Origin of the sequence: Aliiruegeria haliotis, assembly GCF_003003255.1 — a bacterium.
GTDB classification, from domain to species: Bacteria; Pseudomonadota; Alphaproteobacteria; order Rhodobacterales; family Rhodobacteraceae; genus Tropicimonas; species Tropicimonas haliotis.
Genome location: NZ_PVTD01000001.1, coordinates 575,010 through 631,684, shown reverse-complemented (window position 1 = coordinate 631,684; position 56,675 = coordinate 575,010). Strand labels below are relative to the sequence as shown.

General features: G+C 64.8%; 52 protein-coding genes (2 of these 52 cut by a window edge). 30 read left to right on the top strand and 22 right to left on the bottom strand.

Annotation, left to right across the window (positions count from 1 at the left end; genetic code table 11):
• A protein-coding gene (locus CLV78_RS02815) for an isovaleryl-CoA dehydrogenase (RefSeq protein WP_106203234.1) crosses the window boundary here: on the bottom strand, positions 1 to 713 show its 5' portion. The gene continues 451 nt to the left of window position 1, outside the view; 713 of the gene's 1,164 nt are visible here — the first part of the coding sequence; it begins with the start codon at positions 711 to 713; its stop codon lies beyond the left edge, outside the window.
• A gap of 333 nt (positions 714 to 1,046) precedes the next feature.
• On the bottom strand, positions 1,047 to 1,253 hold the full coding sequence (locus CLV78_RS02810) for a cold-shock protein (protein WP_106203233.1): 207 nt from the start codon (positions 1,251 to 1,253) through the stop codon (positions 1,047 to 1,049).
• A gap of 504 nt (positions 1,254 to 1,757) precedes the next feature.
• On the opposite strand from CLV78_RS02810, the gene CLV78_RS02805 reads away from it, so the two are divergent.
• The 3 genes from CLV78_RS02805 to CLV78_RS02795 all read left to right on the top strand — a co-directional run bounded on the left by CLV78_RS02805 (position 1,758) and on the right by CLV78_RS02795 (position 5,207).
• A complete protein-coding gene (locus tag CLV78_RS02805; protein ID WP_158263406.1) occupies positions 1,758 to 2,870 on the top strand; it encodes an AI-2E family transporter in 1,113 nt (370 codons plus the stop codon).
• 427 nt (positions 2,871 to 3,297) lie between these two features.
• Positions 3,298 to 4,029, top strand: a complete 732-nt coding sequence (locus tag CLV78_RS02800) for an FCD domain-containing protein (protein ID WP_245924811.1) — start codon at positions 3,298 to 3,300, stop codon at positions 4,027 to 4,029.
• 521 nt (positions 4,030 to 4,550) lie between these two features.
• Entirely contained in the window at positions 4,551 to 5,207 is a 657-nt protein-coding gene (locus CLV78_RS02795; protein WP_106203230.1) for a potassium channel family protein, read from the top strand.
• Between the two features lie 34 nt (positions 5,208 to 5,241).
• Here CLV78_RS02795 and CLV78_RS02790 read toward each other — a convergent pair whose 3' ends face one another.
• The 4 genes from CLV78_RS02790 to CLV78_RS02775 all read right to left on the bottom strand — a co-directional run bounded on the left by CLV78_RS02790 (position 5,242) and on the right by CLV78_RS02775 (position 8,271).
• Positions 5,242 to 5,601 carry a c-type cytochrome gene (locus CLV78_RS02790; protein WP_106203229.1) on the bottom strand — a complete coding sequence of 120 codons (360 nt, stop codon included), beginning with the start codon at positions 5,599 to 5,601 and terminating at the stop codon, positions 5,242 to 5,244.
• A gap of 209 nt (positions 5,602 to 5,810) precedes the next feature.
• Positions 5,811 to 7,034 carry a DegT/DnrJ/EryC1/StrS family aminotransferase gene (locus CLV78_RS02785; RefSeq protein WP_106203739.1) on the bottom strand — a complete coding sequence of 408 codons (1,224 nt, stop codon included), beginning with the start codon at positions 7,032 to 7,034 and terminating at the stop codon, positions 5,811 to 5,813.
• A 230-nt stretch (positions 7,035 to 7,264) separates the two neighbouring features.
• The gene (locus CLV78_RS02780; RefSeq protein ID WP_106203228.1) at positions 7,265 to 7,744 is read right to left on the bottom strand and encodes a hypothetical protein; all 480 of its coding nucleotides are present in this window, start codon (positions 7,742 to 7,744) and stop codon (positions 7,265 to 7,267) included.
• A gap of 71 nt (positions 7,745 to 7,815) precedes the next feature.
• The gene (locus CLV78_RS02775; RefSeq protein ID WP_106203227.1) at positions 7,816 to 8,271 is read right to left on the bottom strand and encodes a hypothetical protein; all 456 of its coding nucleotides are present in this window, start codon (positions 8,269 to 8,271) and stop codon (positions 7,816 to 7,818) included.
• Between the two features lie 264 nt (positions 8,272 to 8,535).
• Between CLV78_RS02775 and cobS the strand changes: the two genes are divergently transcribed.
• The 3 genes from cobS to CLV78_RS02760 all read left to right on the top strand — a co-directional run bounded on the left by cobS (position 8,536) and on the right by CLV78_RS02760 (position 10,761).
• Positions 8,536 to 9,522: a cobaltochelatase subunit CobS gene (gene cobS, locus CLV78_RS02770; RefSeq protein ID WP_106203226.1), complete on the top strand. Its 987-nt coding sequence runs from the start codon at positions 8,536 to 8,538 to the stop codon at positions 9,520 to 9,522.
• Positions 9,522 to 10,193, top strand: coding sequence for an aspartate/glutamate racemase family protein (locus CLV78_RS02765; RefSeq protein ID WP_106203225.1), 672 nt, complete (start codon positions 9,522 to 9,524; stop codon positions 10,191 to 10,193). Before cobS ends, CLV78_RS02765 begins: the two co-directional genes overlap by 1 nt.
• A gap of 265 nt (positions 10,194 to 10,458) precedes the next feature.
• Positions 10,459 to 10,761, top strand: a complete 303-nt coding sequence (locus CLV78_RS02760) for a hypothetical protein (RefSeq protein ID WP_146136623.1) — start codon at positions 10,459 to 10,461, stop codon at positions 10,759 to 10,761.
• Between the two features lie 189 nt (positions 10,762 to 10,950).
• Here CLV78_RS02760 and CLV78_RS02755 read toward each other — a convergent pair whose 3' ends face one another.
• Positions 10,951 to 11,418: an Lrp/AsnC family transcriptional regulator gene (locus CLV78_RS02755; protein WP_106203223.1), complete on the bottom strand. Its 468-nt coding sequence runs from the start codon at positions 11,416 to 11,418 to the stop codon at positions 10,951 to 10,953.
• Positions 11,419 to 11,561: 143 nt separating this feature from the next.
• Here CLV78_RS02755 and cysG point away from each other — a divergent pair, with 143 nt between their 5' ends.
• The 6 genes from cysG (at position 11,562) to CLV78_RS02725 (ending at position 17,094) form a co-directional block, all read left to right on the top strand.
• Entirely contained in the window at positions 11,562 to 12,962 is a 1,401-nt protein-coding gene (cysG, locus tag CLV78_RS02750) for a siroheme synthase CysG (protein WP_106203222.1), read from the top strand.
• A complete protein-coding gene (locus CLV78_RS02745) occupies positions 12,962 to 13,264 on the top strand; it encodes a DUF2849 domain-containing protein (protein WP_106203221.1) in 303 nt (100 codons plus the stop codon). The genes cysG and CLV78_RS02745 overlap by 1 nt, the downstream gene beginning before the upstream one ends.
• 56 nt (positions 13,265 to 13,320) lie before the next feature.
• Entirely contained in the window at positions 13,321 to 14,985 is a 1,665-nt protein-coding gene (locus tag CLV78_RS02740) for a nitrite/sulfite reductase (protein WP_106203220.1), read from the top strand.
• On the top strand, positions 14,975 to 15,730 hold the full coding sequence (locus tag CLV78_RS02735; RefSeq protein ID WP_106203219.1) for a phosphoadenylyl-sulfate reductase: 756 nt from the start codon (positions 14,975 to 14,977) through the stop codon (positions 15,728 to 15,730). The genes CLV78_RS02740 and CLV78_RS02735 overlap by 11 nt, the downstream gene beginning before the upstream one ends.
• A 28-nt stretch (positions 15,731 to 15,758) precedes the next feature.
• A complete protein-coding gene (locus CLV78_RS02730; RefSeq protein WP_106203218.1) occupies positions 15,759 to 16,169 on the top strand; it encodes a DUF934 domain-containing protein in 411 nt (136 codons plus the stop codon).
• Positions 16,170 to 16,242: 73 nt separating this feature from the next.
• Positions 16,243 to 17,094 (top strand): ferredoxin--NADP reductase, encoded by an 852-nt coding sequence (locus CLV78_RS02725; RefSeq protein ID WP_106203217.1) that lies wholly within the window; start codon positions 16,243 to 16,245, stop codon positions 17,092 to 17,094.
• Positions 17,095 to 17,465: 371 nt separating this feature from the next.
• Here CLV78_RS02725 and CLV78_RS02720 read toward each other — a convergent pair whose 3' ends face one another.
• Entirely contained in the window at positions 17,466 to 17,666 is a 201-nt protein-coding gene (locus CLV78_RS02720; protein WP_106203216.1) for a hypothetical protein, read from the bottom strand.
• Positions 17,667 to 18,321: 655 nt separating this feature from the next.
• Positions 18,322 to 19,947: a hypothetical protein gene (locus tag CLV78_RS02715; RefSeq protein WP_106203215.1), complete on the bottom strand. Its 1,626-nt coding sequence runs from the start codon at positions 19,945 to 19,947 to the stop codon at positions 18,322 to 18,324.
• A 251-nt stretch (positions 19,948 to 20,198) separates the two neighbouring features.
• Between CLV78_RS02715 and infC the strand changes: the two genes are divergently transcribed.
• A complete protein-coding gene (gene infC / locus CLV78_RS02710; protein ID WP_106203214.1) occupies positions 20,199 to 20,744 on the top strand; it encodes a translation initiation factor IF-3 in 546 nt (181 codons plus the stop codon).
• A 526-nt stretch (positions 20,745 to 21,270) separates the two neighbouring features.
• Here the strand turns inward: infC and rocF are convergent.
• On the bottom strand, positions 21,271 to 22,206 hold the full coding sequence (gene rocF, locus CLV78_RS02705) for an arginase (RefSeq protein ID WP_211300948.1): 936 nt from the start codon (positions 22,204 to 22,206) through the stop codon (positions 21,271 to 21,273).
• Between the two features lie 231 nt (positions 22,207 to 22,437).
• Here rocF and CLV78_RS02700 point away from each other — a divergent pair, with 231 nt between their 5' ends.
• The 3 genes from CLV78_RS02700 (at position 22,438) to CLV78_RS02690 (ending at position 25,779) form a co-directional block, all read left to right on the top strand.
• A complete protein-coding gene (locus CLV78_RS02700) occupies positions 22,438 to 23,268 on the top strand; it encodes a ferritin-like domain-containing protein (protein WP_245924810.1) in 831 nt (276 codons plus the stop codon).
• 707 nt (positions 23,269 to 23,975) lie between these two features.
• Positions 23,976 to 25,295, top strand: a complete 1,320-nt coding sequence (locus CLV78_RS02695) for a M23 family metallopeptidase (RefSeq protein WP_106203212.1) — start codon at positions 23,976 to 23,978, stop codon at positions 25,293 to 25,295.
• The gene (locus CLV78_RS02690; RefSeq protein WP_106203211.1) at positions 25,285 to 25,779 is read left to right on the top strand and encodes a bactofilin family protein; all 495 of its coding nucleotides are present in this window, start codon (positions 25,285 to 25,287) and stop codon (positions 25,777 to 25,779) included. Before CLV78_RS02695 ends, CLV78_RS02690 begins: the two co-directional genes overlap by 11 nt.
• Before the next feature lie 97 nt (positions 25,780 to 25,876).
• Here CLV78_RS02690 and CLV78_RS02685 read toward each other — a convergent pair whose 3' ends face one another.
• On the bottom strand, positions 25,877 to 26,341 hold the full coding sequence (locus CLV78_RS02685) for an NUDIX hydrolase (protein ID WP_106203210.1): 465 nt from the start codon (positions 26,339 to 26,341) through the stop codon (positions 25,877 to 25,879).
• Between the two features lie 349 nt (positions 26,342 to 26,690).
• On the opposite strand from CLV78_RS02685, the gene CLV78_RS02680 reads away from it, so the two are divergent.
• Positions 26,691 to 28,103: an alanine/glycine:cation symporter family protein gene (locus tag CLV78_RS02680; RefSeq protein WP_106203209.1), complete on the top strand. Its 1,413-nt coding sequence runs from the start codon at positions 26,691 to 26,693 to the stop codon at positions 28,101 to 28,103.
• A 57-nt stretch (positions 28,104 to 28,160) separates the two neighbouring features.
• Here the strand turns inward: CLV78_RS02680 and CLV78_RS02675 are convergent, their stop codons facing one another.
• Entirely contained in the window at positions 28,161 to 29,072 is a 912-nt protein-coding gene (locus tag CLV78_RS02675; RefSeq protein ID WP_106203208.1) for a class I SAM-dependent methyltransferase, read from the bottom strand.
• A 61-nt stretch (positions 29,073 to 29,133) separates the two neighbouring features.
• Positions 29,134 to 29,916 (bottom strand): DUF2189 domain-containing protein, encoded by a 783-nt coding sequence (locus CLV78_RS02670; protein WP_106203207.1) that lies wholly within the window; start codon positions 29,914 to 29,916, stop codon positions 29,134 to 29,136.
• A gap of 227 nt (positions 29,917 to 30,143) precedes the next feature.
• Here CLV78_RS02670 and CLV78_RS02665 point away from each other — a divergent pair, with 227 nt between their 5' ends.
• Positions 30,144 to 31,211, top strand: coding sequence for a PLP-dependent cysteine synthase family protein (locus CLV78_RS02665; protein ID WP_106203206.1), 1,068 nt, complete (start codon positions 30,144 to 30,146; stop codon positions 31,209 to 31,211).
• Positions 31,212 to 31,349: 138 nt separating this feature from the next.
• Here CLV78_RS02665 and prfB read toward each other — a convergent pair whose 3' ends face one another.
• Positions 31,350 to 32,471, bottom strand: coding sequence for a peptide chain release factor 2 (gene prfB / locus CLV78_RS02660; protein ID WP_106203205.1), 1,122 nt, complete (start codon positions 32,469 to 32,471; stop codon positions 31,350 to 31,352).
• 202 nt (positions 32,472 to 32,673) lie between these two features.
• On the opposite strand from prfB, the gene CLV78_RS02655 reads away from it, so the two are divergent.
• Entirely contained in the window at positions 32,674 to 34,083 is a 1,410-nt protein-coding gene (locus CLV78_RS02655; RefSeq protein WP_106203204.1) for a bifunctional enoyl-CoA hydratase/phosphate acetyltransferase, read from the top strand.
• A 210-nt stretch (positions 34,084 to 34,293) separates the two neighbouring features.
• On the opposite strand, the gene CLV78_RS02650 is transcribed toward CLV78_RS02655, so the two are convergent.
• Entirely contained in the window at positions 34,294 to 34,623 is a 330-nt protein-coding gene (locus CLV78_RS02650) for a hypothetical protein (protein WP_106203203.1), read from the bottom strand.
• A 75-nt stretch (positions 34,624 to 34,698) separates the two neighbouring features.
• Between CLV78_RS02650 and CLV78_RS02645 the strand changes: the two genes are divergently transcribed.
• The 8 genes from CLV78_RS02645 to CLV78_RS24720 all read left to right on the top strand — a co-directional run bounded on the left by CLV78_RS02645 (position 34,699) and on the right by CLV78_RS24720 (position 45,743).
• Entirely contained in the window at positions 34,699 to 36,063 is a 1,365-nt protein-coding gene (locus CLV78_RS02645) for a magnesium transporter (protein ID WP_245924809.1), read from the top strand.
• A 10-nt stretch (positions 36,064 to 36,073) separates the two neighbouring features.
• Positions 36,074 to 36,583 carry an ATP-dependent zinc protease family protein gene (locus tag CLV78_RS02640; protein ID WP_106203202.1) on the top strand — a complete coding sequence of 170 codons (510 nt, stop codon included), beginning with the start codon at positions 36,074 to 36,076 and terminating at the stop codon, positions 36,581 to 36,583.
• Between the two features lie 4 nt (positions 36,584 to 36,587).
• Positions 36,588 to 37,493, top strand: a complete 906-nt coding sequence (gene rimK / locus CLV78_RS02635; RefSeq protein WP_106203201.1) for a 30S ribosomal protein S6--L-glutamate ligase — start codon at positions 36,588 to 36,590, stop codon at positions 37,491 to 37,493.
• Positions 37,490 to 38,536 carry a succinylglutamate desuccinylase/aspartoacylase family protein gene (locus CLV78_RS02630; protein WP_106203200.1) on the top strand — a complete coding sequence of 349 codons (1,047 nt, stop codon included), beginning with the start codon at positions 37,490 to 37,492 and terminating at the stop codon, positions 38,534 to 38,536. The genes rimK and CLV78_RS02630 overlap by 4 nt, the downstream gene beginning before the upstream one ends.
• A 107-nt stretch (positions 38,537 to 38,643) precedes the next feature.
• The gene (locus CLV78_RS02625) at positions 38,644 to 39,039 is read left to right on the top strand and encodes a RidA family protein (protein ID WP_106203736.1); all 396 of its coding nucleotides are present in this window, start codon (positions 38,644 to 38,646) and stop codon (positions 39,037 to 39,039) included.
• Between the two features lie 376 nt (positions 39,040 to 39,415).
• Complete coding sequence (locus CLV78_RS02620) at positions 39,416 to 39,958, top strand: RNA polymerase sigma factor (protein WP_106203199.1); 543 nt, start codon at positions 39,416 to 39,418, stop codon at positions 39,956 to 39,958.
• On the top strand, positions 39,955 to 41,994 hold the full coding sequence (locus CLV78_RS02615) for a VWA domain-containing protein (RefSeq protein ID WP_106203198.1): 2,040 nt from the start codon (positions 39,955 to 39,957) through the stop codon (positions 41,992 to 41,994). The genes CLV78_RS02620 and CLV78_RS02615 overlap by 4 nt, the downstream gene beginning before the upstream one ends.
• A gap of 272 nt (positions 41,995 to 42,266) precedes the next feature.
• Positions 42,267 to 45,743, top strand: a complete 3,477-nt coding sequence (locus CLV78_RS24720) for a Calx-beta domain-containing protein (protein ID WP_106203197.1) — start codon at positions 42,267 to 42,269, stop codon at positions 45,741 to 45,743.
• Positions 45,744 to 45,830: 87 nt separating this feature from the next.
• Here the strand turns inward: CLV78_RS24720 and CLV78_RS02605 are convergent, their stop codons facing one another.
• Positions 45,831 to 46,730, bottom strand: a complete 900-nt coding sequence (locus tag CLV78_RS02605) for a LysR family transcriptional regulator (protein ID WP_106203196.1) — start codon at positions 46,728 to 46,730, stop codon at positions 45,831 to 45,833.
• Between the two features lie 104 nt (positions 46,731 to 46,834).
• Here CLV78_RS02605 and CLV78_RS02600 point away from each other — a divergent pair, with 104 nt between their 5' ends.
• Together CLV78_RS02600 and CLV78_RS02595 are read left to right on the top strand one after the other, a co-directional pair.
• A complete protein-coding gene (locus CLV78_RS02600; protein WP_106203195.1) occupies positions 46,835 to 47,332 on the top strand; it encodes a lactoylglutathione lyase family protein in 498 nt (165 codons plus the stop codon).
• A gap of 617 nt (positions 47,333 to 47,949) precedes the next feature.
• Positions 47,950 to 48,930 carry an aldo/keto reductase gene (locus tag CLV78_RS02595; RefSeq protein ID WP_158263405.1) on the top strand — a complete coding sequence of 327 codons (981 nt, stop codon included), beginning with the start codon at positions 47,950 to 47,952 and terminating at the stop codon, positions 48,928 to 48,930.
• Positions 48,931 to 49,246: 316 nt separating this feature from the next.
• Here CLV78_RS02595 and CLV78_RS02590 read toward each other — a convergent pair whose 3' ends face one another.
• From CLV78_RS02590 to CLV78_RS02570, 5 genes are all read right to left on the bottom strand, one after another.
• Positions 49,247 to 50,278 carry a class 1 fructose-bisphosphatase gene (locus CLV78_RS02590; protein WP_106203193.1) on the bottom strand — a complete coding sequence of 344 codons (1,032 nt, stop codon included), beginning with the start codon at positions 50,276 to 50,278 and terminating at the stop codon, positions 49,247 to 49,249.
• 736 nt (positions 50,279 to 51,014) lie between these two features.
• Complete coding sequence (locus CLV78_RS02585) at positions 51,015 to 52,097, bottom strand: Glu/Leu/Phe/Val family dehydrogenase (RefSeq protein ID WP_106203735.1); 1,083 nt, start codon at positions 52,095 to 52,097, stop codon at positions 51,015 to 51,017.
• Positions 52,098 to 52,131: 34 nt separating this feature from the next.
• On the bottom strand, positions 52,132 to 53,361 hold the full coding sequence (locus CLV78_RS02580; RefSeq protein ID WP_342751784.1) for a dihydrolipoamide acetyltransferase family protein: 1,230 nt from the start codon (positions 53,359 to 53,361) through the stop codon (positions 52,132 to 52,134).
• A 4-nt stretch (positions 53,362 to 53,365) separates the two neighbouring features.
• Positions 53,366 to 54,379, bottom strand: coding sequence for an alpha-ketoacid dehydrogenase subunit beta (locus CLV78_RS02575; RefSeq protein ID WP_106203191.1), 1,014 nt, complete (start codon positions 54,377 to 54,379; stop codon positions 53,366 to 53,368).
• Complete coding sequence (locus tag CLV78_RS02570) at positions 54,376 to 55,614, bottom strand: thiamine pyrophosphate-dependent enzyme (RefSeq protein WP_106203190.1); 1,239 nt, start codon at positions 55,612 to 55,614, stop codon at positions 54,376 to 54,378. The genes CLV78_RS02575 and CLV78_RS02570 overlap by 4 nt, the downstream gene beginning before the upstream one ends.
• 132 nt (positions 55,615 to 55,746) lie before the next feature.
• Between CLV78_RS02570 and CLV78_RS02565 the strand changes: the two genes are divergently transcribed.
• Positions 55,747 to 56,208, top strand: coding sequence for an Lrp/AsnC family transcriptional regulator (locus CLV78_RS02565; protein ID WP_106203734.1), 462 nt, complete (start codon positions 55,747 to 55,749; stop codon positions 56,206 to 56,208).
• Between the two features lie 318 nt (positions 56,209 to 56,526).
• Here the strand turns inward: CLV78_RS02565 and CLV78_RS02560 are convergent, their stop codons facing one another.
• Positions 56,527 to 56,675, bottom strand: partial view of a hypothetical protein gene (locus CLV78_RS02560; RefSeq protein ID WP_106203189.1) — the 3' end only. It continues 682 nt past the right edge of the window; the window shows 149 of its 831 coding nt (coding positions 683–831); its start codon lies off the right edge, out of view; the stop codon is at positions 56,527 to 56,529.

Below are 56,675 nucleotides of genomic sequence, written 5' to 3'. Positions count from 1 at the left end.
CGCACGCCCTTGCCCTCCTGCCCCAGCACGTTTTCGAACGGCACTTCGACATCCTCAAAGACCAGCTCGGCCGTGTTTGATCCGCGCATGCCGAGCTTGTCGAAATGCGGGGACGTGGAGAATCCGGCCATCGTCTTCTCGACGATGAAGGCGGTGATACCGCGCGATCCCGCATCGGGGTCGGTCTTTGCGTAGACGACAAGCGTGTCCGCATCCGGTCCGTTGGTGATCCAGTACTTTGTCCCGTTGAGCACGTAGCGGTCGTTCCGCTTCTCCGCGCGCAGCTTCATCGAGACGACGTCGGACCCCGCGCCGGCCTCCGACATCGCCAGCGCGCCCACATTCTGACCGGAAATCAACCCCGGAAGGTATTTCCGTTTCTGCTCCTCGGTGCCGTTGAGCTTGATCTGGTTCACGCAGAGGTTGGAATGCGCCCCGTAGGAGAGCGACACCGAGGCGGAGGCGCGCGCGATCTCCTCGACCGCGATGGTATGCGCGAGATAGGACATGCCCGCGCCACCGTATTCCTCGGAGACGGTGACACCCAGTAGACCCAGTTCGCCCATCTCCTGCCAAAGCTCGGGCGGGAAGGTATTGGATCTGTCGACCTCGGCCGCCAAGGGCTTCACCCGCTCCTGGGCCCACCGGTGTACCATCTCCCGAAGAGCGTTTGCCTCCTCCCCGAGATCGAAGTGCATTGTCGCAGTAAACATCGCTCCCGGGCCTCCCCTCCCGTTATTGAACGCTTGTTCAAATACTAGACACAGCTCGGCGGAGTGGTCAATCGGGTGATTGGGTGGGATACGGCCAGTGGAAGGGTTTCGCCGATGCCGGCCAATGCCGTAAAAACGGGCCGGCGATGATCGCGCGGGATCTGTCAGGCCCGCAATGGCACCAAACCGAAACCGGGGATTGGTGCACTGTCCACGTGCGGGGGTCAAAAACGAAAATCGCCCCCCGGCATTGGCCGGAGGGCGGAAATCAGGGTGGCGCACCGGGCGCCGTATCTTTCAGGTCGGCATTGCCGACCCGATTGAAATCTCAGCTCAGAGAAGCTGCAGGTTGATGGCGCTTTCGCGGCCATCCCGCCCGGCTTCGATGTCGAAGCTGACTTTCTGGTTGTCGGCCAGGCCGGTGAGGCCAGAGCGCTCGACAGCCGAGATGTGGACGAAGACGTCCTTGCTGCCACCATCGGGGGCGATGAACCCGTAGCCTTTGGTGGTGTTGAACCATTTCACGGTGCCGGTAGCCATATCCGTGTCTCCTAAAAATGTGCTGTCCGCGGAATTGCGACAGCTGGTCGGCATCAGCGCAAGATCGAGAGCACATCCGCCTGCATGGGGGAGACTTGGGTCGATAGTGGTAACGATGCAGTTCCCGCGTAGCAGATTGGGTCCGTTTGGGAAAGCAGAACATGAAACCGAACACCGCCTGACACACACTTTTTTGCGATTTTCCGCTCTCACCTGCCGGTTTCGGTCCGTCGCAGCGGGTTTCGGGGCCCGATTTGGAGTTGCAGCCCGCCCAAACGCCCCCCCGACGGGCAGATTCCATGAGGTCCTAGCCGCGCCCACCGCTGTGGTCGCAGTGACGGAAGCCCGGCAGGATCTCTACGCGACGTTGACAAAACTGTAGCGGTGCGTCGGCCGACCGCTCAACGACCGAAGGGCTCGACCACGCCTCCTCCGCCAGATTGCGCTTCATCCACAATCCCCTGCAGGCTAGACAGGATGGAAGTGGACAAAGCCGGATCCGACATGCCCGACACACCTCCGCGCGCGCTGATCGCTCCCGCCACCCTGCGCTGGGTGGCGCTGGTGCTGGTCACCGCTTTGATCACGCTGATGTTCTTCGGGATGATCCGCTCATTCCTGATCCCCCTGATCATGGCGGCCATCGTTGCCGAACTGTCCCGTCCGCTCTACCGGCGGATCCGCACGTTCCTGGGGGGACGGCGGCACCTGGCCTCCGCGGTCACGCTGGTGCTGATCCTCGTTCTGGTCATCCTGCCCGTGATCTTGATCGCGTCGATCGCCGCCCAGCAGGCGCTTGGGCTGTCGCGATCCGTCGTCATGATCGTGAATTCACTGACGGCGAGCGCCACGGAGGCGGCCCTTCCCGACTGGATTCCCTACCAGGAGGACATCGACGATCTCGGCCCTGAAATCGCCAACAAGGTTGCCGATCTGATTACCGCCGTCGCGCGCTACATGGTGGCCACGTTGTCGTCTCTCTCCCGGGGGACAGCGCTGTTCTTCCTCGACACGTTCATCTTCCTCTATGCCATGTACTTCTTCCTGCAGATGGACACGCCGGTGATGACGCAGATCCTTCGATTCACCGGGTTGGCGGCAGAGACCCAGACCAAAATTGCAGAGCGGTCGGTGTCCGTCAGCCGCGCCACGATCAAGGGCACGCTGGTGATTGGCGTGGTTCAGGGCGTTCTGGGCGGTATCGGGTTCTACGTCGCCGGCATTGACGGCGCGACATTCTGGGGCGTCGTCATGGGGATCGTCTCGATCATTCCCGGCATCGGCCCGAGCCTCGTACTCAGTATCGGCGTGGTCTACCTGCTTGCCATCGGCCAGACCGGCGCCGCGATCGGTCTGGGGCTCTGGGCCGGGCTGGTGGTGACGACCATCGACAATATCCTGCGCCCGATCCTCGTGGGGCGCGACACGCAGATGCACGACATCCTGATCCTTGTCTCTACCTTCGGCGGGTTGGGCATGTTCGGCGCCGTCGGCCTGATCCTTGGCCCGGTCGTGGCGGGACTTTTTGTGACGATCTGGACCACGCTGGCCGAAGCCGCTGCGATGCCGCCGGACGGGGCACACGGCCCGCCGGAGACCCGAAAGGTGACCGGATGATAGCGACGCCAACCCGGCGGTAGATCCCTGGCCAGCGCGCCCGACGGACCACCGCCACCGCACAGCATTTGCAAGGGGAGGAGGCGGCGGTTCCCGGAAAGCGGCCGGGGCGCCACCGGGAGATCCAGCCCGGCCTCTCTCGGGCAGACCTTCGCGCCGGCCCCACGGAAGCAAGGTCGGTTCACCCGGCTCGGCAACTGTTTGACGATGGACGATGGAGTTCCCTGGCTGCTGGCGTTTTCGAGGCGCAGCGTTGGCACAGGTTGCTGCCAGAGGCCGAGGTCACGCCGCAACGTCTCACCAGTCGCTCCCCTCGGGCAACTCCTGCGGAAACCACCCCGCACATGGATGGCCGAACCATACGACGTTGATCTTTCCGGGACCGGGCGATACCACTTCGGGACGCCCAATCCAAAAAAGAGCCAACGTGCAGCCCGTCGATCGCCAGCAGCCCCCCTCCCCCGCAACGCCCGGTTCGAAGGGCCGCGCCTCCGACCTCATCGTCGAGCGCCTGCAGGAGATGATCCTGTCGGGAGAACTGGCCCACAACACCCCGCTGCCCTCCGAGCGCGAATTGATGGAACGGTATTCCGCAAGCCGGACCGTTATCCGCGAGGCCGTGGCCACGCTGGCCAGCCGCGGGTTCCTTGAGGCAAAGCCGCGATTCCGCCCGATCGTGCGCAAGCCGGGCTACGATACAGCGCTGAACTCCGTGGGCAGCATCGTCGAGCTGCTTCTGCAGCAGGACGGCGGCATAGCCTCGTTATTCGAGAGCAGGGTGTTCGTCGAACGGGGGCTGGTCCGCGATGCCGCGCTCATGGCCACGCGGGAGGATATCGCGGCGCTGAAGGATGCGCTGGCCGCAAACGGACAGGCCGTGGGCGATTCCGAACGGTTCTTCCAGACCGACGCGGCCTTCCACGGGGTGCTGTACCAGGTGCCCCGCAACCCGATCTTCCCGACCCTGCATGACGCCTACACCTCCTGGTTGCATCCGCATTGGGCGCAGATGGCGAACATGCCGGAGCGCAACGAGATGAACTATGCCAGCCATCAGGCGATCTATGCCGCGATAACGGAACGTGACCCCGATGCCGCCGAAGCCGCCCTCGTGCAACACCTGACCACCAGTTGGGAGCATGTTCGCGACACCTTCTGATCGACGGTTTCTGATCGACTGCAGCCGGGCGGAGGCCCTCCGACCGGGCGCACGCCCCCGGTGACAGCGGATTGGCAAAGCAGACTGGCGCAGGATCACCGCCCCAGCCTGACGCCGACCGCCTGCATGCAGACCCCATTTCGTATGCCTTGCCCGTCCCATGCAAGAACATCCCCCCAAGCCACCCGCCCCTGACGTCGCCCTCAGCGCTTCGCTGCGTTCGATTGGAGCACCTCGTTGCCTTCGACCGGGAACGACACCGGCTTCAGAGGATTTGCTCCTGCACCCGGGCATGGCGCGCTTTGGCACCGGCCTCGCAGACTTCTCGCCCACGGGCGAGCGGGCCCCCATGCCTCGATGGGAGCGTCGACCAGCGGTCCGCAGTGCAGGACCGGAATGGCACCGTCCACGCCAAACGCCGCCGGCCAGAGGGTATTTTCGGATCCGTGCCTGCCTCTGGACTTCCCGCATCGGGAATGCCCTGATGGGCACGCACAGCACATCGACACTGGAGAGACCATATGCACCGCCTGCTACTTCTGCCGATTGTCCGGTGGACGGTCCTTCTCGCAATGCTGCTGGCCGCGATCATCCTTGAGCCCCTGTTCGGCGAGTCGAAGACCATCGATCTGCTCGTGCTCGCCCTGTTCGAGTTCGCCGTCGTGGGCGCCCTCCTCACCAGCCTGAGCGACACCCGGGCGCTGAGCTTCGGCGGGCTTGTCACGCTGATCTGGTTCGGCCTTTCCATCCACGCGGTTCGGTACGACGGCTTGTCCGGAGTTTCGGCGACGTTTTCTCTCGTGATGCTTCTCGGGTCGCTTGTCGTCACCTTCCTCAACCTGATGCGCCGAAAGGAAGCCGATCTCGATGCCCTGATCGCCGCGATCTTCGGCTACCTGCTGATCGGCATGACCTGGGCCTCACTGTTCGTTCAGGTGGAGCGGATGTCTCCCGGTGCGATCAGCTACCCCGAGGGCGAGCCGCTCTGGTCGTCGATGGTCTACTTCAGCCTGGTGACACTTACCTCGCTTGGCTACGGCGATATCCTGCCCGTCAGCGGCATCGCGCGCGTGTTGGCCGCGCTGGAGGCCGTTATCGGCGTGCTCTATCTGGCGGTGATGGTCGGGAGTATCGTCGGCTCCTTCGAACGCAAACCCCGGAAGGATCCCGGAGCCTGACATTGGCCGACAACCCCTCGGTCTGAAACCGGGATCAATACCGCGACTGGGCCTCGTAGAAGGCCGCGATGTCCTCCATCTCCCCGGGGCTCAATTCCGCCGCGGCCTTCGCCATCTGCTCGTCCTCGCTCTCGTCGATGCGTTTGCCACTGGCGTAGTTTCGCATCTCCTTCACGAGGTATGACGCTGGCTGCCCGGCGAGCATCGGGGTCACGCGAAAGCTGGTGGAGCGGGCATTGCCATCCATCCCGTGACACCCCGTGCACTTGCGCGCAACGGCAAGCTGCCGCCCGTTGACCGGGTCACCCGCTGCGACAGCTTCAGCGGCGAAACCACTGAGGGCACACGAAAACAGAATGAGCGACAACCGGGCCATGGCTGCATTGTACCACATTTGGCACGCGCAACACAGGATCGCACACACAGCCGCCTCGTGTCACCGCTCCGACATGCACCCACGTCCTGAATCATGCAGGGCAATTGGCGCGGGACAATTACCAGCCACGCAGACGAAAAACCTTAAATGCCCCGCGCGCGCGATTGCGATTGCCGATTGCCAGCCGATCCAGCGGAACCCGGACAGGGCACGCCGACCACGTCAGGTCATCCCCGTTCGCCCCCGGTCCCGGCCTGCCACACGGCGGAAACCTCCGCGCGGATGATCCGCGCGAGCGTCACGCAATCCTCCAGCGAAAAGGTCAGCGGCAACCGCATGTCGAGCAGCCCCGCGAGGATGCGGTCGCTTTGCGGCATCGGCTCCGGCGCGGCATAGTTCCAGTGGCAGTACCGGGAGGTGAAGGCCACGGGCTCGGGCACACCAAACCATTTCAACTCGACCCCGCGCGCGGCACACCGGTCAAGCACCTCGCGCACCCCTGGCTCGGGCCAGTCGAGCAGCAGCGCCTGGAAGGAGGATCCGACGAAAGCCTCCTCCGTGGGCCGATCGACAAGGGTCAGGCCGGGCGTGTTGCGCAGCCCCTCCTCCACCACCCTGTAGCGGGCCGTCCAGGCCGCGCATTGCGCGGGCAGGATCGCGAGCTGCGGCCGCAGGATCGCCGCGCGCAGGTTGTCCATGCGCCCGGAAATGTTCGGCACCTCCAGCTTCAGCCGCTCGAACACCTCCGGGGCCGGGGCCGCGCCGTGGCGTTCATAGAGCATGTAGCTGCCCGACAGCAGGATGGAGCGGGCGGCAATCTCCTCGTCATCGGTGACCAGTAGCCCGCCTTCGCCGGAGTTCATGTGCTTGTAGGTCTGTGTCGAATAGCAGGCGACCGCGCCATGGCGGCCCGACGGCACACCGCGCCATTGTGCGCCCATCGTATGGGCGCAATCCTCCACGACGATCAGGCCATTGGCGTCACAGATCTCCATCAAACGGTCCATGTCACCGACATGGCCCCGCATGTGGCTGAGAAGGAGCACCGACGCCTCCCCCGCCTTCGCGGCAAGGTCGTCGAGGTCGATCGTCAACTGCTCTGTCACCTCGACGAAACGCGGCACCGCGCCGAGCGCGGCAATGGCCCCGGGCACGGGCGCGAGCGTGAAGGCATTGGTCAGAACGGTATCGCCCGGCCGTACACCAACCGCGCGCAGGGCAGTCGCAATCGCATAGCCCCCCGACGCCACCGCAAGGCAATAACGTGCCCCGGTGAAGGCCGCGAACTCCTGCTCCAGGAGCGCGACCTCTCCAACCTCTCCCGGCGCCACGTTGTAGCGGTGCAACCGGCCATGGCCGAGGACGTCCAGCGCGGCATCGATACCGGCCTGCGGGATGGGTTCCTGCTGCGTGAAGTTCCCGGTGAAAACGTCTGTGCGATCTGTGCTCATGGCAAAGATTTGGCGCTGACCGGCGGGAAGGTCAATGCGCGGCTTCGGGTCCGGTATTGCGATGCCGGGTCGCGGTGGCCGCGCGGGGTGCCAGCCGCATGTGGCGCGGGACAAACCTGTCCGGGCACACCCCGCACCCGCTCTTTCCGCAAAGGCACACCGGTCCGGCGGCGAGAATGGCGCTGGCAGCATACAAGTTGCCCGCGCCCGGCGGCGACGGTCACGCGCCGTCAGACACTGCCTGCACGCGCCCGTTTCGCAATGATATGGGTCAGCAGGATCAGGACGAGCCAGACCACGAGGACAAGGGGCCGTCCAGCCGCCGCCAGTGGCACCGTCAGCGCGCCGATCCCGATATTGATGGCTTCCTGGATTTCGAACCCGCTGCTCAGCATCGTCGGAAGGCTGAAGATCAAGCCCCCCACCGCGCCGGCCAGCAGCGTTGCGAGGGTTCCGCCGATGACCGACAGGACCCAGCCCGGCACCCCGCCACGCCCGAAGAGCGCGGCCAGCAGCCACCCTACGATGGCACCGCCAAACGCCTGCGATATCACCTGCGTGGTTGCAAAACCGGTGAGCCCCTCCGCCGCGCCAGGATCGGTCGGGCGTTCCTCCAGCAGAAACGTGAAGACAAAAGCCGCCGCGATGATGGCCATCATCAGCGCCACGACGGTCCGCGGCGTCCTGCCACTCGATTCGGCTGTACTCATGTCCGGTCTCCAATTCCCGCTTCCCATGGGCGCCAATCTGACCGGGATTGCCGCCCATGGGAAGGCCCTGATCAGCCTGCTCCGGCGGTTGTCCCGTTGCGCAACTGGCGGGCGCGCAGATGGGTTGGCACGATCAGCACCAGCCAGAGCGGCAGGAGCCACGGCGTTTCCACCATGTTGCCGAAGACGAAGAGCGGACCGAACAAGGTGCCATAAACCGGCAGCACGAAGGTCCCGCCAATGGCACCGCCGAGCAGACTTGCGAGCGTCCATCCGAGCAGCGACCACAGCCAGCCCACGGCGTCCGCCCGACCGAAAAGCGGGGCACAGAGCGTCCCCGCCAGCAGCGCACCGATCCAGGCCGAACCGGTCATCCAGATCAATGCCGTGGTCGTGTCGCCGTCGACCTCTCCGAGTCCGGCGAAGCCATTCCAGACCATGACCAGCCCATAGATCGCCCCGGTCGCCGCCACGGCCAGCCCGGTCGCCCAGCGTTGCCCCCTGGTCAGTCGCCCTGCCGTGCTCATGCGCTGCCCCTCCTGTCGTTGCGCCGATGGTGACAATTGCGCTCCCTTGCGTCAATCGCGGGCATGGGGAGTTGGTTTCACCGTGTCGCGCACTGGCCGTGTCCGGGTGGCCATCAACGGTCGCCCGGCGGCTCCGATGCGCCGGCTGTCAATCGTGCCGTGGCCGCCCTCCCGCACTTGCACCCCTTCCCGATATGGTGCATCCCCGTCGGCGGCCCCGCCCCCCAGGCTCGGGCGGAATGGCAGGATTTGAGGACGACGATCATGGCAGCAACCCAGGCAGACCCGAACATCAAGCCCACCGAGGAAATCTCGGTCCGCGATGTCTTCGGCATAGACACCGACATGGTTGTAAAGGGCTTCGCCGAGCCGACGGACCGCGTGCCGGAGATCGACTCCACCTACAAGTTCGACCCCGACACCACGCTGGCGATCCTCGCGGGTTTCAGCCACAACCGGCGCGTCATGGTGCAGGGCTATCACGGCACCGGCAAGTCGACCCATATCGAACAGGTTGCCGCCCGGCTGAACTGGCCTGCCGCACGGGTGAACCTCGACAGCCACATCTCCCGGATCGACCTGATCGGCAAGGACGCGATCAAGCTGCGCGACGGCAAGCAGGTGACAGAGTTCCACGAGGGCATTCTGCCATGGGCCCTGCGCAACCCGGTTGCCATCGTCTTCGACGAGTATGATGCCGGCCGCGCCGACGTGATGTTCGTGATCCAGCGGGTGCTGGAGCATGACGGCAAGCTGACCTTGCTGGACCAGAACGAGATCATCACTCCGCATCCCTGTTTCCGCCTGTTCGCGACGGCGAATACCGTGGGCCTGGGCGATACGACGGGCCTCTACCACGGCACCCAGCAGATCAACCAGGCACAGATGGACCGCTGGTCACTGGTCGCGACGCTGAACTATCTCAGCCACGATGCGGAGACGGCGATCGTGCTCTCCAAGGCCCCGACCTACAATACCGAGAAGGGTCGCAAGACCGTCTCCCAGATGGTCACGGTGGCGGATCTGTCCCGCACGGCCTTCATGAACGGTGAGTTGTCGACGGTGATGTCGCCGCGGACGGTGATCAACTGGGCGCAGAATGCGCTGATTTTCCGGTCGGTGGGCTATGCCTTCCGGCTGACGTTCCTCAACAAGTGCGACGAGCTCGAACGCCAGACCGTGGCCGAGTTCTACCAGCGCTGCTTTGACGAGGAACTGCCAGAGAGCGCCGTGTCCACCGCGCTGGTGTGATGCACCTCGGCCTGATCGGCGGCATCGGCCCCGCGGCTACGCTGACCTATTATGCCCGCCTCGTGGAACGGTTCCGGGCGGCTGGACTGCCGCTAGAACTGACGATCGTGCATGCCGATGTCGGCGCGCTCGTGGACAATGCCCTTGCCGACCGTCGCCACGAACAGGCCGAGATCTTCGCCCGCCACATCCGGCAATTGCAGGGAGCGGGCGCGGAGCTTGCCTCCATCACATCCATCGGCGCCCATTTCTGTTTTGCGGAAACCGAGGCGCTGTCGCCCCTTCCCCTGTTGAACGCGGTCACGCCGATCGACACCCATTGCGCGGAAGTCGGGATCAACCGCATCGGCCTGCTCGGGACGGAGGCGGTGATGGCCAGCCGGCTCTACAGACAGCTTCACCAAACGCAGGCCGTGGTGCCGGACGGGGATCTCCGCGACTGGGCCCGGGCCTATGTCGACATGGCCAGGGCCGGCACCTGCTCCGACACCCTGCGGAAACGCTTCTTCGCGGCTGGCAGGGAGATGGTGGAGCAGCAGGGGGCGGAAGCCGTCTTGCTGGCCGGGACCGATCTCGGCCTTGCCTTCGACGGCCACGATCCCGGCTACCCTGTGATCGACGCCCTCGACATCCATGTGGCGGCCTTGCTGGCGGCAGCCATCCCCGCCTGAGCGGATCTCGCACGCTTCGTCGTCCGCGCATGCCTGCGCCTGCCCGAAGTTGCAGGTTTCGGGAGGGTTTCGCTACGCTTTCAATGACGTTACACGCCGTATTTCACCCACGACACGGAATGTGAAGTTTTCACATTGCACAGTTGATCGGCGGCATTTTCGCGCTAATGATTAACTTATGGTCAGTTTGAAAACATTCTTTGTCACGCTGTCTCTTTCCCTTCTCCCCGCCACGGCGCCTGCGGAGCCTGCCACGACGCATCCGATGCTGGACACGTTCGCAGGTTGCGCCGGGCGCCTCTCCGCGCTCATGCAGCATCAATGGCTGTTTGCGGATCCTGCCGCCCGCGAGACAGAGGCGCGGCGGGCCGACATGGTCGCGCTTCTGGACGCGGTCATGCCAGTGCGCGTCGGCCGCGAGGTCCTCAGTCGCCGCACCGCCGCCCGCAGCGCCCATACCGCGCTGCTGACCCGCGCCGCGTTCAACGAGGATACGGCAGATGCCGCCTGGGCGCGCCGACGGGCAGAGGCAGAGATCCAGCTTTGCTACGACCTCGTCCTGCGCTGACAACGGCCCCGATACGATGATCCGTGTTCGGGGAAGGCGCCCGAGCAAATCACGGGAGCCCGTCCGCCGGGCACCATGATTGCGCGGTCGAAACCACCGGCCCGCCAACCTGCGCAACCCTGCTTCGCCCGAAGGGCGCCACGCCCAACGGGAGGCGGCCCCGCATGGGGCCAACGACGGGCGGGAGCCCTACCCCGCCAGCGGCAGCGCGGTCGTGGACTTGATCTCTTCCATCGACAGCAGCGCGGTCACATTGTGAATGCGCACTTCCTGGATCAACGCCTGGTAGAACACGTCATAGGCGCGCGCGTTCGAAACCTGCACTTTCAGGATATAGTCGATGTCGCCGGCAAGCCGATGCGCCTCCAGCACTTCGGGCCGGGACCGCAGCGCGTGCAGGAACTTTTCCTGCCACTCAGCCTCGTGCTCGCTGGTGCGGATCAGAACGAAGAAACAGGCCTCCAGCCCGAGCGCTTCCGCATCCAGCAACACCGTGGTCTGCTTGATGATTCCCCCTTCGCGCATCTTCTTGACACGATTCCAAACCGGCGTCTTCGAAGAGCCCACTTTCCGGGCAATCTCGTCGAGCGACTGGCCCGCGTCACGTTGCAACTCCGCAAGGATTTTCCGGTCGATCGCATCCAGCCGGACTGACATTTCGGTTTTCTCCAGAAAGGCGGAACACCTGCCCCGCAGATTGATCTTGATGGAACATCATCCCTATTTCCGCCCGATGTCTAGCGGAAAACCGGGAAAATTTCCTATATTGCACTGCAGAAACCAGTCCCGGAGTTCGCCCGATGCAGCACTTCCCGATCTTCCTCGACACCGCCGGGCGTCGGATTGCGCTCGCGGGTGGCGGTGAAGCGGCGCTGGCGAAACTGCGGCTGCTGCTGAAAACGCAGGCCGAGTTGCATGTCTACACCGAGACCCCGGCCGCCGAGATCCGCACTTGGGCCAGCGAGGGCCGGTTGCACCTGCACACCCGCACGCTTTGCGCCGACGACCTGCGCGATGCGGTTCTGGTCTACGGCGCCACAGAGGATGCCGCGGAGGACGCGCGCGTGGCCACCCTCGCCCGAGCGCGCGGCGTCCTTGTCAATATCGTCGACAACCTGGAGCGCAGCGCCTTCATCACGCCCGCCATCGTCGATCGGGACCCGGTGACCGTGGCTATCGGCACCGAAGGCGCCGCGCCGGTCCTCGCCCGCACCATCAAGCGCGACCTCGAGGAGCGCCTTCCCGCCTCGCTCGGCCTGCTGGCCCGTCTTGGCAAGGCATTCCGGAGCAAGGCCGACGCCCTGCCCATGGGCCGGGTGCGCCGTGACTTCTGGTCCGCGTTCTACTTCGGATCTGGTCCGAAGGCGGCACCGGCCGGAGACGCTGCTGTGAACGCCGCGCTGGACGCCGAGCTTGCGCTGCACCTCGCCGCCGACGACCGCCCCGGCCACGTGCATTTCGTGGGCGCGGGCCCCGGCGACCCGGACCTGCTGACGCTCAAGGCCCGCAAGGCGCTGGACGAGGCGGACGTGGTGATCCACGACCGGCTGGTGCCGCAACCAATCCTGGAACTGGCCCGCCGCGAGGCCATACTGCTGGCCGTTGGAAAGGAAGGCTTCGGGCCCTCGACCCCGCAGACCGACATCGATGCCCTGCTGGTCGAACACGGTCTGGCCGGCGCACAGGTCGTGCGTCTGAAATCCGGCGATGCCGCCATCTTCGGACGGTTGGACGAGGAGCTTGCCGCCGTCGAGGCCGCAGGCATCGGCTGCACCATCGTCCCCGGCATCACCGCCGCCTCGGCCGCCGCCGCACAGATCGGGCAGTCGCTGACCGCGCGCGGCCGCAATTCCGAACTGCGCATCGTGACCGGCCACGACGTCACCGGATTCGCCGATCAGGACTGGGCCGCGCTGGCCCGCCCCGGCGCCGTTGCTGCCGTCTACATGGGCAAGCGCGCCAGCCGCTTCCTGCAAGGCCGCCTGCTCATGCACGGCGCCGATGGCGACACCCCGGTGACCATCGTGGAGAACGCCTCCCGACCCGAGAGCCGGATCATCCCCAGCAGGCTCTCCTCCCTGGCCGAGGACATGACGCGCGAGGCCACCCGGGGCCCTGCCGTCATGCTCCTCGGTCTCTCGCCCCGCGACGTGCCCGCCACGCTTTCCCATCCCGACACCCAGCTGAAGGAACACGCCTGATGCCCCGCGCCTTTTCCCCGAAGATCGTCACCGCCAACGCCCTGCTCGAGGGCGATGTCGTCTACCTGACCGAGGATGACCGCTGGTCCCGTCACATGGGCGAAGCCGAGTTCATCGAGGACGAGGCCCATGCCGCCATCCGCCTGCTGACTGCCGAACAGCAGGGCGGGACCGTCGTCGGGGCCTACCTGGCCGATGCCAAGGCCGGGCCCGACGGCCCGGAGCCGGTGCATTTCCGGGAGAGCTTCCGCGCCCGCGGCCCGTCCAACTACCGACACGGCAAGCAGGCCGACTTCGCGTAGGTCCACACGACCAGAACATGCAGCCCGCATAGACACTCCAGAGCGACGGATCAGCCATGTACCGCTACGACGACTTCGACACCGCCTTCCTTGCCGAGCGCAACGCCCAGTTCCGCGCCCAGGTGGAGCGCCGCATCGCCGGCAACCTGACCGAGGACGAGTTCAAGCCGCTGCGCCTCATGAACGGGCTCTACCTGCAACTGCACGCCTACATGCTGCGCGTCGCCATCCCCTATGGTTCGCTGGACAGCCGCAAGATGCGCAAGCTGGCGGACCTGGCGGATCGTTGGGACAAGGGCTACGGCCATTTCACCACCCGGCAGAACATCCAGTACAACTGGCCGAAGCTGAAGGATGTGCCGGACATGCTGGACGCGCTGGCGGAGGTCGGCATGCACGCGATCCAGACCTCCGGCAACACGATCCGCAACGTGACCTCGGACCATTTCGCCGGCGCGAGCGCCGACGAGATCGCCGACCCGCGCCCCTATGCCGAGCTCATCCGCCAATGGTCCACCGACCATCCGGAATTCCAGTTCCTGCCGCGCAAGTTCAAGATCGCCATCACCGGCGCCCCGAACGACCGCGCCGTGGTGAAGGCCCACGACATCGGCCTGCGCATGGTGGAGAAGGACGGCAAACCCGGCTTCGAAGTGATCGTCGGCGGCGGCCTCGGCCGGACACCGATGGTCGGCCAGGTGATCCGCGAGTTCGTGCCGGTGACTGACCTGCTGCCCTACCTCGAAGCCATCGTGCACGTCTACAACCGGCATGGCCGCCGGGACAACAAGTACAAGGCGCGCATCAAGATCACGGTGCACGAGAACGGGCTCGACACGATCCGCGCGGAGGTGGAGGAAGCCTTCCTGCGCACCCGCGGGGAGTTCACCGGCGTCGACGAACGTGTCATGGCCCGGATCGACAGCCAGTTCGTGACCCCCGACTTCGTCGATGGTGGCGCGGAGGCCTACGATATCGCCCGGGCCGACCCGGTCTTCCGCTCCTGGGCGGATACCAACCTGTCGGAGCACAAGCACCCGGACTATGCCATCGTCACGATCTCGCTGAAGGCGCATGGCAAGACGCCGGGCGACGCCACCGCCGAGCAGATGCGGGTGATGGCCGACCTGGCAGAGACCTACGGACATGACGAGTTGCGCATCTCCCACCAGCAGAACGTAATCCTGCCGCATGTCCGCAAGGGGCACCTTGCGCAGGTTCATGCGGAGCTGATGAAGGCCGGCCTGGGCACGGCCAATATCGGGCTTGCCTCCGACATCATCGCCTGCCCCGGCATGGATTACTGCGCGCTGGCCACCGCCCGCGCCATCCCCGTCGCCCAACAGATTGCCGAGCGTGTCGAGGCCCTGCGCATCGAGCACGAAGTCGGCCCGTTGCAGATCAAGATCTCGGGCTGCATCAACGCCTGCGGCCATCACCATGTCGGCCATATCGGGATCCTCGGCCTCGACCGGGGCGGCGTGGAGACCTACCAGATCACGCTCGGGGGCGACGCCACCGAAACTGCCGAAATCGGCCAGCGCACCGGCCCCGGCTTCTCCTACGAGGAGATCGTGCCGGCCATCGAGCGCCTGATGCTGGCCTATCTGGAGCACCGCGCAGACGAGAACGAGACCTTCCTGGAGGCCTATCGCCGTCTCGGCGCCGCGCCGTTTAAGGAAGCGCTGTATGGACCGGAGAAAACCAGACATGCCGCATGATGTCATCCCCAGCGTTCCGGCCGACCGCGCCCAGACCCTGGCGGCCGAGCTTGACGGACTTCAGGGCACCGAGCTTCTTGGCGCCGCGCTTTCCAACGAGGTGATCGGGCAGACCGCGATGGTCTCCTCCTTCGGGGCGGATTCCATTGTGCTCCTGCACCAGCTGGCACAGGTGGCGCCCGCCACGCCTGTCCTGTTCATCGACACGCAGATGCTCTTCCCCGAGACGCTGGACTACCAACGCGAGGTGGCCGAAACGCTCGGCCTGACCGGCATCCGGGTGATCCGTGCACGGGCGATGCATCTGGCGGTCGAGGACCCGGCCAATGCGCTGCACCTGCGCGACATCGACGCCTGCTGCGACCTGCGCAAGACCCGCCCGCTGGCGGAGGCGCTGAAACCCTTCGACAGCTGGATCACCGGCCGCAAACGGTTCCAGAACGGCGCCCGCGCCGGCCTGCCGCTGGTCGAGGAACGCGATGGAAAGCTGAAGCTGAACCCGTTGGCGGGCTGGTCTTCCGGTCAGATCGCCGACTACATCCGCGCCCACAAGCTGCCGCGCCACCCGCTGGTGGCCAAGGGCTACCCCTCCATCGGCTGCGCGCCCTGCACCTCGCCCGTGGCCGAGGGCGAGGATCCGCGCTCCGGACGCTGGCGGGGTCAGGACAAGGAAGAATGCGGCATTCACTTCGTGGACGGCAAGATGGTGCGCACCGGCCCCGGCGCCACCTCCGATGCCGCCTGAGATGCGGCCCGAGACAAGGACGACAGACATGACAGTGATCGTGACCGACACGGGCTTTGCACCCGACGATTTCGACGGGACATTCGCCGCCCTCGACACCCTGCCGGAGGCCACAGCCTCGGCGCTGGACCTGCCGGCGGATGCCGACGCCAGGGCCCTCGACGGCAAGCTGGCCGGGGTCGAGATCATCCGTATCGACTTTCCCAGCTTTGCCGACGGGCGGGGTTTTTCCGTCGCGCGGGCGCTGCGGCGGCAGGGCTATACCGGCCGTCTGCGGGCGCGCGGACACGTGCTGGCGGACCAGTACGCCATGGCCCGCCGCTCCGGCTTCGACGAGGTTGAGATCGACGAAACGCTGGCCGAACGGCAACCAGAGGCCGACTGGCTGGCCCGCGCCGACTGGCAATCCCACGACTATCGGTCGCGGCTGGCGGGCTGATACACCCCTTCCCAGAAATCCACATCTCGCTTACAGGACAAGGACGGGGCCTTCCGGGCTCCGCACGCATGACATGACCGAGCATAAACCCGTGACCGACGCAAAACCGATCAAGGCCGTTCCCACCCTGCCCGACGCGCAGACCGTGACCTTCGTGAAGCACTGGACCGACCGGCTGTTCCATTTCCGCTGCACGCGGCCGCAAACGCTGCGGTTCCGCTCCGGCGAGTTTGTCATGATCGGCCTGATGGGCGACCCCGACCCGAAGACGGGCCGGCAGAAACCAATCCTGCGGGCCTATTCCATCGCCTCTCCCAACTGGGACGAGGAGCTGGAGTTCTACTCGATCAAGGTGCCGGACGGACCGCTGACCTCGAAACTGCAAAAGATCGAAGTGGGCGATCAGATCATCCTGCGCCCCAAGCCCGTCGGCACGCTGGTGCATGACGCGCTGTTGCCGGGCAAGCGGCTGTGGTTCTTCGCCACCGGCACTGGGTTCGCGCCCTTCGCCTCGCTGCTGCGCGAACCGCAGACCTACGAGGATTACGACGAGATCATCATCACCCATACCTGCCGCGAAGTGGGCGAGCTGGCCTATGGCGCGGAGTTGATCGACAGCATCCGCAAGGACGAGCTTCTGGCCGAACTCATGGGCGAGGGGTTCCACAAGAAGCTGCGCTATTATCCGACCACCACCCGCGAGGAGAGCCCCAAGATGGGCCGCATCACCGACCTGATGCGCTCCGGCGAAGTGTTCGCGGATCTTGGCATCGAGCCGCTCAAGCCGGAGACCGACCGTGCCATGGTCTGCGGCAACCTTGCCTTCAACCTCGAACTGAAGGACATGCTGGAAGAATACGGCCTGCGCGAGGGCGCCAATTCCGAGCCGAAGGAATACGTGGTCGAGAAAGCCTTCGTGGACTGACGGAACCGGGTTTCACTGGATAAGGCCGCGCCCCGTGGGGTGCGGCTTTTTTTGGCGCCTCCGTGCGAAACGCCCCCTCAGCCAAGGCGACCCCGAATGCGGGCGCCGCGATGATTGCCACGGGGCAAACCTCGGGTGTGCCGCGCGTCTGTTGTTCAGGGCATTTTCCAAGGCAAAGCACTGCACACCCGCGCGACAATCCCTGCCGCGCGGATCAGGCCGACGCTCCGCGGATCTGATCGCGGACATTGTCCGGCAATCTCGGCACCACAACGGGGCATGCCCGGTCGCCACACCACATGCACAAGCCCCCCACTTTCGCCTCAGGACCGACTGGTCTGGCGGACAGGCTCCGGTTTCGGCCCTGTCAATCAGTTCGAGGATTCGGTTGTGGTGGTCTCCGTCTCGCCGGCGGCCTCCGTCTCTGTGGTGGCTGTGCCGGTATCCGCTGCCGCATCCGCGGCCGGTTGCTCGGTCGTTGTGGCGGCCTCCTCCGAGCCCGATCCGGAGAAAAACATAAAGCCGCCCACCACGATCAAGAGGAGCACGACGATCAAGACAATTCTGTTCATCCTACAATTCCTTTCTGACACCGCCTGAAACCGGCGGTCCGGAACAAGTGTACCATGGACCTCGCGTTCGACCGCAGGACAGATCGGGCGAGGCGGATTTCGGCGGGGGAATGCCGACGCGCGCCCCATCGGGTCAGATCTGTGGCGATCCCCGGTCGGCCGATCAGACCGGGCGGCGACCTGGCCATCGCGACTTGCGCCTGTTGCTGCAAATGCCCGCACCGGGAGATGGGATGCACTTCAACCGCTCTCGATGAGATTGACGGAGTCGCAACGTTGGCACCGGCTCACCCACGCAAGCCGGACGTGTGCGCCCCCCAAATCTCATCAACCTGCCGGGGCCAAGCCGGGCGGGTTTCCCACGATCCCACCACGGGGAGTTGGATACGCTCGGGGTCGCCACCCCAACGCGCGAGAAGCATCTCCACCGGGGTCAGCGCACACCGAAATGCCGGGCGTCAGTTCCCACCCGCAAGGTCATGCTTGCCCCGGCCCAGCCAAACCATGCGAATGGAAGGAACACACCCTGCCGGATCTGGTCGACGCTCCTGACCTCTGAACACTTCACGACGGCTTCGCCCCGGAAAGATGCAAGCGCGGCCCTGTCTTGCCAGTCGACCCTGCCACCCTGCGCCTGTGGTCGGGCAACCGGGTGTCAGGAGGGCGGCTGTGCCTCCCGCACAACAACTTCGCGACCGTCTTCCCGGCCGAAACGCGCAACCTCCGGTCCGGCTTCCCCGCCGCCGCCGAACCGCCCCAGGTTAAGGCTGATCTGTCCGGGCACGTCGACCAGCAGCGAAATGCCCCGGGACTGGATATAGGCGTCGATATCCCGTGACTGCATTGCCGCCAGCGCATCGTCGTTGATCACCCCGTCGAGGTTCACGACCACGGCATCGGCAAAATGGGACAGGATGCCCGCGTTCCACGCGCCGACAATGGCGCCGGGATGCGCCCCGCTCACCCAGGTCGCGGCTTCCAGCGTCAGCGGATGAAAGGCATGGTAGCGCGTGGCGCCATGCCCCTTTCGCCAGCCATCCAGCCCGGACACCAGCGCAACAGCAAACAGCACCGCGAGGCCACGCTGCATCACCCGCCGTCGCCGCCGCGGAGCGTCCGGTGCGGTCAGGGCGCGCTCCATCGCCAGCCCGACAAGGAAGACGAAGCCCGCAAGCGACGGCAGCACGTATCGCAGGATCATCCGGTGCTCGATCAGGTAATAGCCCATGTGGGCGACAACGAAGATCACGCAGAGTATCGCGATCGGCGGCGCCGACCGCCCGGCCCGAACGGTTGCCACGAGAATCGTCGCAACCGCCGCCGCCGCCAGAACCGAGGGCAGGATCGACAGCATGGTCGACGGCCCCGAGGACGGCCAGAGGCCGAGGAAATTGGCCAGATCCGGCAGGAGATGCAGCGCCCATGCCACCTGCCGCTTCACATCCGCCGCAAGGCTCCCGCTTTCGTTCGGATCGAGTTGCACGGTGGCAAGCAGGTCCACCGCCACACGGGAGTTCGGCAGTGGCACGCCGGAGATCGACAGGCTGGCCCAGATCCATGGCGCGATCACGGCAAGCGCCACCAACCCCGCCACCGTCGCAAGGGCGGTCGCCCGGACGGCGCCGGCTCCGTCGCGCAGGATGGCTGTGCTCCAGGCCCAGACCAGCACCAGACCGGAGAACAGCAGCAAATCCATTCGTGCCAGGACGCATAGCCCCAGCAAGGCACCCAGCCCGGCAGCCTGTGCCGGCGTGCCTAGGCACTGCTGCCGACGATCCAGAAGGGAGAGAACCAGCAGGACCGTGACCACAGCCAGCGGCGTCTCCAGCCCACAGAGGTTGGCAGAGATCGTGCGCCAGTTGAACAGGTAGAAGCCGGTGTGGCTCAGCGCGACCCAGGGCCGGGTATACCGCGACAGAAGCCGGTGTAGCATTGCCCCCTGCACGATCTGCAACGCGGCGCCCACCAGAAGCAGCGCCCGCACCAACCCATCGCCCGACAGCCCAAGCGCCAGCAGCGCGGATATCGCCATCCAGGCCGGATGATATCCGTTCGTCGGCGCCGTCCCATCGAAGGTTGAGCCCTCGCCCGCCGCGATATGCTGTGCCACGCGCAGGTAGTAGAACATGTCGTCGTAGATGAAATGCCCCAGCATGACGGGCATCGGTTGCAGTACCAGCACTAACAACAAGGCCGCGTTGGCGCCCAGCAATGGCAGCACCCATGCCGACCTGCGCCTCCGCGCGCCATGGCCTGCCCCCGAAATACGGCCCGTTTCCATGCCTGCCCTGTCTCCGCTCTGCTTGCCAGACAGCTATAGGCCGCTCCTGATCGCTGCGAAAGCCGCCATGCCGCCAACAGCCCTACACGGCCCGACTTGCGGCCCAATTGGCAGCGCTGAATGACGCAACGGGGCGCTATCTCCTTGCAAAGCGCACATCCCCCGGTCATACGCCGCAAATATCTTGAAACTTCGGGCGGGGCTGGTTAACTTCCCGCCACTTTTTCCGCAATGACAGAAGGACCTACGTCATAGCCCGCAGACCTCACAACGCTCCGCCGCAGCGTGACACCGGCCCCCGCGTAAATGGACGCATCCGGGCCAATGAAATCCGCCTTATCGGCGCCGAGGGCCAGAATGTTGGTGTCGTGACCCCCGCCCGTGGAATGGAACTGGCCGAGCAGGTCGGTCTGGACCTGGTGGAGATCTCGCCCAATGCCACGCCGCCGGTCTGCAAGATCATGGATTTCGGCAAGTACAAGTACGAGACGCAGAAGCGCGAATCCGAAGCTCGCAAGAAGCAGAAGACGATCGAGGTGAAGGAGGTGAAGTTCCGCCCCAACACCGACACGCATGATTACGACGTCAAGATGCGCAACGTCACCCGCTTCCTCGAAGCAGGCGACAAGGTGAAGGTCACCCTGCGGTTCCGTGGGCGCGAAATGGCGCACCAGAACCTTGGCCGGGAGCTTCTGGAACGTGTTGCCGAAGACATCAAGGAACTGGGCAAGGTCGAGAACATGCCCAAGATGGAAGGCCGCCAGATGGTCATGATGATCGGACCGATCCTCAAGTGACCGGCGACCCCGGTGCGTGACCCGCGTCCGCACCGGCCAGGTTGAGAACGAGGGCTCCGGTCGATGGCCGGAGCCTTCGTCATTTGCAGGAACCGAATCTCGCGCTGTGCGGTGTCGCGCTCGCGGAGGGATCACTGCCCGGCGTGTCTCTGCCCGCGCCTTGCCCGGATCCCTCCGGATTCGCTCCGCTGACGAGATTGCTGCGCCCCGCTCCGGCGCGGGCCAGCCGATGCAGGACAGTCCGGGCAGCGACCGCTACCGCGCAACCTTGCTATGCGACGGCCGCCAGTCGACAGCGTCCCGGCATCTGGCAAAGCCCGCCGGTATCGTTTCGAATGCCAAGCGGCACCGGGGCGCACTACAGGCACGTTTGCCACGACGAAGGATTGCCCATCGCCCCCGTCCCCCGACGGCTACCAACACGGCAGTGCCACGCGGTGTCACAGGGCCTGCCCTGCGAGACGCGGACCCTCGGGCAAAACGCACCACCCGGGCCGGAACCGGGAGAGGCCACCGGCCCGCGGTGTCAGAAGCTCCGGGTCGGACGGTCCAGAACCTGGCGTCCGAACAGGCTGGCCGTCAGGTCCACCATCAGCCGCGCCGTCTTGCCCCGGTTGTCGAGGAAAGGGTTCAGTTCCACGAGGTCGAGCGAGGTGACAAGCTGGCTGTCATGCAACATCTCCATCACCAGATGCGCCTCCCGGAAGGTGGTGCCCCCCGGAACCGTGGTGCCGACAGCCGGCGCGATACCGGGCTCGATGAAGTCGACATCGAGGCTCACATGCAGCAAGCCGCCCGCCGCCGAGACGCGGGCAAGAAACGGCTTGAGCAAGGCCGAGATCCCGCGTTCGTCGATCGCGCGCATGTCGTGGGCCTCCACACCGGCTTCCCGCACCATCACACGCTCCTCCGGATCCACCGACCGCAGACCGAGAATACAGACGTTGCGCGGATCCACACGGGCCGGGATGGGGCGCCCGAGCAGCGTGTCAAACCCCGGCTGACCGCAGACGAATGCCAGCGGCGTGCCATGCAGGTTGCCACTCTGGCTAGTCTCGAACGTGTTGAAATCGGCATGGGCATCGAGCCAGAGCACAAAGAGCGGCCGACCCTGCGCCTGTGCGGCTTCGGCGTGGCCGGCGACCGTGCCCAGCGACAGGCTGTGGTCGCCACCGAGATAGATCGGGAACGCAGGTCCCTGTGCCAGTTCCAGCGCACAGGCATGCAGGCTCCGCGTCCAGCCCGCCACCGCACGCAACGCCTTCAGGTGGCCATGGTCCGACACGGCATCGGGGGCGGCGTGGGGCGTGGCGTTTCCGCGATCCTCGACCTCGAACCCGAGCGCCTGCAACTCGTCCACGATCCCGGCCGTGCGGTAGGCATCGGGGCCCATGAGGCAGCCGCGCCGACCGCTGCCCTCTTCCACCGGGGCCCCCAGCAGAACGATCCTTTCCATTGAAATGATCCTGATTGCCCCTCCTCGCGCCGAAGGCTGCGTGGCTACGGGGGCGTTTCCATTGCGCCGGGTTCTAGGAAAACGGCCGCGACAGGGCAACCCGTTTCCCGGGGACGTCCCGCCGGGGCATCGTGCGCCGGGCAGGCCCCGTCCTGTCGCCCCACCCCGGCCCGCAAACCGGTTTCCCTTGCGCATTTGCCGCGCTAGACCTGCCCGCACCGACAGCGAGGAGCCGACATGCCCACCCTGACCGAGATGGCCTGCGAGGTCCTCACCACCGCCGACGGCCGGGAAAAGACCGCGCTGTCCCAGCGCCACGCCGAGACCTGGCGCGCCGCACGCGCAACCGGTGACGTGATCGAGGTCGGCACCGCGACGCCACCCCTTCGCCCCGCCAGACCCGACAAGCCGGAGTTGCTCGATCCGCGCGATGTTCCCCGCCGGCGCCCCGGTTCGCCACAGGGGCGCATCGCCATGCTGCACGCGGTTGCACATATCGAACTGAACGCCGTGGATCTGCACTGGGACATCATCGCCCGCTTCGGCCATGTGCCGATGCCGATGGGATTTTATGACGACTGGGTCAAGTCCGCCGACGAGGAATCAAAGCATTTCAACCTGATATGCGACTGTCTTGAAGCACAGGGCAGCCAGTATGGCGCCCTTCCCGCCCATGCCGGCATGTGGCGGGCCGCGGAGGACACCGCCGAGGACCTGTTGGGTCGGCTGGCCGTCGTCCCGATGGTTCTCGAAGCGCGCGGGCTCGATGTCACCCCCGGCATGATCGAGATTTTCCGAAAGGCCGGCGACAGCCAGACCCTCGCGGCGCTTGACGTGATCTATGCCGAGGAGGTCCACCACGTTGCCTATGGCTCCAAGTGGTTCCATTTCCTGTGCGGTCGGGAGGACCGCGATCCGGTGATCGTCTTCCATGACCTCGTGAAACGCTACTTCCACGGGGCGCTGAAGCCCCCCTTCAACGAAGAGAAGCGTGCGGAAGCCGGGATCCCGCCCGATTTCTACTGGCCGCTGGCCGAGGAAACGCCCCATGGGAACCGGCAAGGCTGAAGGTCGTGCCGGAGCCGCCCGGAAAAATCGGACGGATCAATGTGCCAGACCGGCCTTTTCCAATGAGCGCACGGGATGCTGTTCTGTCTCGCGCCGGTCTTCGACGTGGCACCTTTGAACTTGGCGGCGACTCCGGCAATATCTTTGCCCTGACGATGGACAGACGTGGATCTAGTCCAGGTCTTGCCGAACCAAGCCACGACCATTGATCCCGTCCGCCTCATGGGTCTGACGGCACCGACGATCCGCCGGATCCCCGGTCCGCCACAGGCGGCGCTTCGCTCCATTCTGCTTCATCGTGTTGCCCACGCTGAATTTCGGCCGTCTCGCTTCCAGCATCTTTCCTGAGCCGGTACGGGGTTCCCTGTGGCCAGACGTCGACATACAGCCGCGGTGACCGAGGTCCATCCCGCCCTCCCAGCTGCACCGGGACAGTCAGGTGAGAAAGCAAAGGCGATTGCACCGCCGCGCCCCGCAGAGATTCACAGACTGCCCAAATTGCAGGCAAGGTTCGTCAGCACCCCTGACGCATCGGCGGTTTCTTGCCGGTCCTGGCGGCGCCACTGTGCCGAAATGGGCGCGCCTGCCCAAAAAACTTGCGCACCACGGTTCCGCACCTTAACCCCTGAAATCGCTGGCTGTCCGTGGGGATGCGGATGGAACGGGACAAGAAAAAAAACCGGCAAAAACAACTACGGGGATGAACCTTGCGCACACGCTTTAATGATCGTGTTCACAATTTCTTCGAACGATGGTTTCCGGAACGGCGGCTTTTTCTCCGCTCCGACCGTGAAACCCGCTTCATCCGCCTCCGCCCCGGCACGCAGGCACTGGTGCTCTTCGGCTCCGCCGCGACCGTTGCCTGGGCGATCGTCGCCTCTTCGGTTCTGCTCATGGAATCGATCGGCGCGGGCAACATCCGGGAACAGGCACGCCGCGACCAGGCGCTCTACGAGGAGCGGCTGAACGCATTGTCGATGGCGCGCGAAGCCGCCGAGGAAGAGGCGCTCGCGGCGCACCAACGATTCAACGCGGCGCTCGGCCAGATCTCCCAGATGCAGTCGAAACTGCTCGCGTCGGAAGACAAGCGTCGCGAGCTGGAAACCGGCATCGGTGTCGTGCAAGCCACGCTCCGCCGCGCGATGAAGGACCGCGACGCGGCACAGGCCAGTCATGACGAGCTGGTGGCGACGCTTGAAGGCCAGTCCGAGACCGAGGGCGAAGCCTACGCGCTGGCCGAGGTGGAGCAGACGCTGACCTTCCTCAACGCCGCGCTGGAGACGACCGCTGCGGAGCGCGACGAGATGGCCGAACAGGCCGAACTGGCGCTGGAGGAGGCAGAGGCTGCCGAATACGAGCGCGACCTCGTCCTCGACCGCAACGACAAGATATTCACCCAGCTCGAGGAGGCGCTAACCGTCTCCGTCGAGCCGCTTGAGAAGATGTTTACCAAGGCCGGTCTGCCGCCCTCGACGCTGCTCGATGCCGTCAAGCGCGGCTACTCGGGTCAGGGTGGCCCGCTGACGCCGATCACCTTCTCCACGAAGGGTGTCGAACCCTCCCCCGACGAAGCCCGTGCAAACACGCTGCTCAAGGGGCTCGACCGGATGAACCTCTACCGGATTGCCGCCGAAAAGGCGCCTTTCGCCATGCCGCTCAAGGGCGCGTACCGCTTCACCTCGGGCTATGGCCCGCGCTGGGGCCGCATGCACAACGGGGCCGATTTCGCCGCCAGCCACGGCACGCCGATCTATGCAACGGCCGACGGCGTGGTGATCAAGGCCGGCTGGCACAGCGGTTTCGGGCGCATGGTCAAGGTCCGCCACGAGTTCGGCATCGAGACGTGGTATGCCCACATGTCGCGTCTGCGCGTCAAGGAAGGTCAAAGGGTCTCGAAAGGCCAGCGGATCGGTGATATGGGAAGCACCGGACGGTCGACCGGAACGCACCTCCACTACGAGGTCAGGGTGAACGGAAGGCCCACGAATCCTATGAACTTCATCAAGGCAGCCAAAGATGTTTTCTAAGAGCCGAATCAACGAGCCTGGCCCGGCAAAGGACACCGAGACAGCAAAGGCGCCCGAGGCAGCAGCCAAGAAACCGGGAGCCATGCCCACAATGGACACCAAGCCCGCAGCCCCCAAGGCAAAGCCGCCGGCATCGGTCCTTTCCTCGGATCTGACCATCACCGGCAACCTGAAGACCACTGGCGACATCCAGGTCGAGGGCACCGTCGAGGGCGACATCCGCGCCCACCTGTTGACGATCGGCGAGAACGCCACCATCCGCGGCGAATGCGTTGCCGACGACGTGGTGATCAACGGACGCATCATCGGACGCGTGCGTGGCCTGAAAGTGCGCCTGACCTCGACCGCCAAAGTCGAAGGCGACATCATCCACAAGACCATCGCCATAGAGAGCGGTGCCCATTTCGAAGGCTCCGTCCAGCGCCAGGACGATCCGCTGAGCACCGGCGCCACGCGCGCGCCGAAGCCGGCGACCCAGGACTAGGGACCTTTCGGAACGGACGCCCCCCGGGGCGCCTGCAAGACGTTGCGAGGCGGGGCCACAGGGCTCCGCCTTTTCAATGTCGGCGGTGGCCCCGCTGTCAGGAGAACGCGATGCGCAAGTGCCTGCTGGGGCGCCTTTTCACAAACTCCTCCTCGATCCAGCGCAGAACCCGCCTTTGGCCGCCGAAGGCAACCATTTCGGCCGCTTCGTCGAAACCAACCCAGCGATACGCGCTGTGCTCATGGTTGAGCACGACCTCCGCCGAAGCATCGACGATGGCGACGAACACCGGGAAGATCGTGATCCGGTCCCGATCCGCCTCGTAGAACTGCTCGCAGGTGTCGGCCGAATAGAGGGCGTCGGGCGTCACCCCGGTTTCCTCCTCAAGCTCCCGCAGCGCCGCCTGCCAGGCGGTTTCGCCCGGCGCGATACCGCCCGCCACCTGGCACCACTCTCTCACCAGCGACTCGATGCGTTCGAGCAGCAGAACCTCGTGGGGGAGGTCCGTCACCCGAATGGCAAAGAGCGAAACGCCAAAGGCGCGTATCGGGATTTCTTGCATGATCGCCCCTGATGCTTGCAGTCGCGCCAGCGTGTCAGGGGCATTGCCGCGATGAAACCAGCAGGGAGGGATCGGTCTCAAACGCCACGAGTGCACGCGCACTGGCCGCTTCCGCCGCCATCGGCCGTTTGGATACTGCCCCCGACGACCGTACAAGCCACGGCAGGGCGCCTTCATCGCCACGGTAGCGCACCATCGGGCCACAACGAGGCGCGGCTCCGAACGTGCCTCGTCGGGTTTTTCTTTGCGGCGCGCCCAAGCCTGACCTAGGCTGTTACTACTTTGCCCACACTGGCCGGATGGTCACCATCCGCCCTGCCCCGGACAGCATTCAATTTGGGACAGTCACATGGATTCAATCATCAATTTCCTGAACACGGTTTTCTGGAGCTATATCCTCCTCTACGGCCTGCTTGCGGTCGGCCTCTATTTCACGATCCGACTGGGCTTCATCCAGTTCCTGCATTTCCGCGAGATGATCCGCTGTGTTACCGGCTCCGGCGAAGCAACAAAGAACGGCATCACGCCGTTGCAGGCGCTGACCGTTTCACTGGCGAGCCGTGTCGGCACCGGCAACATGGCCGGCGTGGCCGTGGCGCTCTACCTCGGTGGTCCGGGTGCGATCTTCTGGATGTGGATCGTTGCGCTGGTCGGCATGGCAACCGCCTATGCCGAAAGCCTACTGGCCCAACTCTACAAGGTGCGCGGACCGCACGGCATGTATCGGGGCGGACCGGCGGTCTATATCACCAACGGGCTCGGCGCCCGCTGGGCCGGGATCGTCTTCGCAATCTGCCTGCTGATCTCCTTCGGGTTGGTTTTCAACGCCGTGCAGGCCAACGCCATCGCAGGCGCCATGAAGGGTGCCTTTGCAGTACCGGAGCTTGTGAGCGGCATCGGGATCGCGGCGCTTGCCGGCATCGTGATCTTCGGCGGGGTTCGGAAGATCGCGCGGGTGGCCGAGATCGTGGTGCCTTTCATGGCCGGTATCTACCTGCTGCTGGCGCTCGCGATTCTGGTCATGAACATCGGGCAGGTGCCTGCCGTGCTCTCCAACATCCTGGCCAATGCCTTCGGGCTGGACGAGGCGGTGGGCGGTGTCACCGGCGGTGTCATGGCGGCGATGATGAACGGGGTGAAACGCGGCCTGTTCTCCAACGAGGCCGGCATGGGCTCGGCGCCCAATATCGCGGCCGTCGCGGTGCCCGAACCGCATCACCCCGCCTCGCAAGGGTTCGTGCAGGCCCTTGGCGTGTTTATCGACACGCTGGTGATCTGCACCTGCACGGCAATCATCATCCTGCTGTCCGGCATCCTCGTACATGAAAACGGCGTGACCGGCATGGCCCTGACGCAGGACGCGCTGGAGGAACACGTCGGATGGTTCGGCGCCTACTTCATCGCCGTGGCGATCTTCTTCTTCGCCTTCACCTCGATCATCGGCAACTACTCCTATGCGGAGAACGCCGTGGTTTTCCTTGGCCTGCGCCGGGGGCCCGGGCTCACCATCATGCGCTGCGCGGTGCTGGCGATGGTGGTCTGGGGCTCGCTGCAAAGCGTTGCGACCGTTTTCAACGCCGCCGATGCCTCGATGGGGCTCATGGCCTCGATCAACCTGGTAGCGATCGTGCTGCTGTCCGGGCAGGTTGTGCGACTGACGCGGGACTACATCGAACAGCGCAAGGCGGGCAGTGTACCAAAGTTCCATATCGCCCGGCACGAGGGACTTGGCGACGGGATCGACCCCGAAATCTGGAAGTGATCCCATGTCCCGTCCCGGCAGCAGGACCGACGCCAGCCGATCCCCCGGGCCTGCGCGCTAGGGTTGCAGCGGCCTGCGGACCACGACCTGCAAGACCGTGCAGGACAGATCCTCGGCGCTGAAGTCGCTCCAACTCGGATGCACGTCAATCCGGTCCAGATCGCAGGTCCCGACGGGCGTCATCTCCAGGATCTCGAAGCCTGCGGTCTCGAAGGCCTCCCGGTATTCCGGCACCTGCAAGGTATTGACGTATTGCACGGCGTTGTTGATCCGGCCGAGGAACTCCTGCCGGTCATAGGTCAGGTATTGCTTCTCATGGGCGTCCTTCGCATAGATCCGAAGGTGGTCCACCAGCACGATGAGGTGATAGCCATAGCCGCCCGGCCGGGTCACCTCGAACCAGCGGCGCAGGATGTCGGGGATGTGGTCGCGGATCAGGTGTTCGCCGACGTCGCTGCTGACCAGCAGATCGTAGGCCGCGTCGGGAAGGCCCGGCATCTTGCCCGATGGGTCCGCGGCGTAGGAAAACCCGAGCATCTCGTACAACTCTGCCGGCGACGCCGCAGCCGCGGCCTGCTGCATCAATGCCGCCCCGTCGGCATTCTCCAACCCGAGCCGTTCGCGCACTTCCGAATCCGAAAGTTGCTGAAGGAACCTTTGCATCCGGGTCGGGCGGCGCTTGTCGACCACGTCATACAACGTGACCTCGCAGGGCACCTCGTTGCGCAACATCAGAGCTTCCCAGTGGAACCAGCCGGTGCCGATCTCCAGCGCGCGCATCCCCGGTGTCAGGATCCCGTGCCGCCGCAATGCCTCCAGCAACATCGGCGTCCGCCAGAAGTACTTCCAGTTAATGTCCTGGTCACGGCCGACCAGACCACGGGCCCTGCCCAACCATTCATAGAGCTGTCGCGTGGCGGAATTGGCGGAAAAAAGCCGGAGAATCCGGGCGGCGGTCTCGTACTGCATCAGATCTCCCTGCGCTCCGCCCGGTTGTAGGGCAGCGCAGGAGGGCGAACAAGCGCTCCGGTCAATCCTCCGGGTGGATCAGCGCACGTCGATAGAGATGCCATGTCGCATGACCAAGCACCGGGAGCGCCACGAACAGCCCTAGGAACAGCGGCAGCATCGCCATCAACACGCAAATCGCGATCACCAGCGCCCAGACAAGCATGACGGCGAAGTTCTCCCGCACCGCCTCGAAGCTCAGCAGCATCGCCGTCATGAAGTCGATCTCCTTGTCGACCAGAAGCGGCAGCGAAAACACCGTGAGCCCGAACAGGATGAAGGCAAGGACGCCGCCGACCACCAGTTCGACCGCGATCATTGTCAGCCCGTTCGCGGTCAGGAACACATCGAGCGAGGAGGTGACGTTCGTCATCACGCTGAGCCCCATGAACAGCGCAAAGATCATGTGGGCAAGGAAGGAATAGAACAGGAAGTAGATCACGATGATCGCGCCCGCCCAGGGGATCTGGCGGTCTTTCTCTTTCCAGATCACGCCGAAGATCTGGTAGAGGTCGAGCGGCTGGTTGTTCTCGATCCTGCGGCTGGTCTCGTAGAGCCCCACGGCCGCGAATGGCGCCACGAGCGGAAACCCGAGCGCGAGGATCAGCGTCTGGGTCACGAAGCCGCTGGAAATGAACATCATGAACAGCCCGCCGAGCACGTAGACGGCACTGAACACCAGCCCGAAACCCGGCGCGCGGCGAAAATCTTTCCAGCCCATGTCGAGCGCATAGGCGAGATCGCTGCGGTCGAGCTCCGCAATGTCCGGGCGCGGTGACGCCTTGATCCCGCTGGTGTCTGTCATGTCGGGCCTCCCCTCCCTGGCGTGGCAAACATCCCGGAAAGAATGCCCGATCTGTCGGGGGATGCACGGAATTTCTTCGCCCTCGCGTGAAGAAACCGGGAGAACGACCTGAATCCATAGTTTTTCGTGTCGTTTTTCCTTTTCGCCGCCGGTCCTGCGGCGATCGGGGCCGAGTTCGCATATGTTGGTCGCCGACACCGATGCAATTTAACCAAAGGAGCATTCCCATGGCGGAGAACGGAATTCGGCAGACCGCGGGCCGCGGACGCAGGTACGACACGGTTCTGGACACGATCGGCGACACGCCGGTGATCCGCATCAACAAGCTCGCTCCCGAGCATGTGACGCTCTACGTGAAGGCTGAGGCGTTCAACCCCGCGGCCTCCGTGAAGGACCGTCTGGCGGTGAACATCATCGAGGCGGCAGAACGTGCCGGCACGCTGAAGCCGGGCCAGACGGTGGTCGAGGCGACCTCGGGCAATACCGGTATCGGGTTGGCCATGGTCTGCGCCCAGAAGGGATACCCCTTGGTCGTCACCATGCATGACGGGTTTTCGGTGGAACGGCGCCGGCTGATGCGGATGCTCGGCGCGAAGGTCGTCCTGACCCCGAAGGCGAACGGTGCTGTCGGTATGGTCCGGAAAGCGACCGAGCTCGCCAATGCCCACGGCTGGTTCCTCGCCCGGCAGTTCGAAACCGAGGCAAATGCCGATATTCACGAGGCGACGACCGCGCGGGAAATCCTGGCCGATTTCGCCGACACGCGGCTGGACTACGTGGTGACGGGCTATGGCACCGGCGGCACCGTCACCGGAATCGGGCGGGTATTGCGCAAGGAGCGGCCGGAAACGAAGATCATCCTCTCCGAACCGGCCAACGCCCAGCTTCTGGGCTCGGGCAATGGGCAGGAGCGCGACGAGACCGGCGCCCCGGCGGCGAAGCACCCCGCCTTCGAGGCCCATGTCATCCAGGGCTGGACGCCCGACTTCATTCCGCTGGTGTTGCAAGAGGCGGTGGACGGCGCCTATTACGACGGGCTGGTTCCGGCGTCGGGTCCCGATGGCGTCACCTGGTCACGCCGGCTGGCAGCCGAGGAAGGGATCTTCACCGGCATCTCCGGCGGCGCGACCTTCGCCGCCGCAATCGAAACCGCGAAATCTGCGCCCGAGGGCTCGGTGATTCTGTGCATGTTGCCGGACACGGGCGAGCGATACCTCTCCACTCCGCTGTTCGAGGGCATCCCCGAAGAGATGAGCGAAGAGGAAAAGGAAATCGCCGCATCGACCCCGCTCTGAGTGGCTGTCCGGGCCGGGTGCCGACGCACTCGGCCCACCGCCCGAACACAAGTTCGCGCACGTCTTCTGGTGGCAAGCGGGTTTCGGTGGCCAGGCAAAGCCGGACCGGCAACTGAGAGTTGGTTGCTGCGCTTCGCCCTAGTCGGCCTGGGCTTCGCTGCGGCTCTTGCCGGCGACATTCATCGCCAGCGTGGCGGCCATGAAGCCGTCCAGGTCGCCGTCAAGCACCCCGGCCGTGTCCGAGGTCTCGTGATTGGTGCGCAGGTCCTTCACCATCTGGTAGGGCTGCAACACGTAGGAGCGGATCTGGTTGCCCCAGCCCGCCGAGCCCTTGGCGGCGTGCGCCTCGTTGATCGCCTCGTTGCGGCGGTCGAGCTCCATCTGGTAAAGCCTTGATTTCAGGGCCTTCATGGCAATGTCGCGGTTCTGGTGCTGCGACTTCTCGGAAGAGGTCACGACAATGCCGGTCGGCAGGTGGGTGATCCGCACGGCCGAGTCGGTGGTGTTGACGTGCTGACCGCCCGCCCCCGAGGAGCGATAGGTGTCGAGCCGGATATCGGCCGGGTTCACCTCGATCTCGATATTGTCGTCGACCACCGGATAGACCCAGACAGACGCAAAGGAGGTCTCCCGCGTGCCCTTGCCGAAGGGAGAGATCCGCACGAGGCGATGCACGCCGCTTTCCGATTTCAGCCAGCCATAGGCGTTGGCGCCCGAGATCTTGTAGGCGGCGGATTTGATCCCCGCCTCGGTGCCCGCTTCCTCCGATTGCAGCTCGACCTTGTAACCGCGCTTCTCCGCCCAGCGGACATACATCCGTTGCAGCATCTGCGCCCAGTCGCAGGCCTCGGTCCCACCGGCACCGGCATTGATCTCAAGGAAGGTGTCATTGCCGTCGGCCTCTCCGTTGAGCAACGCCTCCAGTTCCTTCTCCGCGGCCCGCGCCGCCAGAGTGGTGAGCGCGGCCTCGGCTTCCGCGACGACCTCTGCATCCTCTTCCATCTCGCCCAGCTCGATCAGCTCGATGTTGTCTTCGAGCTCCTGCGCGATGCCCTTGTAGACTGCGATGGAATCCACCAGCATCTGCCGCTCCCGCATCAGCTTCTGCGCGGCCTCCGGGTTGTCCCAGAGCGTCGGATCCTCCACCCGCGCGTTGAATTCCTCCAACCGGTGGTCGGCGGTCTCCAGATCCATCCGCTGGCCCAGAAGGGTCAGGGAATTGCGGATCGCATCAACGGTATTCTGGGTTTCGGCGCGCATGAAAGTCTCCGTGGTAGACCTGCCTCATAGCGCGCCGCCGTCAGCGGGGCAAGCAAGCGGGCGCTGCGGCCAGCAAGGCGGCGGCACCCGCCCTGCCCGGCCACCCGGTGGGGCGACCAACCGGGCGGTATCGCCACGAAAGAGTCGCGGTCGGGATCGCGCCGTGGCATGACCGAGCCAGCAACCATTGGAAGGACCAGGGATGAAGATCACGGAAAACCACCCCCTTGAGGAGCTTTCTCCCGGCGACGAGGCGGAGCTTGTCCGGATCTGCACGGAGGATGATTTCTACGTGTTTGCCAATGCCTCCGGAAACCACAACCCGATGCACCTGGCCGAACATGACGGAGACGGTGACGGTGAGCCGGAGGCTGTGGCGCCCGCGATGTGGGTCGGATCCCTGATCTCTGCGGTGCTCGGAAACATCCTGCCCGGCGCCGGTACGCTCTACCGCAGCCAGAGCTTCGAGTTCCTCGAACGCGCCCATGCCGGGGACGAGCTGATATCGAAGGTCCGCGTGACAGAGAAGCGTGACAATGGCGACGTGGTGCTGGACACTACCGTCAGTCGAACCTCCGACGGCGCACTTCTGGTGCGCGGTACGGCGGTCGTCACCGCCCCCACGGTGAAACTCGGCTTCGACGATCTTCATGTCCCCGGGCTGGTCGTACAACGCCACCGCCATTTCGAGGCGCTCATGGAGACAGTCGACGGCATCCCGGCAACCGTGACCGCGATTGTTGCGCCGGAGGAGCCCAATTCCCTCGGCGGCGCCTTGCTGGCACGGGACAAGGGCATCATCGAGCCGATCCTCGTGGGCGCTCCGGACAAGATTGCCGAAGCGGCGGCGGAGCTTGGTGAAAGCCTCGCCGGGATCGAGTTGGTCGAGGCACAGGACCACGCCCAGGCGGCGGCGCTTTCGGTGGATATCGTCAACGCTGGCCGCGCGCAGGCGTTGATGAAGGGTCATCTGCACACCGATGACCTGCTCCGCGCCGCGCTGCGCAAACCGAACGGGCTGCGCGCCGGGCGGCGCTTCACGCATGTCTTTGTCATGGACGTGCCCTCCCTGCCGCATCCGTTGCTGGTGACCGACGCGGCGATCAACATTGCCCCGGACCTGCCGACAAAGGTCGACATCGTGCAGAACGCCATCGACCTGGCGATTTCGCTTGGCATTGACGAACCGAAGGTCGGCGTGCTGTCGGCAGTGGAGACGGTCAACCCGCAGATCCCGTCCTCCACCGACGCGGCACTGCTGTCCAAGATGGCAGAGCGTGGCCAGATTCACGGCGGGCTGGTGGACGGTCCGCTGGCCATGGACAACGCCGTCGACCTTGCTGCCGCGCGCACCAAGGGCATCACCTCGCAGGTCGCGGGGCGCGCGCAGATCCTCGTCGCGCCCAATCTCGACGCGGGCAACATGATCGCCAAGCAACTCACCTATATCGCCAAGGCCGAGGGCGCCGGAGTGGTGCTGGGCGCCAAGGTGCCGATCATCCTGACATCTCGCGCGGACGGGGATGAGGCGCGGCTGGCCTCCTGCGCCGTCGCCGCCCTGCACGAGGCCCGGCTGTCCGGCAGGCTGCCTGCGCGGGCAGCGGCACAGTAGCGGCACGCGCCCGCCGGGGCGCGCGCCCCAGCGGGCTACACGTACTTGTGGCAACGCGCGGTTGTGACGTCGCGCCCAACCTGAACGCACGACCGATCGGCTCCCTGTCCTTGACCACCCACAGCCGAGCCCTCGCACACGGCACCGGGCGGCCCTGGCGGCCACTGCACAGCGCGTGACATGCTCCGGATAGCGTCGCGGGTCTGTGGGTCAGGTGCCCCCCGGCGCGAGGCCGCCATTGCGCTGGAAACCCTCGACCGCGTCCTGAACGATGGTGTCGCTGACCCGGCGATAGTTTACGAAGGAATTGGCGCTCAGCACGACGAAGAAGCCCTCCATATCCACCAGCACGTATCCCCGTTCGAGCAACTCGCGTGCCAACCGGGAGATATCGGCCTCGTACAGCCGGCGTCGGCGCATCAGGGCTCGCAACAGCTTCGCCGATATCCTGTAGCGGCCGTGATCCTTGCCGCCGAACTCCTGCGTGTAAAACCCGACGAGACTGTCGGCGGCGTGAAGAAAAAGCTTGTCAGATGTCATACCTCCCTCTAATTGGATAAACAAAGTTTGTCTATAGACTAACTTTTTTCACCCTATATCGATGGAGATGCGCCGGTGGACGAGCACATGACGGTGCCGCGGGACATTGCAGATGCGCTGCGTGACGCCATCGAGGCGAAAGACGACGCGCGCCTTGACGCCTTGCTGGACCCGCTGCCGCCGAGCGAGGCGCTCCGGCTCATGCTCAACCTCGGGCCGGAGGTTCGCGAGGAGGCTTTCCGGGTCATGACCTCCGACCTTGTCGCCGAGCTGGTCGAGGAGGCCCCCAGCGAACTGGCGGCGGATTTCATCGGCGCGATGGACGTGGAGCGCGCGGCCGAAGTGCTCGACGAGCTGGCCTCCTATGTGCAGGCGGATGTCATCGGGGAGATGAACACCGCCGCGGCCGATGCCGTCCTTGCGAAGATGGACGCCGAGAACGCTGCCGATGTCCGCCGGCTGGCCGAATACGACGAGGAGACAGCCGGTGGCTTGATGTCGGCGGAAACCTTCTCCTTCCCGGAGGCGGCCACCGTCCGGACGGTCATCCAAAGAATGGCCGACGACGAGGACCGTTTCGACCGGTACCGCGCCCAGAACCCGTATGTGCTCGACGATGCCGGGCGGCTTGTCGGCGTGGTTTCCCTGCGCGCCCTGCTCTCCTCCCGGCGTGCCACGCCGCTGGCCGAGGTCATGATCCCGCCGATCTCGGTCAGCGCGCAGGAAACGCTGGACGGGCTGGAGGATCTGTTCGACGAACATCGTTGCCTTGCCCTGCCCGTCTGCGACGCCGACGGGCGGCTGGCCGGAGTCGTCACCCGGGCCGCGGTGACGGAGGCGCTGGCCGAGCGCGCCGAAAGTGAGAGCCTGCGCCGCCAGGGTGTGATCGGGGATGAACTGCGCTCGATGCCGCTGCGGATCCGGTCCGGTCGGCGCCTTGCGTGGCTTTCCATCAACATCGTGCTGAACATCATCGCCGCCAGCGTGATCGCCGCCTACGAGGCGACCATCGCCGCCGTGATCGCGATCGCGGTTTTCCTGCCGATGGTGTCCGACATGTCGGGATGTTCCGGAAACCAGGCCGTCGGTGTTACCATGCGCGAGCTTTCGCTGGGCCTGGTGCGGCCGGTGGATGCATTCAGGGTCTGGCTGAAGGAAATCTCCGTCGGGCTAGTGAACGGGCTCGCGCTCGGCCTCCTGATTGGTCTCGTTGCCTGGATCTGGAAGGGCAACCCCTGGCTCGGGCTGGTCATCGGCACCGCGATGGCCATCAACACGATGATCGCCGTGTCCATTGGCGGCGTCGTGCCGCTGCTGCTCAAGAGGCTTGGGCAGGACCCGGCAGCGGCCAGCGGGCCACTGCTTACCACGATCACCGACATGGCGGGGTTCTTTCTCGTCCTGTCTCTCGCCACCCTCATGATGCCCCTGCTTGCGTGAAGGCACCGCAATGACACCGAAACACACCGAAGACGCCCCCCCGCCCCCGAAGAAAAAGCAGCGTGCTCACCCACCGCTGACGATCGGCTGGCGGGAATACGTGTCGCTGCCCGAGCTTGGTCTGAACGATTTCACGGCCAAGATCGACACCGGCGCCCTGACGACGGCGCTGCACGCCACCGATATCCGCACCTATACCGCCGACAACGGCAATGTCTGGGTTCAGTTTCGCCCGCCGGACCTTGGCCACGAAGCGCCGGAGATCTGCCACGCGCGGGTCTCCGACCACCGGAAGGTGAAGAACAGCGGCGGCGTGTCCGAGCCGCGGTATTTCATCCGCACCAACCTGCGTGTCGAGCAACGGGTTTTCCTCGTCGAGATCTCCCTGACCGACCGCGGCGAGCTCAAGTACCCGATGATCATCGGCAGGACTGCCCTGCGCGGTCACGGGCTGGTCGTGGATTGCGGCCATTCCTGGCTGACCCGTCCGAAACCGAAAAAAAACCGTTCCAAGGAATAGATACATGAAGATCGCCATGCTCTCCCGCAACCCGGACCTCTATTCGCATCGCCGCATCAAGGAGGCGGCAGAGGCGCGCGGGCACGATTTCGACATCATCAACACCACCCGCTGTTACATGAACATCGCGTCGCGGCGGCCCGAGATCTACTACAACGGCGAGCAACTGCCGCATTTCGACGCCGTGATCCCGCGGATCGGTGCCTCCGTCACCTTCTACGGCATGGCCGTGGTGCGGCAATTCGAGATGATGGGGGTCTATTGCCTCAACAAGAGCATCGCCATCGGCCGCTCGCGGGACAAGCTGCGTTCGATGCAGCTCATGGCGCGGGAGGGCATCGGCCTGCCGGTGACCACCTTCGCCTATGATCCCAAGCAGACGGCAGAAGTGGTCGAACTGGCCGGTGGCGCGCCGCTGGTGATCAAGCTGCTCGAAGGCACACAGGGGATCGGCGTCGTGCTGGCGGATTCCGACCGCTCCGCGAAGTCGATCATAGAGGCGTTCCGGGGCGCCAAGATCAACATCATGGCGCAGGAATTCATCAAGGAAGCCAAGGGCACGGACATCCGCGCCCTGGTCGTCGGTGGCAAGGTCGTCGCCGCGATCAAGCGCACCGGCGCAGAGGGCGAATTCCGATCCAACCTGCACCGGGGCGGCTCGGCCACGCTGGCCAAGATCTCCCCCGAGGAGCGTTCAACCGCCGTGCGCGCGGCCAGGACCATGGGCCTTGCGGTTTGTGGCGTCGATATGCTGCGCTCCAACCACGGGCCCGTCGTGATGGAGGTCAACTCCTCCCCCGGGATCGAGGGCGTGGAAAAGGCGACCGGCAAGGACGTGGCCGGCATGATCATCGAATACATCGAGAAAAACGCCGATCCGTCCAAGAACCGTGCCAAGGTCGTGGGATGACGCCGGTGCGGGCCCCTTTCGAGATCGGCGGACAGAGCGTACCCGCCGGCAGCCGCAGGACGGTCGACATCCCCGTCAGCGTGCTGTCCGACCACACGCCGGTCACCCTGTCGGCGCATGTGATACACGGGCGGCGGGCGGGGCCGACGATCTTCGTGACCGCGGGCATTCACGGCGACGAGGTGATCGGGGCGGAGATCGTGCGCCGGTTGCTGACGATGAAGGCGCTTGGCAGCCTCAGGGGCACGCTGATCGCGATCCCCATCGTTAACGCCTTCGGCTTCCTTAACCAGTCGCGCTACCTTCCCGACCGCCGCGACCTCAACCGCTGTTTCCCGGGCTCGGCCAAGGGGTCTCTGGCCGCGCGCCTTGCCGATCTGCTGATGCGGGAGGTCGTCGCGCGCAGCGACCTTGGCATCGACCTCCATTCCGCGGCGATCCACCGGACGAACCTGCCGCAAATCCGTGTCACGAAGGGCGACAAGGAGGCGCTGCGGCTGGCCCATGTGTTCGGCGCGCCGGTGATCCTGCAATCCACCGAACGCGATGGCTCGCTGCGGGCGGCGGCGTCGGATCTCGGCGTGAACGTGCTGCTTTTCGAGGCGGGAGAGGCGTTGCGGTTCGACGAGCTTGCCGTGCGGGCCGGCGTCGCCGGGGTCCTGAGGGTCCTCCACACTCTGGGCATGGTCGGGTCGCGGGGCGTGCCGAAACCTCGCGGAAAATCCATGCTCCTGAAGTCCAGTCGCTGGCTGCGCGCCCCGCAGGGCGGACTTTTGCGGGTGTTCCGCGACACAGGTGACGTCGTTTCCAAGGGCGAGTTGCTCGCCGCCGTCTCCGACCCCTTCGGAGAGGTGGAGCGTGATGTGGTCGCCAGCATCGATGGCATCATCGTCGGCCGCGCCGTCATGCCGATCGTGAACGAGGGGGACGCGATCTTCCACATCGCGCAGACGGCTTCGGTCGAGCGTGCCGAGGACACCTTGCAGGTCCTCCGCACGGATCTTGAGGGCGACCCGATCTTCGACGAGGACGAGATCATCTGATGCGCACGCGTCCGGCCGCCCCCGATCGTGCCGGCATTTATGGCATCCATGCCGGTTTCATGCCATATGGTCGGCGAGCAGACATTCGGCAACACAGAGGACAGGTCATGGAATACCGCAGGGAGCTCATCACCAATGGCAACCCGATGGAAAAGATCGCCGGATTCTCGCGCGCGGTCCGGGTGGGACCGTTCATTTCAGTCGGTGGAACGGCGCCGGTTGGGCCGGACGGCAAGACGGTCGGTGTCGGCGACGTCGCGGCCCAGACCCGTCAGTGCATCGAGGTGATCAAGGCAGCTTTGGAGCAGGCTGGCTCGGGATTGCACGACGTGGTGCGAACGCGGGTGATCCTGACCGACATAAACGACTGGAAGGCCGCGATTGACGTGCGGAAGGAGTATTTCCGCGATGTCCGACCCGTCGACACGATCATGGCGGTGGACCGTTTCGTCAATCCGGAATGGCTCGTCGAACTGGAAGCCGACGCGATCGTATCGACCTGAGGGGACCGGGGCACCGGATTGCCGGATGCACTTCCCGGGACCGGATCGAGCAGGTTGCACGGCGATCACTCCGGCATTGATACATCCAAAGGCGGGCGATTTGCCATGATCCGGTGCGCCCGAACTGCTCTCGGGACAACGGCGAGTGCACCCTGCGAGGGCAATACCGGCCCCCGGGCGCAGCCATGCAGCCATGGCGGCTGAAACATGGGCAACTGCTGGTGGTAGGGGCTGGGCAGGCAGCACCGGACGCCCGACCTGTTCCGTAACCGGGCACCTGTCGGGTCCTTTCTGATGCACGCGGATCGGTTTGGGCATAGTTTTTTTTTCGCGACACGCCAAGGATCCGGAAGCGGGATGCGTCTCACTGACTGACATGCGCAAGACGACCAACGATGAAGACCTCGCCGAGGCCGCCGCGAACGGGGACCGCGATGCCTATGCCGCGCTGCTGTCGCGTCACTATGACCGGCTGTTCGCCTTTGCCTTTCGGCTTACCGGACAGCGAGCGGAGGCCGAGGACCTGACGCAGGACATATGCGTTGGCCTGCCGAAAAAGCTGCGCGGGTACCGGGGCGAGGCGAAGTTCACGACCTGGCTCTACCGGATCGTCGTGAACGCGGCCCATGACCGTCGGCGGCGTGCCGCCACGCACACGAAGGCAGCCGAGGGCTGGGGCAGTTGGGAACGCGACCGTCGCGCCGCCAACGACGACGCCCGGGAGGCCACAAGCTGGCTGGAAGCCGCCATGGTGCGCCTGAAGCCGGAGTTGCGCGACACGGCGGTCCTGATCCTTGCGGAGGACCTGACCCACGGGGCCGCCGCGGAGGTTCTGGGCGTCTCCGAAGGCACCGTGTCCTGGCGCATGTCGGAAATCAGGAAAGCCCTGCGCGCCCTCGCGGCGGAGGAAACCACATGACAGACGAACTCGACACCCTGCGCGACGCCCTGCGCGCTGCCCCCCCTGCCCCCGATGCGGACCGCAAGTCGGATGCCATCGCCAACGCGATGTCGGCCTTTGACGATGAATTTCCGGAAACCCGCCAAGGATCGGCGGCCGGGATGCGTCCAGAGAAGGACCGCACCATTTGGGTGCGGCTGTTTGATGGAGGCAAGACGATGATCGAGGGACTGACAACACGCGCCGGGCTGGCGGCGACATCCGGATTGGTGGCGGCTGGACTGGCCGTCCTGCTGGTGCTGCCGCAGACGAAACTGCTGGCACCGCCCAACCCGATGGATCGCCCGGTCGGGGCCGACCCGGAGACAGGTCGGGAAGCGCCGGTCATGCACGAGGCCGAGGTTGGGACGGTGGCGGCCCCTCTGGCGGAACTCAATGACGCCCCCGTCCCTGACGCCGGGCCAGACCGGTTCGCCGCGCGTCAGAAACGCGCCATTGCGAAGGGCGTGGTGCAGCGGCAACTCACCACCAACCTGGCGGGGAACGGCGATGTGGCCCATGCCGCACGACCAGCTCAGGAAGCACGGCCATTCCCGTCCATCGCCATGGAACCTCATACGCGACTGCGCCCGGTTGCGCCCGACGCCGACACCGACACCGAGCGGTTGGCCAACAAGGATCCGAACCCGGTCCATGTCACCGCCGAAACGCCGGTTTCGACCTTCTCGGTGGACGTCGACACGGCCTCCTATGCTGTTGTCCGCTCCTCGCTGATGTCCGGGCGCCTGCCGCCGGCCGATGCCGTGCGGGTCGAGGAAATGGTGAACTACTTCACCTATGACTACCCGGCCCCGGCGCCGGAAACCGCGCCCTTCAAGCCCAGTGTGTCCGTCAGCCCGACCCCCTGGAACGACGCCACGCAGATCCTTCACATCGGGCTGCAAGGTGCCCTGCCCGAGATCTCGGCCCGCCCGCCGCTGAACCTTGTGTTCCTGATCGACACCAGCGGGTCGATGCAGGACGCCGCCAAGCTGCCGCTGCTGAAGCAATCCTTCCGCCTGATGCTGGGCGAATTGCGGCCAGAGGATCAGGTCGCGATCGTCACCTACGCCGGAAGCGCCGGGCAGGTTCTGGAGCCGACGGCGGCAAGCGACCGTTCGAAGATCCTCGGCGCGCTGGATCGTCTGGAGGCCGGAGGATCCACCGCCGGGCAAGCCGGGCTGGAGCAGGCCTACGCGGTCGCCGAAAGCATGGCCGAAGCCGGTGACGTGACCCGGGTGCTGCTGGCGACGGACGGCGATTTCAATGTCGGGATCTCCGATCCGGAGGACCTGAAATCCTATGTCGAACGCAAGCGTGACAGCGGTGCCTACCTGTCCGTGCTGGGGTTCGGCCGCGGCAATCTCGACGATGCGTTGATGCAGGCCCTGGCGCAGAACGGCAATGGTCAGGCCGCGCATATCGACACGATCGCCGAGGCTCAGAAAGTCCTTGTGGACCAGCTCACCGGCAACCTGTTCCCCATCGCGCAGGATGTGAAGATCCAGGTGGAGTTCAACCCGGCGGCGGTCTCGGAATACCGGCTGATCGGCTACGAAACCCGTGCCCTGCGCCGCGAGGATTTCAACAACGACAAGGTCGACGCCGGAGAGATCGGCGCCGGTCACCAGGTGACGGCTCTCTACGAGGTGACGCCCGCAGGCTCGCCCGCTGCCCTCAACGATCCGCTGCGCTATCAGACCGCCGAGCGCGCAACGGACCGGTCCGATGAACTGGGATTCCTGCGCCTGCGCTACAAGGCGCCGGGCGGATCAGACAGCCGGCTGATCGAACTACCGATCCCGGCGGAGGTCTCGGAGGCGAGCGTGGAAACCCGCTTCGCCACTGCCATCGCGGGCTTTGGACAGTTGCTCCGAGACTCCTCCTACCTCGGGGACTGGGACCTCTCGGAAGCCGCCCGCCTGGCAGAAAGCGCAAGAGGCGAGGACCGGTTCGGCTACCGCGCCGAAGCCCTGCGGCTGATGCGCCTGGCCAAAAGCCTGTCCGCGCAATAGGACGGCCGGATTCGGCGGCCCCAGTTGCGCCTCCAGTGACGCCGCCCCCCTGCCGATAGCGATCCGCCATCGGCAGGGCCTATTCATTCAACGAAAAAACAAATACATAACATTGACTTGTGCCAATCTGCGGCCGACCCATCGCACGCGTTAATGATTTTTGCGAGACGGCGTTGTATCATGGGGGCAAGGGGGGCGGCAGCCGGGCGATTACACGGCCTCGGACACCGCCAAAAAAATCTGTAGCACAGGGCGACGACGGGGGGATACGTATGAGCCGCGCCACGGCATTTCTGCCGCTGGACATGCGCGACATTCCGATCTGGGGGAATATAGTCCAATCGACCCCGGGCCGAATTGTCGTGGTGGAAGGCGCCATCAGGGCGGAGTACACCGGGTCCTTCCGCGTCGCACCCGGCGGCGCCATATCGGGAACGATTTCCGGCTACGAACACCGTCAGGGATCCACCAAGACCGTGTCAGTTGCGGGACTGGCCGCGGAAGCCGCCGGTGTCTTCGATGCACTGGATCAGCGACAGGTTTCAGCGGCCCAGCAGCTCTTGTTCAACGGCGCCGACAGGATCACCGGATCCGCCGGTTCGGATTGGCTCGCGGGTCATGGCGGCAAGGATACCATCGACGGCGGCGCTCGGAATGACAGGCTGCACGGCGGCAATGGTCCGGATCGCCTGAACGGCGGGGCCGGTGCCGACACGCTGTTCGGGGACAAGGGCAACGATGCACTGACCGGTGGCGCAGGCAGTGACCGGATGACCGGCGGCGCAGGCGCGGACCGGCTCTCGGGGGGAAATGGCTCCGATGTTCTGCAGGGCTCATCCGGACGGGACGAACTGTCCGGCGGCAGGGGCCGAGACCGCCTGCTGGGCGGGTCCGGCAATGATGCGCTGTTCGGGAACAACGGCAATGACAGGCTGAAGGGCGGCGCCGGAAACGACCGGATAACCGGAGGAACCGGTGCGGACAATATTGTGGGTGGCATCGGCAAGGATCGGCTGTTCGGGTCCGCAGGGGCGGACGAGCTTTCCGGTGGCAGTGGTGCTGACAGGCTGACCGGGCAAAAGGGTGACGATCAGCTCTCTGGCGAGCGTCACGACGACGTGCTTTCCGGCGGCGCCGGAAACGACCGGCTCTGGGGTGGCGCCGGCAAGGACCGGCTCAAGGGCGATGCCGGCAAGGACCGTCTCTGGGGCGGGCGAGAGAATGACCACCTGCGTGGGGGAAATGGCGCGGACCGCCTCAAGGGCGAGGCCGGCGCCGACAGGTTGTTCGGGAACAAGGGCAACGATGCCCTGTTCGGTGGCGCCGGAAACGACCGGCTGGTCGGCGGACCGGGGGCCGACCGCCTCAACGGTGGGCTCGGCGCGGATTGGGTGTCGGGATCCGGCGGGAAGGACCGGTTGGTCGGAAAGAGTGGCGACGACGAGCTTCATGGCGGGCGCGGGCGCGATTTCCTGCTCGGCGGAGCAGGAAATGATACCATGTTCGGTGGTGCCGGGAACGACACCTACTCCGTCAACGCTCCCGACGACCAGGTCAGCGAAACGTCCAGGGACGGCATTGACGACGGCGGCATCGATACGGTCAAGAGCTCCATCGCCTACACGCTGGGCGCCTTCGTGGAAAAACTGTACCTGACCGGTACGGCCGCGATCGACGGCACGGGCAACACGCTGAACAACACGCTCATGGGCAATGGCGCCGCGAACACGCTGATCGGCGGCGATGGCAACGACACGCTGCACGGCCAGGCGGGCGATGACACGTTGCTGGGCGGCGCGGACAACGACCACCTGGTCGGTGGTGAGGGTGCGGATCGCCTCGACGGTGGCAAGGGGGCAGACAAGCTGTTCGGATCCGAAGGCACGGACCGCCTTTATGCCAAGGCCGGGGACGATGTGCTTTATGGCGGCGACGGTTACGATGTGATCAACGGCGGACAGGGTCGCGACCACATGTTTGGTGGCGCCGGGGACGACACATATACAGTGGACGACCCGGGCGACAGCGTCAGCGAGGAAACCAGCGCCGGCACGGACGACGGTGGCGTCGATACCGTCAAGAGCAGTATCGGTTTCGCGCTTGGCGCACATGTCGAGAAGCTTCAATTGACCGGAAGCGATGCAATCGATGGCGCCGGAAACGCGCTCGGCAATGTCATCAAGGGCAATGCAGGCGCGAACAATCTCTACGGTGGCGGCGGTCGCGATACGATTTCCGGTTTCGCGGGCGGGGACATCCTGCTCGGTGGCCCTGGCCGGGACTACCTCTATGGCGGGGGCGGCAGCGACACGTTCGTGCTCAGGCCCGAAACAGGCGCGTGGGACAGGATCTATGATCTGGCCGGAGAGGACAGGCTCGGGATCTACGCCAGCGACTTCGGCTTGTCCGACGGTGCGGGACTTGTCGGCGATGCGCTTGCGCAGGGCTACTTCGTCAAGGGAACTTCCGCGACCGCCTCCGGTCACGGGCAGTTCCTCTACCGTGCCGACAAATCCGAGTTGCTCTGGGATTCCGATGGAACCGGTCCGGCCAGCGCTCTCAGGATCGCGCTGATGCAATCCGGCGCACAGGTGAACGCCGCCAAGTTCGTCGCCCTGGGTCAGGGCGCTTCCGTTTCGGTCGCGGCGGCCGAGTCGAGGCCGCAAGGGGAGGACGTGGGAACGGCGTATTTCACGCTGAACCTTGCCCAGCCACTGAGCAGTAATGTCGTGCTGACCTGCAGCACCGTCGATGGCTCGGCGCGCGCTTCCGACGGGGATTTCGTCGGGCTATCCGGGGAACAGCACGTGTTGAAGGCCGGGCTCACGACCGCCTATGTGCCGGTGACCTTGCTGAACGACGAGAAGCAGGAACGGATCGAGGACTTCTCTCTCAGGATCGACTCCGCCAGGATCGTCGGAAGCGGCGAGTCCGTGGACATCGGAACAGGCAAGGCGACCATGTCGATCCGGGACGAGGCACCAGAAGTCGTCGCCGAGTACAACACCACGCCCAGGGGAATGACGGACCCCTCCGGAATTGCCTACGACCCGTCGTCCAAATCGCTGGTCATGGTCGACTCGGAGGTCGAGGAAAAGCCCTTCTTCCAACCGAACAACTTCTTCTCGCTGTCTCTCGGCGGAGACCTGAAATCCTCCCGCGCGCTCAGCTTCACCGACGAGCCGACCGGGCTGACGATCAACCCGCGCACCGGGCTCGCATTCATCACGGATGATGATGAAAACAAGGTGTACGTTACCGATCCGGCTCGCCCCAACGAGTTGAAATGGCAGTTCTCCACGGCGCCGCTCGGCGGGTTCGACGCGGAAGACATCGCCTTCGATTCCGTGGCCGGGACCCTGTTCATCGTGAACGGAGTCGACCGCAAGATCATCGAGGTCGACCAGCGCGGAAAGGACGTTATTGATACCTTCGTCCTCGCACCCGAGATCACCGACCCCGAAGCGCTCGCCTACGATTCCGACGAGGAGGTGTTCTACGTGGGTGGCGGGTTCAGCGACAAGATATGGATGCTCGACCGTGAGGGCAGCATCCTCGACATCATCACCGTGCTGGAGGGCGCGCGGTCGCAGGACCTCAACCGCCGGGTCAACGTCAAGGATATCGAGATCGCACCGGCAAGCGATGGCTCGGGCGAAAAGCACCTCTACGTCGCCGATTACGGCTGGACCCACAGGGCCGACGGGCGGTTGATCGAGATTGCTCCGGGCGACGCCGACCTCTTCTGAAACGTTTTGTCCTGATCCCCCGCCCCACCGCGTTCCGCCTCGACACGCCCCGCTTCATCGGAGCGCCCGAACAGACGAGGAACGCGGTCATTCAGGCCCCGAAAGCGACCGCGCAATCTCCATGATGATCTCGATCAAGGGAACAGTGCGGCTTGCGAGTTGCCGGTTTTTTCGCCGGATCAACCAGAGGTCCTGAAACACCGGCACGGGCAGTCGGACGGACCGGATCCTGTCCGGATCGTTGAATGTCCCGAGACCGCTTCTGGGCAATACGGTATATCCGACGCCCTCCGCGACCGGTGCGAGAATCTGGCCAATCTGGTTGATGCGACTGCGGATCCGGAGGCGGTCTGCGCCGGGGTACTCGTCCGGGTAGTTCGGCCCGAGAAGCAGGTCGGCAAGGCCAGTGCCGTCCGGATGGGATATGAAACCGCGCGCCTCCAGGTCCGAGAAGGCAGGAGCGCCACCGACCCAGTCCGCGGGTAGGACAATGCAGATTTCCTCGCGCCCGATGTGGGTGGCCTCGACCCTGGTCGGTGAGGGCACCTCGCTGACAATGCCGAGATCGAACCTCCCGTCGCTCACACCTTGCAGGATGACGGGTTGTGGTGCGGCCTCCAGTTGCATCGCAAGCCCCGGTCGTGGTTTCGCGAACGACACCAATTCAGGGTATAGGCAAGTCGCAATGCTGCCCGAACACGCAATTGACACGGCGCCGATATCCGGATCGTCGTCGAACATCTCTTCGAGAAGGCGCTTTTCATCCTGCTGGCGGGCGATAGCGAACGCCCGCAGCCTCTCGCCGGCGGGGGTCAGGGTGAAGCTTTTTCCGGTCCTCCGAAGCAGCGCCGTTCCGACCTGCGCTTCCAGCTTCTTCAGGTGTTGGGAGACACCCGGTTGGGTCATGTTCAGGCGTTCGGCTGTCCGGGTCAGGTTCCGGTGCTCGCAGACAGCGACGAATGTCTCCAGCCAATGTGCGTTCAGCATATTACAAATTTTTTGTTATGATTTTCAGTTCATATCATAATTTTTCTTCTCTGCATCGCAACCCCATATCCGATTTGAAACAAGCCCCAGACAAGGATATCGCCATGCATCCCTTTCCCCGCACCTTCTCCCATATCGGCCTCTCTGTTCCTGACCTCGATGCCGCCGTGAAGTTCTATTCCGAGGTTCTCGGCTTCTACGTCATCATGCCCCCAACCGAGATCGTGGAGGACGGCAGCGACATCGGCCTCATGTGTACCGATGTCTTTGGGCCGGGCTGGAACACCATTCGCATCGCCCACCTTGCAACGGCCGACCGCATCGGCTTCGAGCTGTTCGAGTTTGATGGCAACCGCGCTCCGGAAGACAACCTCGCGTTTCGCCGGCATGGAACCTTCCACTTCGCGATTCAGGACCCGGACATCGAAGGATTGCTGGCGAAGATCGTCGCGGCCGGCGGCAAGCAACGGATGCCGATCCGGGAGTACTTTCCGGGCGAGAAACCCTATCGCATGGTCTATGTCGAGGATCCGTTCGGGATCGTATTCGAGCTCTACAGCCATTCCTACGAGTTGACCTATTCGGCTGGTGCCTACAGCTGAGCCGGCGCAACGCGATGCAGCATTGCCTGCGAGCGGGACACGGACTGTCCTGCTCGTTTGTTGCATCAGCGCGACCGCCTACGGCGAACCGGGTTGCAGAAGATGGTCTTGTGGCCGTTCTATGTGGCGGTTGCATTCGACCATACCGGCGCACTCTGACCGCCACAGTCGATACCATCGTAGGCTGATAGCCCATCCGCAGGACTTCCGGACTTATGAAGGTCAATCACCGGTTGCCCGGCGGTGTCGCTGACGTGGTGCGGAAGACCCGTCGGGCTTTCGACGTCATCTTTGGCGGCGCGCGACCTGCACAATGGAGATCCGAGACACCGCATCATCTCGACTTTGGGTCCGGCGGCACTGTCGCAGCCCCTGCCCGCTCCCGAAGCAAGGCGGTTCCGTATTCTGTAACGATCTATTCTCGGCGCCTTCGAATTGACGACGCGGGGTGATCTGATGCATGGAGTGGGTCGCCCCAGACCTGCAGTTGCGCGGGCGCAGGACGCCTCGCCGCTTTCTGCATGCACCTGTTGCACCGGCTGGCCGCCTCACCTGCGGTCGACCGTGGCGAAGGTCCACGGGCAGGCACCGCCGGATACACATACAAGGACCCAGAAATGAACCGGACATTCGGAAACACCGATCTGAAAACGAGCTCCATTGTCTATGGCTGCATGGGCGGGGCCGGCGCCTTCGGCGCGCAGGAGGAAAAGGACTCCATCGAAGCCCTGCAAGAGGCGTTCAACGTCGGCATCAACTTCTTCGACACCGCCGAGGCCTATGGCGACGGGTATTCAGAGCAGCTCCTGGCACGCGCGCTCGGCGACAAGCGGTCAGAGCTTGTCATTTCCTCCAAGGTCACCCCGGCGAATATGGCACCGGACGACCTGATCGACGCCTGCGAACGCAGCCTGAAGAACCTCGGGACCGACCACATCGACCTCTACATGCTGCACTGGCCCAACCGGGATGTGCCCTTCGCCGACAGTATCGGCGCCCTTCAGAAACTGAAGCAGGACGGAAAGATCCGCTGGTTCGGCGTCTCCAATTTCGGCACGCGGGACCTCGACGAAGCCCTTGGTCTAGGGGAGATTTCCGTCAATCAGCTTCCCTATCACCTGTTCTTCCGCGCCATCGAGTTCGAGGTTCAGCCGAAGTGCGAGGCCGCCGGTGTGCCAATCATGTGCTACTCCTCGCTGATGCAGGGGCTGCTGGCGGGCAAGTATCGGTCTTTGCAGGAATTCCCCGTGAACCGTGCGCGCACCCGGATGTTCGATCACCGCAAATGGGCCGAGGTTGTCCACACCGAAACCGGCGCCGAGGACGCGGGGCAAGAGCTTCTGGATGCCCTGTGGGCGTTGGTGGAGCAGACCGGCCTGAGCATGGAGGAACTGGCGATCGGTTGGCTGAAGTCCCGCCCGGCGGTTGGCGGAGTCATCGTTGGGACCCGGAACGCCGCGCAGAGCCGTGACCTGAAGAAACTGCTGGATGTGGAACTTGACGCGGCCACGTTGCAGACGCTCAGCGATGCCTCCAACCGGCTCAAGGAAGACCTCGGGAGCGACATCGACATGTGGGGCAAGAACAGAACCCGGTAGGGTTATCGGGGATTGCCCGCGGATCTGAGGCGGCCGGTGTCGTGGAGATACCGGCCGCCTTGTCGCGCATTGGGTTCCATCGCGACCGGACCGGCGCGGTTCGAGTGGCATTTCGGCTAGTCTCAAAAGGCCAGAGACCCCGCCACGCAGACCCCCCTTAGCAACGACCGGCAAAATATTGATTTTCAATATTTAACCTGTGCGCACCAAGTGTTGCGCCACAAGGGGCACTCGGCCCAGATCCAACATCCCGCCGCTTTCTGCCTTCCGTCACTTTCAACAGTGTCGTGGCAAAGGCACAGCCGCCCGGCTGCGTTCAGCCGTCGGACACGGCGGGATCGTGCTCCTTGCGGTGGTGTTGCTCGATCCGGTCAACCTCCGTCCGCGAGCCCAGCACGACCGGCGCACGCTCGTGGATTGACGTCGGCACCACGTCGAGAATCCGCGCCTCTCCAGTGGAGGCCGCACCGCCGGCCTGTTCGATCAGAAGCGCCATGGGATTGGCCTCGTACATCAGGCGCAGCTTGCCGCCTGAACCACGGTTCGCCTGATCGACCGGGTACAGGAAAACACCGCCCCGGGTGAGGATACGGTGGATGTCGACGACCATCGAGCCGCTCCAGCGCATGTTGAAGCGTTTGCAGCGTGGCCCGCTCTCTCCCGCGATGCATTCCTCGATGTACTGGCGAACCGGCTGGTCCCAATCACCGTACCGCGACGCATTGATGGAAAACTCGTTGCTGTCCTCGGGCACGCGCATGTTGCCGGAGACAATCCGGAACTCCCCGGTGCCGAGATGGTTCACGAACTCATGCACGCCATGGCCAAGTGTGACCACCAGCGTTGTTGCCGGGCCATAGATGGAATACCCCGCACAGATCTGTTCGGTGCCGGGTCGCAGGACCGATTTGTCGTCGCCCACCTCTACGGCTTCCGGAAGCTGGACAATGGAGAAGATCGACCCCACCGACAGGTTCACGTCGAGGTTCGACGATCCGTCCAGGGGGTCAAAATAGACGATGTAGTCGCCGGCAGCGACCGTGTCCTTGAGCCAGATGACCTCCTCGACCTCTTCGGACACCAGCGCCGCGACACGGCTGCAATTGCGGATATGGCCGACGAACTGGTCATTGGCGAAGACATCAAGTTCCTTTTGGGTCTCGCCCTGCACATTCGTGGTATCGGCACTGCCAAGCTGTCCAAAAAACGCCCCGTTGCGGATTGCGAATGAGATTTCCCGGCAGGCGGTCGCGATATCCTCCAGCAGGAAGACGAGGTCCTTTTCGACGCCGTGGGTCCGGTATTGCTGCAGGAGAAACTGGCGAAGGGTTTGTCTGTCATAAGGCATTGCGGTTTCTTTCTGTCGGCATCCACGGCGAAATCTGAAGCCATGTGTCCATGGCCCTGTCGTGTCAGTAGTTGCAAAGTGCCCTGGCCACCAGTCCGGCGGAAGGGAAAGAGCAGAGTGTGCCGTTGCAGCACTGGGGGCCTGTTCTCGGTCTCGGCTTCGGATGGGACCGCAATCGCCGCTCCCCTCGGCGCACGCGCCCTGCTCCCGATCCGGGATGATCGAGCGGCCCGGACGCGGTTCGATTGCCTCGGGGTGGTTTCAGTTTTTCGGGCCGTGTGACCCCGCCGTTGGGAAAGGGAAACGGGGGCGGGAACCCCAAAAGGCCAGCGTGTCCGGTCGGGGGCCGCGGCACCGGGGATCGGGCCGCTCTTACGCTTCCCGCTCATGGTGCCGAACCAATCCGCGGCTTGTTGTGTCGCAAGTAGAAACACAAGCCCTCAAGATTGCGCCGGCCCGCTCCCCGGTGACATCGTGATGAGTTCCATCGCGGAGTAGTCGAGGCCGGCGTTGGAAAGCTCTCCCAGATAGTCGAGCCACTGGGGTCGGTGCCGCGCAGGAGCGCCTGCCCCATCGCATCACTTTGCCCGGTCGTGGCACGTCAGCCCTCAACCTGCGCCGGGCAGTTGGGCAGTCCCGAGTCGGTCATACTGGCGGAAACGAGACCTTGGCAGCAAGCTGGCACCTCGCAGCCCGAGGTCGTCAGCGGCCCAACCCGGCACCCTCGCGTCCATGGTCAGACTTCGTTAGCCCTGCCAGATTGATCGAAGGCGCTGTGCCGGGCCGTGGCGAGGATCTCCGCAACCTTGTCATTGGCCACCTTGAGCGGTGGGCAGTGCTGTTCCTCCGCGCACTGGAGCAGTTCCTGAAATCCCGCAACCGCGGCGCGCAGATGCGTTTCCACCCAGTCATCGGGCCGGATCCTGAGCGCCTCCCGCGCGACGCTGATCAACCCGCCGGCGTTCACGACGAAATCCGGGCAATACAGGATGCCACGGTCCTGCAACGCTTCGGCACACCGCGGCTCGGCGAGTTGGTTGTTTGCCGCGCCGCAGACAATCCGGGCGCGCAGGGTCGGGATGGTTTCGCGGCTCAGCACGCCACCAAGGGCACAGGGCGCAAGGATATCGGCCTCCGCCTCAAGCAGTGCCTGCGGCGGCAGGATCGTGGCACCAAGCGCCTGTGCGGCCTGTTCCGTCGCGGCGCGGTTCACATCGGCAGCGACAACCGAACCACCCGCCGTGTGAACCCTTTCTGCCAGGCTCATGCCGACATGACCAAGCCCCTGTATGGCGACAGTCCGGCCCGCAAGATCACCGGACCCGAACGCCTGCGCAGCGGCCAGTTTCATGCAACGAAAGACCCCTTCCGCCGTGACCGGTGACGGATCGCCGCTTGCGAACTCACCGCTGTCCAGACCCGAGACATGCGCCGTCTCCTGCGCAACGATGGCCATGTCCGCAGGCGTCATACCGACGTCCTCGCCGGTCGTGTAGGCCCCCTTCAGCGTGTCAATGAACCGGCCGAAAGCGCGCAGCTTCTCCGGGGTCTTGTCGTGCCGGGGATCCCCGAGGATCACCGCCTTGCCACCACCAAATGGCACTCCGGCGAGGGCCGCCTTGGCGGTCATGCCAGCGGACAGGCGCAGCGCATCCGACACGGCCTCCTGAATGCTGTCGTATGCCCACATGCGGCAGCCTCCCAGGGCGGGGCCAAGGGTGGTGTCATGCACCGCGACGATCGACCTCAAGCCCGATCCTTCATCGGTACAGAACAGAACCCTTTCATGGGTTTGGGTGGCGATTTCCTCAATGTGCATCTGCGGCTCCATAGGGTCTGCGGGTGGTGCGGGCTCAGGCAAAGAGCAAGGCAGGGGTTTCAAGGAGAGACTTCAGGCGGGCAATGAACTGCGCCGCGTCCCAACCGTCGACGATCCGGTGATCGAAACTCGCGGAGAGGTTCATCATGTCGCGCGGCACGAAGGCCCGACCGTCCCAGTGCGGCCGGATCTGCTTGCGGTTGACGCCGAGGATGGCCACCTCCGGGTGGTTGACGATGGGTGTTGTTGCGACAGCGCCGAGCGGGCCGAGTGAGGTGATGGTAATGGTGCTGCCGGACAGCTCCTCCCGCGTGAGGGTGCCCGCGCGCGCCGCCTCGGCGAGCCGGACGATCCCGGACGCCGCATCCCGCAGCGTGAGCGCCTCGGCGTGCCGCAGCACCGGCACCATGAGACCCTGTCCGGTCTGGATCGCGATGCCGAAGTGCACGGCGTCATGCTGCCAAAGCGTCCCCGTCTCGTCGTCGTAGCGTGCATTCACCTGCGGCGCGACCTGCCGCGCAACGACCGCGGCACGCATAAGGAACGGCAGGAGTGTCAGTTTCGGCTGCGCTTCCGTGCGGTCAGCGTTCATCGCCATGCGCAACCGCTCCAGTTCGGTCACGTCGACTTCCTCGACGATGGTGATCTGCGGGATGCGCGCATGGGCGCGGGTCATCTGCTCGGCGATCTTGCGACGCAGGCCGATGATCTTCACCTCGGTCACGCCGTCGCCTTGTACGAGCGGTGCGCTGCCGCCACCCGTGGCGAGACGTGCGTCGAGGTCGGCATGCGTCACCCGCCCCTCCGGACCGGTTCCGTCAACCTGCGACAGGTCGATGCCAAGGGCCGCAGCCCTGTGGCGCACGGCCGGTGCGGCAAGCGCCTTGCCCGCACCATTGCGAACCACCTTTGGCGGCTGGGGTTTGTCGTCGGTGTCGGGCGGCTCCGGCGCGGCGGTATCTTCGGCCTCCACCGGGGCCTCCGCGCGCCCGGTCTCCGGCCCTAGCGTGTCGGCCTCCGTCTCGTCGACCACATCGATCTTCACCAGCGGCGCGCCGATCGGAAGCACGTCACCCGGCTCCCCTGCCCGCCAGAGGACCTTGCCCGAGGCGCTGGACGGGATCTCGACGGCTGCCTTGTCGGTCAGCACGGTTCCGACGATGTCGTCCTCGCTGATCCACTCCCCGACCTCGACTTCCCATTCGGAAATCTCGGCCTCCGTGATGCCTTCGCCGATGTCCGGCAACTTGATGACCCGTTCCACCACGTCAGACCTCCACCGTTTCGCGCAACGCCCGGCCAACGCGCTCCGGGCCGGGGAAATAGAACCATTCCTGCGCATGCGGATACGGCACGTCCCAGCCCGCGACCCGCCGGATGGGCGCTTCGAGGTGCCAGAAGCAGCTTTCCTGCACGCGGGCCGAGAGTTCGGCACCGAAGCCGCTGGTCAGGGTGGCCTCATGCGCAATCACACAGCGCCCGGTTTTCTGCACCGAGGCCTCGATCGTCTCCAGATCGAGCGGAAGCAGGCTGCGCAGATCGATTATCTCCGCGTCGACCTGCTGTTCCTCCGCCGCGGCAAGGGCAACGTGAACCATGGTGCCGTAGCATAGCACCGTGACATCCGCCCCCTCCCGGCGGATCGCGGCCTTGCCAAGCGGGATCGTGTAATATCCCTCCGGCACATCGCCCAGCGGGTGTCCCTTCCACGACACGGCCTCGCGTTCGTGGTGGCCATCGAAGGGTCCGTGATAGAGGCGCTTGGGCTCCAGGAAGATCACCGGGTCCGGGTCCTCCAGCGCGGCGATCAGCATCCCCTTGGCGTCATACGGGGTCGAGGGCAGCACGGTTTTCAGCCCCGACACATGGGTGAACAGCGCCTCCGGGCTCTGGCTGTGGGTCTCTCCGCCGAAGATCCCGCCGCCCGTGGGCATCCGGATCACCAGCGGGCAGGTAAAGTCGCCATTGGAACGATAGCGGATGCGGCTGGCCTCCTGCGTGATCTGATCGTAGGCCGGGTACATGTAGTCGGCGAACTGGATCTCCACGCAGGGTCGAAGCCCGTAGGCCGCCATGCCGATCGCCGTGCCGACAATGCCGCTTTCCGAGATCGGCGCATCGAAACAGCGCTCGCGTCCGTGTTTCTCCTGCAACCCTTGCGTGCAGCGAAAAACGCCGCCGAAATAGCCGACGTCCTCGCCGTAGACGATGACACGGTGGTCGCGCTCCATCATGACGTCGAGCGCGTCGCGGATCGCCTCTACCATCGACATGTCGCTCATAGCCATTTCTCCGCCGCCTGCCGCTGCCGTTCGAGATGCAACGGGGTTTCGGCATAGAGCCCGTCGAAGATGCCACGCCGCCTCGGCGACGGGCCGGAATGCAACGTGCCGTTCTTCTCCGCCGCCTTTTGTGCCGCAACGACCGTGTCGTGGATCTCTGCCCGTGCCTGTTCGTGGCGTTCCTCGGACCACAGACCACGGTGGATCAGGTGCAGCTTTAGCCGTTCGATCGGATCGCCGAGGGGCCATGCATCGGATTCCGCGCGGGGCCGGTAAGCCTCGGGGTTGTCCGAGGTCGAATGCCCCCCCGCGCGATAGGTCACATGCTCGATCACGGTCGGCCCGAGCCCCTCGCGCGCCCGCCGAACCGCCCATTTCGCCACCGCGTGCACGGCAAGAAAATCGTTCCCGTCGACCCGCAGCGCCGCCATCCCGAACCCCAGCGCTCGTGCCGCGAATGTGCCGGAATCGCCTTTCGCGATGCCCTGGAAGGTCGAGATTGCCCATTGGTTGTTGACGATATTGAGCACCACCGGCGGCTTGTAGGTCGAGGCAAAGACCATCGCCGAGTGGAAATCGGATTCTGCGGTCGAGCCGTCGCCGATCCAGCCGGCGGCAATCGCATCGGAGCCATCGATGGCCGCGGCCATGGCCCAGCCGACGGCTTGCACGAACTGGGTGCCCAAGTTCCCCGACACGGTGAAGAAGCCGTAGTCCCGCGCGGAATAGAGGACCGGCATCTGGCGCCCGGCGAGCGGATCCTGCTCATTGGAGAAGATCTGGTTCATCATCATCTCCAGCGGGTAGTCCTGTGCCACCAGCAATCCGGCGTTCCGGTAGGTGGGGAAGTTCATGTCACCCTTGCTCAGCGCACGCTGGAACGCAGTCGTGACCGCTTCCTCGCCCAGTTGCGGCACATAGAAGGACGTCTTTCCCTGCCTTTGCGCGGCCACCATCCGGGCATCGAGACTGCGCAGGGTCATCATCTGCTTGAGCCCCGCCACCAGATCTTCGTCCGACAGCAGGCTGGCCCAGGGACCGACCGCTTCGCCGTCGCGGCGCAGGATCCGAATGATGGAAAAAGCGTGGTTGCGCAGCAGGCGCGGCTCCACGTCGAGCGGCGGAAGGGTCACGGCGCCGGCCTCCGGGACCTTCACATTGGTATAGTCCGGCTCATCCCCCGGCCGGAAGTCCGGTTCGGGTATCGTGAGCCTGCCGCCCTGTCTGTCCTGCATCTTCACCTCCGCATTGGCCTCTGTGTCGATGGTAGCGGCGGGGGCGGAGCGGTTGTTGCCAAAGTTCCTTTCAATATAGTCCAGCCTTGGCGATAATCGCCCCAGATACGATCAAAGGTAGGCAAAATGACTATCGATTCGATTGACCGCCGCATCCTTGATGTCCTGTTGAAGAACGGCCGCATACCCGTCGTTGAACTGGCAGAACAGGTCGGGCTGTCCCCCACGCCCTGCCGAAAGCGTATCGCGCGGCTGGAGAAAACTGGCGTGATCGCGCGCTACGCCGCCGTCATCGACGCAGAGCAGGCGGGCTACCCGATCACCGCCTTCGTATCGGTCGAACTGGAACGGCAGGAGGCCGAGGGCCTTGCCCTGTTCGAACGCCGGGTTCTGGAATTCGAAGAGGTCGTACAAGGGTTTCTGATGACCGGGAGCCAGGATTTCCTGCTGCGGGTGGTCGTCGAGGATCTGCACGCCTTCGAACGTTTTTTGCAGGAGAAGCTGACGCGGATCCCAGGGATACGTTCAGTCAGGTCCCGGTTTGCACTGCGCCAGTTCGTGTGGCGCAACCGGCTTCCCGCGGCTTCCAGCTAGATCGGGTCAGGTTTTTCTGAATCGAATTGGGGTTGGATTGCGATCCAGACTCCGAACTGGTGAAGGCGACCGGCATGGATAGCAAAGGCCCGTTCGGATGACTGAAAGAACGGGTGGTTGCTACGATGCGGTCGCGAGAGAGCTGTCCCAGTGTGGCGGCCCTGTTCGGACACGCCCGCTGCCCTGCCACGTGTTCGTTCTTTGCGACCGCTCCGAACGGTCGCGCAGGTACTGTTCGCCACCAATCGTGGTTGTGGAAGCTAGGTCAGGTCATCCAAAACCGCCACGCTGGTGCGTTCCATTGGCTCTGGGTGTGGTTCACGTGGAGCCTGTGCCACACATCGCAAGACAGCCAGACCATCGAGACAGGACCGCCTCCTGATCGTCGGCGTCGAGCACCATGGCGAGGCGGTCGTCGTTGTCGGCAAACACCCCCAACGCATCGCCGCCTGCGGTTTGCAGGATGA

What these genes read in the sequence shown, in the direction of transcription:
- CLV78_RS02675 (WP_106203208.1), bottom strand. Translation starts at nt 29,072, where the DNA reads ATGCAGTACGAGACCGCCGCCCGGATTCTCCGGCTTTTTTCCGCCAAT.
- CLV78_RS02775 (WP_106203227.1), bottom strand. Translation starts at nt 8,271, where the DNA reads ATGAGCACGGCAGGGCGACTGACCAGGGGGCAACGCTGGGCGACCGGG.
- cobS (WP_106203226.1), top strand. Translation starts at nt 8,536, where the DNA reads ATGGCAGCAACCCAGGCAGACCCGAACATCAAGCCCACCGAGGAAATC.
- CLV78_RS02595 (WP_158263405.1), top strand. Translation starts at nt 47,950, where the DNA reads ATGAACCGGACATTCGGAAACACCGATCTGAAAACGAGCTCCATTGTC.
- CLV78_RS02785 (WP_106203739.1), bottom strand. Translation starts at nt 7,034, where the DNA reads ATGAGCACAGATCGCACAGACGTTTTCACCGGGAACTTCACGCAGCAG.
- CLV78_RS02605 (WP_106203196.1), bottom strand. Translation starts at nt 46,730, where the DNA reads ATGCTGAACGCACATTGGCTGGAGACATTCGTCGCTGTCTGCGAGCAC.
- CLV78_RS02715 (WP_106203215.1), bottom strand. Translation starts at nt 19,947, where the DNA reads ATGGAAACGGGCCGTATTTCGGGGGCAGGCCATGGCGCGCGGAGGCGC.
- CLV78_RS02725 (WP_106203217.1), top strand. Translation starts at nt 16,243, where the DNA reads ATGACCGAGCATAAACCCGTGACCGACGCAAAACCGATCAAGGCCGTT.
- CLV78_RS02735 (WP_106203219.1), top strand. Translation starts at nt 14,975, where the DNA reads ATGCCGCATGATGTCATCCCCAGCGTTCCGGCCGACCGCGCCCAGACC.
- CLV78_RS02690 (WP_106203211.1), top strand. Translation starts at nt 25,285, where the DNA reads ATGTTTTCTAAGAGCCGAATCAACGAGCCTGGCCCGGCAAAGGACACC.
- prfB (WP_106203205.1), bottom strand. Translation starts at nt 32,471, where the DNA reads ATGCGCGCCGAAACCCAGAATACCGTTGATGCGATCCGCAATTCCCTG.
- CLV78_RS02810 (WP_106203233.1), bottom strand. Translation starts at nt 1,253, where the DNA reads ATGGCTACCGGCACCGTGAAATGGTTCAACACCACCAAAGGCTACGGG.
- CLV78_RS02670 (WP_106203207.1), bottom strand. Translation starts at nt 29,916, where the DNA reads ATGACAGACACCAGCGGGATCAAGGCGTCACCGCGCCCGGACATTGCG.
- CLV78_RS02615 (WP_106203198.1), top strand. Translation starts at nt 39,955, where the DNA reads ATGACAGACGAACTCGACACCCTGCGCGACGCCCTGCGCGCTGCCCCC.
- CLV78_RS02650 (WP_106203203.1), bottom strand. Translation starts at nt 34,623, where the DNA reads ATGACATCTGACAAGCTTTTTCTTCACGCCGCCGACAGTCTCGTCGGG.
- CLV78_RS02790 (WP_106203229.1), bottom strand. Translation starts at nt 5,601, where the DNA reads ATGTGGTACAATGCAGCCATGGCCCGGTTGTCGCTCATTCTGTTTTCG.
- CLV78_RS02685 (WP_106203210.1), bottom strand. Translation starts at nt 26,341, where the DNA reads ATGCAAGAAATCCCGATACGCGCCTTTGGCGTTTCGCTCTTTGCCATT.
- CLV78_RS02760 (WP_146136623.1), top strand. Translation starts at nt 10,459, where the DNA reads ATGCTGGACACGTTCGCAGGTTGCGCCGGGCGCCTCTCCGCGCTCATG.
- CLV78_RS02780 (WP_106203228.1), bottom strand. Translation starts at nt 7,744, where the DNA reads ATGAGTACAGCCGAATCGAGTGGCAGGACGCCGCGGACCGTCGTGGCG.
- CLV78_RS02680 (WP_106203209.1), top strand. Translation starts at nt 26,691, where the DNA reads ATGGATTCAATCATCAATTTCCTGAACACGGTTTTCTGGAGCTATATC.
- CLV78_RS02570 (WP_106203190.1), bottom strand. Translation starts at nt 55,614, where the DNA reads ATGCAGGACAGACAGGGCGGCAGGCTCACGATACCCGAACCGGACTTC.
- rimK (WP_106203201.1), top strand. Translation starts at nt 36,588, where the DNA reads ATGAAGATCGCCATGCTCTCCCGCAACCCGGACCTCTATTCGCATCGC.
- CLV78_RS02625 (WP_106203736.1), top strand. Translation starts at nt 38,644, where the DNA reads ATGGAATACCGCAGGGAGCTCATCACCAATGGCAACCCGATGGAAAAG.
- CLV78_RS02795 (WP_106203230.1), top strand. Translation starts at nt 4,551, where the DNA reads ATGCACCGCCTGCTACTTCTGCCGATTGTCCGGTGGACGGTCCTTCTC.
- CLV78_RS24720 (WP_106203197.1), top strand. Translation starts at nt 42,267, where the DNA reads ATGAGCCGCGCCACGGCATTTCTGCCGCTGGACATGCGCGACATTCCG.
- CLV78_RS02755 (WP_106203223.1), bottom strand. Translation starts at nt 11,418, where the DNA reads ATGTCAGTCCGGCTGGATGCGATCGACCGGAAAATCCTTGCGGAGTTG.
- CLV78_RS02700 (WP_245924810.1), top strand. Translation starts at nt 22,438, where the DNA reads ATGCCCACCCTGACCGAGATGGCCTGCGAGGTCCTCACCACCGCCGAC.
- CLV78_RS02585 (WP_106203735.1), bottom strand. Translation starts at nt 52,097, where the DNA reads ATGCACATTGAGGAAATCGCCACCCAAACCCATGAAAGGGTTCTGTTC.
- CLV78_RS02805 (WP_158263406.1), top strand. Translation starts at nt 1,758, where the DNA reads ATGCCCGACACACCTCCGCGCGCGCTGATCGCTCCCGCCACCCTGCGC.
- CLV78_RS02590 (WP_106203193.1), bottom strand. Translation starts at nt 50,278, where the DNA reads ATGCCTTATGACAGACAAACCCTTCGCCAGTTTCTCCTGCAGCAATAC.
- CLV78_RS02600 (WP_106203195.1), top strand. Translation starts at nt 46,835, where the DNA reads ATGCATCCCTTTCCCCGCACCTTCTCCCATATCGGCCTCTCTGTTCCT.
- CLV78_RS02720 (WP_106203216.1), bottom strand. Translation starts at nt 17,666, where the DNA reads ATGAACAGAATTGTCTTGATCGTCGTGCTCCTCTTGATCGTGGTGGGC.
- CLV78_RS02575 (WP_106203191.1), bottom strand. Translation starts at nt 54,379, where the DNA reads ATGAGCGACATGTCGATGGTAGAGGCGATCCGCGACGCGCTCGACGTC.
- cysG (WP_106203222.1), top strand. Translation starts at nt 11,562, where the DNA reads ATGCAGCACTTCCCGATCTTCCTCGACACCGCCGGGCGTCGGATTGCG.
- CLV78_RS02740 (WP_106203220.1), top strand. Translation starts at nt 13,321, where the DNA reads ATGTACCGCTACGACGACTTCGACACCGCCTTCCTTGCCGAGCGCAAC.
- CLV78_RS02765 (WP_106203225.1), top strand. Translation starts at nt 9,522, where the DNA reads ATGCACCTCGGCCTGATCGGCGGCATCGGCCCCGCGGCTACGCTGACC.
- CLV78_RS02745 (WP_106203221.1), top strand. Translation starts at nt 12,962, where the DNA reads ATGCCCCGCGCCTTTTCCCCGAAGATCGTCACCGCCAACGCCCTGCTC.
- CLV78_RS02655 (WP_106203204.1), top strand. Translation starts at nt 32,674, where the DNA reads ATGAAGATCACGGAAAACCACCCCCTTGAGGAGCTTTCTCCCGGCGAC.
- CLV78_RS02730 (WP_106203218.1), top strand. Translation starts at nt 15,759, where the DNA reads ATGACAGTGATCGTGACCGACACGGGCTTTGCACCCGACGATTTCGAC.
- CLV78_RS02630 (WP_106203200.1), top strand. Translation starts at nt 37,490, where the DNA reads ATGACGCCGGTGCGGGCCCCTTTCGAGATCGGCGGACAGAGCGTACCC.
- CLV78_RS02640 (WP_106203202.1), top strand. Translation starts at nt 36,074, where the DNA reads ATGACACCGAAACACACCGAAGACGCCCCCCCGCCCCCGAAGAAAAAG.
- CLV78_RS02620 (WP_106203199.1), top strand. Translation starts at nt 39,416, where the DNA reads ATGCGCAAGACGACCAACGATGAAGACCTCGCCGAGGCCGCCGCGAAC.
- CLV78_RS02665 (WP_106203206.1), top strand. Translation starts at nt 30,144, where the DNA reads ATGGCGGAGAACGGAATTCGGCAGACCGCGGGCCGCGGACGCAGGTAC.